Here is a 57,671-nt window from a genome sequence, read left to right on the forward strand (position 1 = left end):
TTCGCGATTCAGTCGCGTGCCTTCACAGCTGGCGCAGGGGCGATTACTGATGAACTTCGCCAGCTCTTCGCGCACCGCGCTGGATTCCGTCTCTTTATAACGGCGCTCCATATTATGCAGCACGCCTTCGAACGGATGGCGGCGCACGGAGGTATCGCCGCGATCGTTCATATATTTAAATTCAATGTTCTCTTTGCCGGAACCGTACAGCACGACTTTATGTACGTTGGCGCTGAGGCTTGCCCACGGCGCATCTACGTCGAACTTATAGTGTTCCGCCAGCGACTTGAGCATTTGAAAGTAGTAAAAATTGCGACGATCCCAACCACGAATCGCGCCGCCTGCCAGCGACAGGTCGGGATTCTGGATCACGCGGTCCGGATCGAAATATTGCTGAACGCCGAGGCCGTCACAGGTCGGGCAGGCGCCTGCCGGGTTGTTGAACGAGAACAGACGCGGTTCCAGCTCGCGCATACTGTAGCCGCAAATCGGACAGGCAAAATTGGCGGAGAACAGAAGCTCCTCCGCTTTCTCATCGTCCATATCGGCAACAACCGCCGTGCCGCCGGATAATTCCAGCGCCGTTTCGAACGACTCCGCCAGGCGTTGGGAAAGATCGTTGCGAACTTTGAAGCGATCGATCACCACCTCAATGGTATGTTTCTTTTGCAGCTCCAGCTTCGGCGGATCGGAGAGATCGCAGACTTCGCCGTCAATACGGGCGCGAATGTAACCCTGGCTTGCCAGATTCTCCAGCGTTTTGGTGTGTTCGCCTTTACGCTCTTTAATAATCGGCGCCAGCAGCATCAGACGTTTGCCTTCCGGCTGTGACAGCACGTTATCGACCATCTGGCTAACGGTTTGCGCCGCCAGCGGCACGTCATGATCCGGACAACGCGGCTCGCCTACGCGGGCAAACAGCAGGCGCAGGTAGTCGTGGATCTCGGTAATAGTACCCACCGTAGAGCGCGGGTTGTGCGATGTCGATTTCTGTTCAATTGAGATCGCGGGCGATAGCCCCTCAATATGGTCGACATCCGGTTTTTCCATGAGCGACAAAAACTGCCGCGCGTAAGCGGAGAGCGATTCAACGTAACGACGCTGCCCTTCGGCATACAGAGTGTCGAAAGCCAGTGAGGATTTGCCTGAACCCGAAAGCCCGGTCACGACAATCAGTTTGTCGCGGGGGATGACGAGGTTAATATTTTTGAGATTATGGGTGCGGGCGCCCCGAACTTCGATCTTATCCATTCACCTTTCCCGGTAGAGACTCGGATGCCTGGTTTGTTTGAAGGACAAACGGCAGAAACGGCTAATTATGACACAATTTAACCTGTTTGAATATACAGTATTGGAATGCATCTTCAGCTAAAGTATGCAACAATATGAGGTTCGCGCGAGTGACCTGGAACCTGCATCGCAGCTATTAAAATGCTACGTGGAAATGGTACACTCACGCGTTTACACTATTTATGAAACGTATTCAGGAGACTCAATTATGGCCAGCAGAGGCGTAAACAAGGTGATTCTCGTTGGTAATCTGGGCCAGGACCCGGAAGTACGCTATATGCCGAGTGGCGGCGCTGTCGCCAACTTAACGCTGGCTACTTCTGAATCCTGGCGCGATAAGCAGACCGGCGAAATGAAAGAGCAGACTGAATGGCACCGGGTGGTGATGTTCGGCAAACTGGCGGAAGTGGCCGGCGAATATCTGCGTAAAGGTTCTCAGGTGTATATCGAAGGTCAATTGCGTACCCGCAAGTGGACCGATCAGAGTGGCCAGGAACGCTATACGACTGAAATTAACGTTCCGCAGATCGGCGGCGTGATGCAGATGCTGGGTGGTCGCCAGGGCGGCGGCGCACCGGCAGGCGGTCAGCAGCAGGGGGGTTGGGGTCAACCGCAACAACCTCAGCAGCCGCAGGGCGGCAACCAGTTCAGCGGCGGAGCGCAGTCGCGTCCACAGCAATCCGCGCCAGCGCCGTCTAACGAACCGCCAATGGATTTTGACGACGACATTCCGTTCTGATTTTTGGTAAAAAACTCAAAGCGTTATTTGCATTTTCGCTATAGTTCTCGTCTGCTGAAATGCCTGGTGTAAACCAGGCATTTTCTTACCTGGTATTATTGTCTTAGTATCCCTTTCAAAAAAGAGAAGCGCATATCTCACGGAATGACTTACGAAAAAATGTCGCTTATCGCCTCTGGCCGACTCGCCTCGGCACATCATTATCCAGCCGAAGTTCATAAATGTACTGCAATAACCCGGATTGTCTTAAATATGAAAGAGAAAACTCATCTGCAAAATATATAATTTATAGCCATTTTTTGACAACAAAAAGATATTATAAAATAACGTTAGAGAATGGTCGGTATTATCAATAGTTAATTAAATGTTTGCTTTAGCTTGTGATGAGCTCAAATATGATATGTGCATCTTGCTTTATTTTTAATTGCTGAAGATAAAGTTGTTACTTATAGCTGGCTTTATATAAAAAATGGTTTTATTTGTGTGTGTTTTTACGCAATTCTGATTTTTTACTCCCCACTTATTATATTTTTAATGATTTAAGTTATATTGAAGTCCCTATGACCCTATGTTTTAATTGTGAAAATTAATTTTATCCTCTGGAGGCAAATTTATTAAATACGTATGGTTATAACGCGTATTAAAAAGAAATATGTCCTTAAAATGATTTAGAGTTTCAATGATTAGCTAACAAATCTATTTATCGACGGGTGGTTTTAATTTGCTGATGACTATTTTTTATTTATGAGCTGAGAGCTTATGCGATACCTATTATTGGGGAAGATATAGTTAGTGCAATAATTGATGTCTACCTAATTAAAAAAATGAAGAGTGTTTTTAATTAAAGCACTCATCTTTGTTGTGGGCGCATAAAAATGGCGTCGTTGTTTTTATTTTTCTGATTACGAGATGTAAGAAAACTGAACTCTATAAAGCGTATTGGTAGCAGGAAGCCAAGGGCGGTAGCGTTCACTTTCTGAATAAGTTGAGCATCCTTTATCCTTTCTAATCCACAAAAACATTTTATTCACAATGTAATATCAGGAGACAACATGGAAGACGAAAGTAATCCGTGGCCTAGTTTTGTTGATACATTCTCTACGGTATTGTGCATTTTTATATTTCTTATGTTGGTGTTTGCACTTAATAATATGATTATTATGTATGACAACTCAATTAAAGTTTATAAAGCAAATATAGAGAATAAGACTAAATCTACTGCTCAAAATAACGGAGCCAATGACAATTCAAATGCTAATGAAATAGTTAATAAGGAAGTGAATACCCAAGATGTGTCGGACGGAATGACTACAATGTCAGGTAAGGAGGTTGGAGTATACGATATCGCCGATGGTCAGAAAACTGATATAACGTCTACAAAAAATGAGCTTGTTATTACGTATCATGGCAGGCTGAGAAGCTTTTCAGAAGAGGACACTTATAAAATAAAGGCTTGGTTAGAAGACAAAATCAATAGTAATTTATTGATAGAAATGGTTATTCCTCAGGCAGACATCTCTTTCTCTGACTCTCTACGACTGGGATATGAACGGGGAATTATTTTGATGAAAGAGATTAAGAAAATATATCCTGATGTAGTTATTGACATGAGTGTTAACTCCGTAGCATCAAGTACAACGAGTAAAGCTATTATCACGACTATTAATAAAAAGGTGTCAGAGTGAAATATATAAATCATTACCGCTATTTCTTTGTCTGTTTTTTTCTTGCCATACTCCCTTTTTTCGCTTTATCTTTTCCCGGTATAAGAGAGTATGTTTTTGATAACTTCATGGTTTCTGCAATTTACAATGGAGTCATTATTGCCATTTATATTACAGGTTCTTTGTGTGCATTATTCACTATTCTTAAAAATATTTCAGCAAAAGACATATTAATAGCTCAGGACGCCAGTAGAAAAAATAGCATTCTTTCTAACCTCAATCAGGTTTTGTTTGCCGGGGAACCCAAACAGTGTGATTTCAATTTACTGATGGAATTAGATGACAATGTGTCTACCGCCCGTAACCAACGATTGTCATTTATTATGAGCTGTAGCAATGTGTCGACGCTTGTTGGCCTGTTGGGGACGTTTGCGGGTTTGTCTATTACGATTGGTTCAATCGGGAACTTATTGAGCTCGCCATCAGATGTTGGCGGTGATAATGCAAGTAATACACTCAATATGATCGTGACAATGGTAGCGTCGCTTTCTGAACCATTGAAAGGGATGAATACCGCATTTGTATCTTCTATCTATGGTGTTGTTTGCGCCATACTCCTGACCTCACAAAGTGTTTTTGTTCGCAGCTCCTATTCCCTTGTTTCTACGGAAATCAAAAAATTAAAAATCATAAGCAACAGATCCAATAATAAACAACGAAGCCTGCGGGTTGAATCAGAGACGCTTGTAGAATTTAAAGAGTTGTTTAAAGCTTTTTTTGATAACTATCTGTCAGTTGAAAATTTACGGACGCAGGATGAAGAAAAGAAACGAGAGATGCTATCAGATAGCTTTGTCACTTTGCAAAACCGGCTATTGGATAACTCAGCAAAACTAGAGCAACTTTCTACGCTGATTGATGGTTATCTGGTAAGCAGTAACGAAAATCTCAAAAAATTATCTGACGGTGTAATAACAATTACCTCGCGTTTATCTGAAGGTAATATCCTGCTTGCTGATAATAATGCACGACTGGAGGCAATGAGTACAATACAAAATATTATAGATAAAAAGAATGATTCAATAATGGCATCAGTTGATAAATGCTATCAGGAATCTCTTTCACATGGTAAGACCATAAACGATATTGCCGCTGGCAGTGCCGATATTTCCCATACTCTCGATGGGCTGAGAAAAGAAATGGATGAGGATATGAATAATGTTCATTTAGCGCTATCCGATCTATCGGCTACTGATAAAAAGATTATTGCCAATACTAAAGAGATTAGTGCTGAAATGGTTAGCTACCGTGATACCTATATGCCATTAATGGAAAAAATAACATCTATGCATCAGGAAATAGTAAAGCAACGTTTGTTAAACAAGGAGGAAAAAAATGAAGATTAAGATGTTTTTTCTGACGACTGCTTTTATTACACAAAGCACATACGCCAGCGAGCTTCCGGTCATTCCTCTAAGAGATTTAGTTAATGCCGCATTAACGCATCAGCCCTCTGTTGCTGTTTCATATTATGAGACTGAAAAGAAAAACAGTGACTTAGATCTTTCACGGGCAGCACTTTATCCTACCCTGGATCTAACATCTGGCCTTAATAATAACAGGAAAGAGTCATCAGGTACCGAGAGGAACGTTGAAAATAAGGTGTCTTTATCATACCGAATAACGGATTTTGGAGTGAGGGGGGCTAATATCAGGAAATCTGAATATGAAAGAGATAATAGTAAAACTGACTATGAAAAAACAAAGAATATAGTGTCTCAGGAGGTTGTGACAACCTATTACAACATTAGTAAATATCGTGAAATGATTGATGGCGTAAATCTGGAGAAAGAGTTTTATAAAAAGATGCTGGAAACTTTTTCGTTGCTGGTATCTTCCGGTGTAGCGATGCAATCTGATATGCGTAAAGTACAAGTATCTATCGATGCATTAAATACCAGAAGCATTATGTATCAGTCGATGTTGGATGATGAAATGTATAAAATGCAGAATATGACTGGTCTGAATTTATCGCCAGTTCAGATTCAAAGCGATGAAAAATTCAACCTCTTCAAAAAATATATCTTTGTCGAAAGCCCTGAAAAACTTATGGACATGGTGATGAAATACAACGATGACTATAAGATGCTTGTCAATACCCGAAAAGCCGCGACCGAAGATATTAATGCCGCAAAATCATCCTATTTTCCGACTGTAGATCTCGTTTCCAGCTATGTACAGAATAACCCGAGCGGTAGTGCCAAAAAAAGTGATTATGAAGATGAATTTAAAACGGGTATCAATGTCAGTTTCAACATTTTTAATGGGTTCAGAAATTCAGCCCAGGAAAGAAAAATGGTGGCAAGTTACTCGCAGGCTAAGCTGCAAATTGACGATTTTTTGATTAAAACGCGTTATAACATTGATTCACAACTTTCAAGATACGCCGCTGCAAAAGAGACTTACTCAGTGGCGGAACGTTCACATACAAACGCGTTACAGCTTACTGAATTATATGAGCAGGAGTTTCAGTTAGGGCAAAAAAGTTTGCTTGATTTAATTTCAAGCCGTAATGAAGCATTTCAGGCATATGTAAGCATGATCGACAGCAAATATAGCCTGTATATTTTAAAGCTACAGCAACTCTCATTGATTTTTCATTTAATGGATTATTTAAAAGGAAATACTGAAAGTGAGTTAAATGTAATGAAATGAATAGAAGACAAAGCGATCATCTCATGATGATAATTATTTCTTTGACGATCTTAATTATTATCCTTACCTACTTTATAGAAATTAATTCAGTAGTTCATGGCCAGGGCGTTATCACTACTAAAGATAATGCTCAGTTAATATCTCTTTCTAAAGGAGGGACGATACAAGATATTTATGTAGCCGAGGGTGATACTGTAAAAAAAGGAGAACTCCTTGCAAAGGTCGTTAACCTTGATCTGCAAAAAGAATATCAAAGGTATAGAACTCAAAAAGGGTATCTGGATAAAGATGTTAACGAAATATCTTTCATTCTTGATAAAGAAAATGAGAGTGGGTTGATTACCCTGGATGGCACCCGTTCTTTAAGCAATAAAGAGGTAAAAGCGAATATTGAATTAGTGCATAGTCAGATAAGAGCTAAAGAGTTAAAAAAAACCTCTCTTGATTCTGAGATTAGCGGATTACAAGAGAAGCTGAGTTCGAAAGAAAAAGAACTCGCATTGCTTGCCGAAGAAATAAATATTCTTTCCCCACTGGTAAAAAAAGGAATTAGCCCATATACCAATTTTCTTAACAAGAAACAGGCGTATATAAAAGTTAAGTCTGAAATTAATGATATTGAAAGTAGCATCACTTTAAAAAAAGATGATATTGAGTTGGTTGTTAATGATATTGAGGCGCTTAATAATGAATTGCGACTATCTTTATCTAAAATAATATCTAAAAATCTTCAGGAACTTGAGGTTGTTAACTCTACATTAAAAGTAATAGAGAAGCAGATAAATGAGGAGGATATCTATTCACCGGTTGACGGTGTAATTTATAAAATCAATAAAAGTGCCACTACTCATGGTGGTGTGATTCAGGCGGCGGACTTACTTTTTGAAATAAAACCAAAAGTAAGGACTATGCTGGCCGATGTGAAAATATTACCCAAATACCGTGACCAAATATATGTAGATGAAGCCGTTAAACTGGATGTGCAGTCAATTATCCAACCAAAGATAAAATCGTATAATGCGACTATCGATAATATTAGCCCTGATTCCTATGAGGAAAATACCGGAGGAACAATTCAGCGTTATTATAAAGTAATTATTGCATTCGATGTTAATGAAGATGATTTACGGTGGTTAAAACCAGGTATGACTGTTGACGCCAGTGTAATTACCGGAAAACACAGCATTATGGAATACCTGTTATCTCCCTTGATGAAAGGCGTGGATAAAGCCTTTTCAGAACCAGTTAATACTAAACGATTAGATACACCTTGAGAGTGAATATAATATTATGGGAAATAAAAGCATACAAAAGTTTTTTGCCGATCAAAATTCTGTAATTGATTTATCTTCTTTGGGTAATGCCAAAGGCGCAAAAGTTTCTCTTTCCGGGCCAGACATGAACATTACCACGCCGCGTGGTTCAGTGATCATTGTCAATGGCGCTCTTTATTCAAGTATCAAAGGCAATAACCTCGCTGTTAAATTTAAAGATAAGACTATTACCGGCGCTAAAATTCTGGGCAGCGTAGATTTAAAAGATATTCAACTGGAGAGAATTGACAGCTCATTGGTTGATTCTGCTCAGGTAGAAAAGAAAGGTAATGGCAAACGACGAAATAAGAAGGAAGAAGAGGAATTAAAAAAGCAGCTTGACGATGCTGAAAACGCAAAGAAAGAAGCTGATAAGGCGAAGGAAGAAGCAGAGAAAGCTAAGGAGGCTGCAGAAAAAGCGCTCAATGAAGCGTTTGAAGTACAGAACTCGTCAAAGCAAATGGAAGAAATGCTGCAGGAATTTTTGGCTGACAATGTAGCAAAAGACAATCTGGCTCAGCAAAGCGATGCTTCCCAGCAAAATACACAGGCTAAAGCAACGCAGGCTTCTAAACAGAACGATGCTGAAAAAGTTCTTCCTCAACCTATTAATAAAAATACCAGCACTGGCAAAAGTAATAGCAGTAAAAATGAGGAAAATAAGCTCGATGCCGAGTCTGTTAAAGAGCCGCTTAAAGTCACATTAGCGCTTGCGGCCGAAAGTAACAGCGGTAGCAAAGATGATAGTATAACTAATTTTACCAAACCTCAGTTTGTAGGTAGCACTGCTCCCAATGCCACGGTCATTATTAAAATTAATGGTATTGCTGTCGGTCAGGCTGTAGCGGATAGTTTGGGTAACTTCACCTTTACAGCGCCTGAAACATTGACTGATGGAACATACAATCTGGAGGCAGAGGCCAAGACTGCTGATGGAAGCGGTAGCGCCAAACTTGTCATTACTATCGATTCCGTTACCGATAAGCCAACATTTGAACTTTCGCCTGAAAGTAGTGTGTCCGGTCATAAGGGCTTAACGCCGACCTTGACGCCTTCAATTGTTGGTACGGCGGAAGAGAATGCTAAGGTTGACATTTATGTAGATAATAAACTGGTTGCCAGCGTTGATGTCGATAAAGATGGAAACTGGAGTTATGAATTTAAAGACAATGAATTATCTGAGGGCGAAAATAGTATAAAAGTCGTTGCCGTGGATAAAGCAGGTAATAAAAACGAAACGACGGATAGTATCATAACCGACACCATTCCTCCGGAAAAGCCGACGATTGAGCTGGATGATAGTAGTGATTCCGGCATTAAAAATGACAACATTACAAATAGCACCCTGCCAACATTTATTGGTGTGGCGGAACCCGGTTCTACAGTCTCTATTTATCTTGGACTTAAGCATCTTGGTGAGGTCATTGTTGCTAAAGATGGGACATGGAGCTATACGCTTACTACGCCGCTCAAGGATGGCGAATACAATATAACAGCAACAGCTACTGATATTGCCGGGCATACCTCTGCGACGGCAAATCTGCCTTTTACTATTGATACCCGTATCAGCTATTTCAGCGCTGAGATTGAAACGACTGATGATAGTGGTATTGTCGGTGATAACGTTACTAACAATACTCGCCCAACCTTTACAGGTAAAACTGAGCCAAATGCTATTATCAGTGTCATAAATAGTGAGACTGGCGAAGAGGTTATTTTTAAAGCGAATGACAAGGGCGAATGGACGTTCAATTTCACTTCCGACTCAGTGGAAGGGATTAATAATCTTACGTTCACCGTTGAAGATGTCGCTGGCAACAAAAAGGATTTTTCCTTTAGTTACGTTATTGATACTATTGCCCCTGTACCTCCGACAGTTTCTTTGGAGGATTTTGTTGTTTTGCCGAATGGTATAATTTTATCAGGGAATGATTTACCGGCTTTAGTCGGTACGGCAGAGCCAAAGTCTACCATCTTATTGATGCGAGATGGTAAATTATATGACAGCATTGAGGTTGACTCAAACGGGACCTGGAATTATCAGTTTAGTAATAAATTTCTTCAGGGCGCCTATGATATTGAAATCATTTCTCAGGATGCCGCCGGTAATAAATCCTCTACTGTTAAATATTCTTTTACTATTCAAACTGAAGTTGTACCTCCAAAAGCGGAACTCGATGCCAGTGATGATTCCGGTGCAAAAGGCGACTGGATTACCAATAAACATAATGCTCTGACATTACTGGGAACAGCGGATAGGTTTGCTACCGTAAATATCCTTATCGATGGTAAAACGATAGGCGTGACGACTGCGGATGCAGACGGTAACTGGAATTTTGATATTTCCCGAAATCTGTCTGACAATGTTTATAAGATTACGGTTGAATCCATCGATCCTTTAGGAAGAACGTCATCTGTAGATTATCAGCTTACCATTGATAGCTTTACGCCGATCCCTACTGTTATGTTGCATGATAGCGCTGACTCTGGCGTTAAAGGCGATATGATTACTAAAATTAATACGCCGTTGTTTACCGGGATGGCTGAAGCTAATGCTAAGGTTTCCATCTATGTTGACGGTGTGTTAAGTGGTGAGGCTATTGCTGGCGATGATGGTGTATGGAATTTTCAATTTACCACAGCGTTATCCGATGGCTCGCATGACGTAACGGTAAAGGTAGAAGATATTGCCGGTAATACTGCCTCCTCATCAGCGTATAATTTCCAAATCGTAACGCAAACGCAAAAACCAACAATAGAGTTGGTCAACGATACGGGGGTTGATAATACAGACCATATTATTAATGAAAAGAATCCTGCACTAACAGGGACTGCTGCACCCTATTCAACGGTTAAACTCTATATTGATGGCGCACTGATCGCTGAGGTCAGAACAAATAAAGATGGCAGATGGGAGTATACCCTGAAAGCCGATCAAGGTTTGGTTGATGGCGATCATAGAATAACCGCTTCAGTTGAAGATATCGCTGGCAACATTGCCCATTCGGATCCTTTCTTAATTAGCGTCGATACTGCTATTTCAATACCGATAGTTTCATTGAGCCCGGATTCAGATTCGGGAATTGCAGATGATAATTTAACGAATATCGTTAAACCTACCTTGCACCTAAAAGATATTGATCCGGACATTATCAGTGTTCAGGTATGGGATGCCGCGTCTGATACGCAGATCGGTGTTGCCACGCAACAACCTGATGGTTCATGGGCCTATACCTTTACTTCAGATTTAACGGAAGGCTTGCATCAGGTTTATGTCAAGGTTGAGGACATTGCGGGTAATAAAGCGAACAGCGCGGTATTCGATTTTACTATCGATACCACAGTATCAACGCCGGTGATTTCCCTGCTTTCTAAGGATGATACGGGGGTGACAGGCGATAACCTGACCAATATCAATAAGCCAGGTTTTGCTATTTCCGGTGTTGATGCCGATGCGCATCGGGTCGTCGTACAGGTGATGCACAATGGCGTGAGCGAAGAGATCGAACTTTCCCACCTCAATGGTAGTTGGTTATTTACACCAGGGAATACGTGGGCGGATGGCAGCTACACGTTAACGGTGAAAGTAGAAGATAAGGCAGGAAATACCAGCTATTCAGCGCCGCTGACGGTCGTTATCGATACCCAAATCGCCATTGATGGGGTGGAACTGGTCAACGATAGCGGCGTGAAAGGCGATAATATGACCAACGACGACCGTCCCCACTTTCGTGTGACGGTACCTACGGATGTCAATGAAGTCCGTCTGAGCATTGACGGTGGTAATTCGTGGGTTCAGGCAACCCCGGGCGTAGCAGGCAGCTGGGAGTATATCTGGCCGACAGACCTGGCAGATGGTCAATACACGCTAACGGTGGAAGCGACTGATAAAGCAGGCAATACAGTGACGAAGACCATCGATTTCGCGGTGGATACCACGCTGTCAGTGCCGGTCATCGTACTGAATAGCGCGGACGATACCGGTGTCCAGGGCGATAACATGACGAATCGCACCCAGCCGACATTTGCCCTGCAGCATATTGATGATGATGCCGTTCGCGTTACGGTCAGCGTGGAGCATGGCGGCGTCACCACCACATTTGACGCCACGAAAGGCACAGGCGGATGGACCTTTACGCCGACAGGGGCGTGGGCGGATGGGGATTATACCCTGAGTGTGTCAGTCGAAGATAAAGCGGGGAACACCAGCCATTCTGCATCGCTGACGGTGACGGTGGACACGCAAATCGCCATTAATAACATTGAACTGGTCAATGACAGCGGTATTCCCAACGATAATCTGACTAATAACGTGCGTCCGCACTTCCAGGTGACGGTACCGACGGATGTCAACGTGGTGCGCCTGAGCATTGACGGCGGCAAGACGTGGGTAACAGCGGCGCAGAAGGCAGCCGGGGTTTGGGAATATATCTGGCCGGATGATGTGACCGATGGCTCCCATACCCTGACGGTAGAAGCGACCGATGAGGCGGGAAATAAGGCAACACAGACGCTCGATTTCACCATCGACACCACTCTGTCTGTGCCGACCCTCTCGCTGGACAGCGCAGATGACAGCGGCATCGCGGGCGATAATATCACCAATGTTAAAACGCCGGGCTTTACCCTCAACAATATTGATACCGATGTCAGCAGGGTGATAGTGGAGGTAATGCACAATGGCATTAAACAGGAGGTACCACTGGTTCAGACCGGCGGACAGTGGCGCTTTGCGCCGACCAGCGACTGGGCGGACGGCGACTATATCCTGACGGTGAAGGTAGAAGATAGGGCCGGAAATGTGAAGCAGTCCGCGCCGTTGACGGTGACAGTGGACACGCATATCGCCATTGACCGTATTGAGCTGGTTAACGACAGCGGTATCCCCGACGATAATCTGACCAATGAAGCGCGCCCGCACTTTCAGGTGACAGTACCGGCGGATGTTAACGGTGTAAGACTGAGCATTGATGGCGGCAAAACGTGGTTTGACGCCACGCAGAGCGCGACGTCGGGCGTCTGGGATTATACCTGGCTGACGAATGTGGCTAACGGCCCCCACACCCTGATGGTGGAAGCGACCGACAAGGCGGGAAACAAAACGACGCAGAAACTGGACTTCATCATCGATACCCTGCTGTCAGAACCGACTATTACCCTGGACAGTGCGGATGACAGCGCTGCTGGCGATAACATCACCAACGTTAAGATGCCAGGCTTTACCCTCGGTAATATCGACGCCGACGTGACCAAAGTGGTGGTGACGGTGGCGCATGATGGTAAGAACCAACAGATAGAGTTGATTAAGAACGGCGGTGTGTGGCGCTTTACGCCGGGCGCAGCCTGGTCCGATGGCGACTATACGCTGACGGTAAAGGTAGAAGATAAGGCGGGTAATACAAATTATTCTGCGCCGCTGACGGTGACTATCGATACGCAAACGTCTATTGATCGCATTGAACTTCTTAATGACACGGGTATTGTCGGGGATAACCTGACCAATGAAGCACGTCCACAGTTTCATATTACGGTACCGACGGACGTGAACTCTGTGCAACTGAGTCTTGATGGCGGCATCAACTGGGTTAACGCAACGCTGACGTCTGACGGCGTTTGGGAGTATATATGGCCGACAGATCTGGTCGAAAATACGTATACCCTGACAGTGAAAGCAACCGATGTTGCAGGCAACACGGCGACGGAAACGCTCAATTTTATCATTGATACCACATTGTCGACACCGACCATCACGCTGGATAGCGCAGATGATAGCGGTACCGCCAACGATAATAAGACTAACGTTAAAACGCCGGGTTTTATTATCGGCGGTATTGATTCTGACGTGACTCAGGTCGTCGTGCAGGTGATGCGCGATGGTCACAGCGAGGAGGTGGAGCTGACGCAGACTAACGGGCAGTGGCGTTTTGTACCCGGCAGCGCGTGGACTGATGGCGACTATACGCTGACGGTAACGGTGAAAGATGAGGCGGGTAATATTCGCCACTCAGCGCCGTTGACGGTCACCATCGATACGCAAATCGCCATTGACCATATTGAACTGGTCAATGACAGCGGTATTCCCAACGATAATCTGACTAATAACGTGCGTCCGCACTTCCAGGTGACGGTACCGACGGATGTCAACGTGGTGCGCCTGAGCATTGACGGCGGCAAGACGTGGTTCAACGCTACCCAGAGCGCGACGCCGGGCGTCTGGGATTATACCTGGCTGGCTGATGTGGGAGAGGGGAAACATACCCTGACAGTGGAGGCGACCGACAAGGCGGGAAACCAGACGACGCAGCAACTGGACTTCATCATCGATACCATGCTGTCAGAACCGACTATCGTGCTGGACAACACGGACGACAGCGGAACAAAAGGCGATAACCTGACCAACGTAAATAAGCCGACGTTTTTACTGGGTAATATTGACGCAGACGCGCGGTATGTCACGGTTGAGGTGCAGCATGGCGGCACGAAAGAAGTGCTGACGGCCACCAAAGGCGCGACCGGCATCTGGAGCGTGACACCGACCGGCACATGGGCAGATGGCGACTATACGCTGACGGTGAGGGTGGAGGATGATGCGGGGAACGTAAAATACTCAGCGCCGCTGACGGTCACGGTTGATACCCAAATCACCATCGATGTTATTGAACTGGTTAATGATAACGGTATTCCCGGCGACAACCTGACCAATGACGTTCGTCCACACTTCCGCGTCACGGTGCCAGGGGATGTCAACGAGGTACGTCTGAGTATCGACGGCGGTAATACGTGGGTTCGTGCAACACAGGGCACGGCAGGGATCTGGGATTACACCTGGCCGAAAGATGTGACCGACGGGCTACATACCCTGACGGTAGAAGCGACCGATAAGGCGGGAAATAAGACGACGCAGACGCTCGATTTTACCATTGATACCCGGCTGTCAACGCCTACCATCGCTATGGATAGCAGGGACGATACAGGTGCCATTGGCGATCATATTACGAGCGTCAAAAGGCCGGGCTTTACCATTGGCAATATTGACGCCGATGCGCACTCGGTCATTTTGCGGATCACACAGGGCGGCAATAGCCAGGAAGTGACACTAACCCAGGTTGGAGGACAGTGGCGCTTTACGCCAGATGCTGACTGGGCGGACGGTAGCTATACGCTAACGGTAGAAGTCCAGGATAACGCGGGGAATGTCCGCCAGTCCACGCCGCTGGTGGTGACGGTAGATACGCAAACCAGTATTACCGATATTACATTGGTCAATGATCATGGCGTGCCTGATGACAATCTAACTAACAGTACCCGTCCGCAGTTTGAGATCACGGTGCCGGCGGATGTGAATTCTGTGCAACTGAGCATTGATGGGGGCGCAAACTGGGTGAGCGCGGCGCAGGGTATCGAAGGCGTCTGGGGCTATACCTGGCCAACGGATATGGGCGATGGAAAACACACCCTAACCGTCATGGTCACCGACAGAGCGGGCAATACGGCGACGCAAACGCTTGAATTTTTCATCGACACCCGGTTGTCGACGCCGACCATTGCGCTGGATAGCACGGATGATACCGGTACGCCTGGCGATGATATGACCAATCGCACCCGACCGACCTTTATTCTGCAGAATATCGATTCGGATGTTATCAACGTTACAGTCAGCGTCACGCATAATGGAACGACAACCTCGTTTACCGCGACACAGGGGGCTGCAGGATGGAGCTTTACACCGCCAGCGCCGTGGGGCGACGGTGATTATACGCTGACGGTGACAGTGGAGGATCGGGCGGGAAATACGCGTCCGTCTACGCCGCTGACGGTGACAGTGGATACGCAAATAGCCATTGATCGTATTGAATTAGTCAACGATAGCGGCGTCCCTGGCGATAATGTGACAAAACATGTGCGTCCGCAGTTCCAGATCTCGGTACCGGATGATGTGGAAAAGGTTCTTCTGAGTATTGACGGCGGCACGACCTGGGTTACTGCAATCAAGAGTTCGACGGCTGGCATTTGGGATTACACCTGGCCGACGGATATGCCAGAGGGACAGCATACCCTGATCGTGGAAGTGACTGACGGTGCGGGTAATAAGATGACGGGGACGCTCGATTTCACTATCGACATCACGTTGTTGACGCCAACCATTGAGCTGGCGCCCGATCAGGATACCGGACAGAATAAGAACGATAATCTGACCAGCGTCACTCAGCCGATATTTGTGTTGGGGAGTATCGATAAAGATGTTCGACACGTGGAATTGAGTATTGAGCATAACGGTACGTTTAAAACGGTGGTACTCACCGAATCAGCCGACGGCTGGCGCTATCGACCAGATTCTGCTTTGGCGGACGGTAGCTACACATTCACCGTGACGGTAACAGATGTGGCAGGCAACCAGCAAACATCCGCGCCTTTAAAGGTGACGATAGACGGTACGTTGACTACGCCGGTGATTGAACTGGCAGCTGGCGAAGATAGCGGTACTGTTGGCGATCGCCTCACCAATCACGATCGGCCTGTGTTCGACATACGCCAGGTTGATTCTGACGTTACGCGCGTGATGGTCAAAGTAACTTACAACGGTAAAACGCACGAGGAAGCGGCGGTATTCACCAATGGTCAATGGCGCTTTACGCCTTCTGCGAGCTGGGCTGATGGCTCATATCAGTTAGCCGTTGTGGTGGAAGATCTGGCGGGGAATGTAAAAGAGTCTGCGCCGTTAGAGGTGCGTATTGATACCACGACAACCATTAACAATATCGTATTGCTTAATGATACTGGCGTGCAGAATGATCAATTAACGAATGTTGCCAAACCGTCATTCAGAATTGACGTTCCCGGTGATGTCGTCCAGGTACGCGTAACCCTGGATGGTGGCGCTAACTGGAATGTGATACGTAAAAATGCCGACGGACAGTGGATTTTTGACAGCCCGAATACTCTGGTTGACGGCACATATACCCTTCGCGTAGAGGCCACGGATGAGGCAGGTAATATTGCGAATAAAGATTTAGTATTTAATATCGATACTAATATACAGGTTCCTACTATTGCTTTAGACGCAGGACAAGATACCGGAGCGAATACCGCCGATAATATTACTAATATTTCACGACCTACCTTTACGATTGGTAATGTTGACCCCGATGTTATCAAAGTCGTGGTGACGATTGATGGTCATGATTATAACGCGATTAAGGTTGGGGCTGGTTGGCAATTTACACCAGGCAATGCCATTCCGGATGGTTCTTATAATATTACCGTTACGGTTGAAGATAAGGCCGGAAATACCGCGACATCGAAACCATTACCTGTTGTGATAGATACGACGGCTGAAATTGAAAGCGTCACGTTGGTTACAGATAGCGGTGATAGCGATGTAGATAACATTACCAAAGTCGACAAGCCGCAGTTTAGTATTGTTACCGCTGATGATATTACCCAGGTGCGCGTTAAAATCGATAACGCCGCTAATTGGATTGAACTCACAAAAGGAGGGGATGGCCGCTGGATATTTAATGTCGGTTCGGCATTACCTGATGGGCAACACACTCTCTTGGTTGATGTGACTGATATCGCCGGCAACGTTGCGCAAGAAACGCTGCAGTTTACGATTGATACGACTCTGCGAGAGCCGACAATTGTACTCGATCCCACCCATGATACTGGTGATGATACTAATGATAATCTTACCAGGATTAACAAACCGGTGTTTATTATCGGTAATGTCGATAATGATGTATCACACATTGTGGTTCATATTGATGGTCGGGATTACACCATTGAAAACACAGGGGGGAATTTAACCTTTACGCCGGATCAACCGCTGTCTGACGGTCAGCATACGATCTCTGTTACCGTAACGGATATTGCTGGTAATACCAAAACATCGGCCGAACTGAAGATTGAAATCGACACGCAGGTTCAGATTGACAGTGTTACGTTAACAACAGATAGCGGCGTCAACGATCACGATAATGTCACCAATGCTACCCGTCCCTCTTTTGAAATTGCAACGCCTGATGATGTGACATCAGTGCTGGTTTCTTTCGATGGCGTAAACTGGACGCCTGTCAGTAAAAATGCGGCCGGGCAGTGGCAATTTACTGCAGGTAGCGCATTGTCTGATGGTCATTATACTCTCCATGTCCAGGCGACGGATCGGGCAGGGAATACGGCAAATTCCACGCTGGGCTTCACCGTGGATACGCAGATTGACGGCCTGAGCGTCGTGATGCTGGACGACGCCGGAAAGGATTCTACGGATGGTATTACGAATATTACCTCTCCACGTTTTGAAATTTCAGCCAGAGAACCGCTGCAGAGCGTGACGGTAATTTTAAACGGGAAATCCAGCACACTGACTCAGGGGGCAGGTAATAAATGGCTATTTACCCCTGATACACCGTTAGTGGATGGAACTTACAAAATAGAAATAGTGGCTGAAGATATCGCAGGTAATAAAATTAGCAAAGAGGTATCATTCACAATAGACACTGTTGTTTCTGATCCCCGTATTGATTTGCTGGATGCGGATGATACTGGCGAAAGCGCTGTTGATAATATTACGAGTGTCACTAAACCACGTTTCGTTATTGGCAATGTACCCGCCGATATTGATACTGTTGTAATCAGAATTAACGGCGTTTCTTATCCGGTTACGGCAAATGGCAATAACCTCTGGGAATTTCAGGTTCCCGTTGCGTTAAACGATGGCGTATATGAAGCCGTTGTTGTCTTCAGAGATATTGCCGGAAATACTTCTGAAACTAAGCTGCCCTTTACCATTGATACCACGACAAGCGTCAGTGTCAGAATGGAGCCAGCGTCTGATACCGGCAGCTCCAATAGCGATAACCTTACGAATAAGCAAAATCCCAAATTCGAAGGTACTGCAGAGCCCAATGCGAAACTGGTGATTACCATTGTTGACGATAAGTCAGGTCGGGAGGTTCTAAAACACACGATTACGGTTGGCGCCGATGGCAACTGGAGTGTGACGCCGAATATACTGCCGGATGGCATGTATACCATCAACGTCGTCGCAACAGATGTCGCGGGAAATACTGCGCAAACGCAGGAAAGATTCACTATCGATACGGTTACGATCGATCCTACCATTCGCCTTTCGGATCCATCTATTGATGATCAGTATGAGGCAACCAGCCTGCGTCCTGAGTTCAAAGGGCTTGCCGAAGCGTTCTCGACGATTATGATTCAGTGGGATGGGAAAGTGGTCGGCTCGGCAAACGCCAATGCGAATGGCGAATGGAGTTGGACGCCGCCATCAGTATTAGCGCCAGGCTCCTATGTTGTGAGCATTGTTGCCAAAGATAAAGCGGGTAATGAATCGTCGCAGGTCGACTTTCCTGTCGTAATACCTGTTATTGATGTCACGCCTCCAACCATAAAGCTCAGCGAGGAGAGCGATAGTGGTGCCTTAGGAGACTTTACCACGAATAATAAAACGCCGACCCTGGTTGGGAACACGTTACCTAATGCGATTGTGAGTATTTATGTGGATGGCGTGAAGGTCGGCGAGGCGACAGCGGATACAGCGGGTCGATATACTTTCCAGTTATCGGAAATGAAAGATGGCCATTATGTCGTCCAGGTGGGTATCGTCAACCCTCGCGATAATAGCGAACTGCGTTCCACCGCCGTTGATGTCACTATCGATACCGAGGTTGCTGAACTGGTATGGAATATATCTGGAATGCATGAGGGCGGATATATCAACACGGTGACGCCGGAGATTGGCGGCACCAGTGAGCCAAACAGCAAAATCACTATCTTTGTGAATGGCGTTGAAAAAGCGATTGCTTATACGACAGGCGCAGGACACTGGGGCGTAGTATTACCCGCTTTGGGTAATGACGGTAATTATGAATTAACGTTTAAAGTTGAAGACGTTGCCGGCAATATCAGAGAGTTTGGTCCGCAGAATGTGATACTGGATACGGTAATTTCGCCGTTAACCGTGGTATTACGCGAAGCTGATGACAGTGGCAAAGTTGGCGACTGGATCACCAATAAATCTCATGTCACCATCGATGGTACTGCCGAAGCCGGAAGTACTTTAACCATCAGGAATCCGCAGGGAGTGGTTATTGCTACCCTGGTGGTAGGCAATGATGGTCGATGGAGCGCAGAATTAGATCTGCGTGAAGGTAGTAATGCCTTTGTCGTGGTATCGGAAGATAAAGCGGGCAACAGCCAACAAAAAGATATTCTGATAGAACATGATACGCAGATTGAAATCAGCGATATTTCATTAAGTCGGGATACTAATAGCGGTGATAAATATGATCTGATTACCAATAATAAGTCTCCGGTACTGGTTGCCATGACCGATCCCGGCGCGACGGTACAGGTTTATATTAATGGTGTGTTACAAGGCACAGTAGAGGCGAGTTCGTCAGGTAATATTAGCTATACCATGCCGGCAAATAGCGCCGACGGCGAGTATCAGGTGCAATTTGTTGCTACAGATACTGCTGGCAACCGGGTTGAGTCTGCGATTACAACCGTGACAATCGATTCTCAAATTGCTGTCTTTGACATTGATGAAGATTCATTACCGGCCCTCTCTAATAACCGGGCGTTGTCAGTCTCAGGTGTCGGGGAGGCTGGTTCTCAGGTCAGCATCTTTGTCGATGGTAAATTAGTCAACGTTGTTATGGTTGAGGCTGATGGCACATGGCGCGCGCCGATACTGCTGCAAGATGATGGTAAGTTTAATATTCATTTCAGCATTACTGACGTTGCTGGCAACACTGAAGTGAGCAAGGATTATAGCGTGGATGTCGATTCATCAACCGACTTCCCAACGCTCAACCTTGAAGATGCGAGCAACTCTGGTTCACTTGACGATCTGATTACTAGTCACAACAAGCCTGTGTTAGTAGGCACCGCAGAAGCGGGAGCCACAATCCATATTTATGTGGATGAAAAGATCGTGGCAAATGTGCTTGTGCTTGAAGATGGAACCTGGTCCTATCAGTTTGATAATGCGTTAAAAGATGGTGAATATTCTATCCGTGTGGTTGCCGAAGACCCGGCAGGTAATACGGCAGAATCGCCTCGCTTACTCGTCACGATAGATACCAGTACGTTTATCGATAATCCTGTTATGATGGCAGGATCTGATAACGGTATTTTCAGTAATGATAGTATAACGAGTCAGACCCGGCCTGCGTTTAGTATTTTTGGAGAAATGAACCAGAGTGTTCAGATTTTCATTGATGGAGTGCTAGTCGATACGATCACGGTGACGGACAGAAATCAAGTTTATCGACCTGAGTCACCGTTGGGCGATGGTTCCCATAGCATTTATTATGTTATCACCGATAAAGCAGGCAACACGGCTACCTCGAAAACGCTAAACTTTACTATCGATACCTTTAATACGACGCCTGTCGCCATTGATTCTATCGGTGGACAAACGTTAGCAGAGATGACCGGTAGTGATGGCAAAATATATATAACGGACACGACGCGTAACTTATTGTTTAGTGGCAGTGCCGAGCCCAATAGCAAAATAGAAATCATCATTAATGGCTTAAATGTGGGGGAAGTTTGGGTTAATGACAAAGGCCACTGGCAGATGCCGGTGAACCCGCTTTATTTCACAGAAGGCCAGCTGGATATCACTGTTAAATCTACGGACCGTGCTGGTAACGTCAATCAGGAAAAGTATTCCATTTGGGTCGATACGCATATCCAGGTATTTACCAGCGAGCTTGATGACAATAAATCATCATCGAAAACGGACTGGTGGAGTAATAGCTCCACTATTACCATGAGAGGTATGGGGGAAATTGGCGCTACGGTATCATTAATCGTGGCAGGGGTCACGCTGGCAACCGCTGTCGTTGCGGCTAATGGGCAGTGGGAATTATCGACCGATCAGCTTCCGGAAGGGAAATACGATATCACTTTGAGTATTGAGGATAACGCAGGCAACCGTAAGGAAGAGGTACATGAAATATTTATTGATCGAACGCCGCCAAACGCTCCGGTCGTAACGTATTCAGATATTGTCAACGATCTAATTATTATGCAGGGAGCGGCGGAAGCCAAATCTCAGCTAATAATAACCGATAGTAATGGGAATACTTATACGTTAACCGTTCCTGATAATGGTAAATGGAGTATGGCGATCCCGTATCCATCGGAAGGGAAGTTTACCATTACGAGTGTGGATGCGATTGGTAACCGGAGTGATGATGTCTCTCTCGATATCATGAAAGAGACTCCTGTTATTTCATTATCTCCAGACTCAGACAGTGGTACGGCGGGCGATAATATTACGCGAGATAATCAGCCTACCTTTATTATCGGGAATCTGGAAAGCGATGTTGTGGTCGTTCAGGTCGATATCAATGGGACCGTATATAATGCTGAAAAAAATGCCGATGGCGTTTGGTTCTTTACGCCAGGTACACCGTTAGCTGATGGTTCCTATACGATATCGGTAATCGCAAGCGATGCCGCGGGTAATCAGAAAAACTCGTTACCCATTACCGTTACGATCGACAGTACGCTGACCGTGCCGGAGATTGCGCTGGCAGCAGGTGAAGACAATGGCGCTTCAGACAGCGATAACGTGACGAATCACAATCACACCCAGCCTAAGTTCACGCTGCAGCATATTGATGCTGATGTGACCGGGGTGACTGTAAACGTGACGCATAATGGCGTGACAGACACCTATCAGGCGACGCAAGGCGCGGATGGCTGGACCTTCACGCCGCCAGCCGCCTGGAATGATGGTACCTACACGCTGAGCGTGACGGTGGTGGATCGCGCGGGGAACTCACTGCAATCTGCTTCGCTGGAGGTGACGGTTGACTCAACGGTGACGGTAACAGCGGATAGCCAACATGACGATGCGAGCGATGACGCCACGCCAACAGCGGTTACTCCACCGGAGTCTGAAACAGTGAATGCCGAAAGCGCTACGCATCTTCGTACAGTGCCGTCTGCGGCGGAAGAAAGCGTGGTGAAGGAGACAGCCTATAGTATTACATTGTTAAACGCTGACTCTGGGGATGAAATAGATCGTTCAATTAGTCAGACACCTTCTTTTGAAATATCAGTACCTGAGAATATTGTTAATGTCAGTGTTATGTTTGAAGGAGAAGAGTTTACTCTGCCGATAACTAACCAGAAAGCAATATTCGAAGTTCCGCTATCTTTGGAAGATGGTGAATATACTATGGACGTGAAATTCATTGATAAGGACGATGATTTCCTGATTAAGGAAAAAACATTCTCAGTCGATCACTCCTCGGCGGATATTGTGAACGCAATGAATGCAAGAGGAAAGACCGAAGATGATATTAATGATTCCCCTTCCACGAGTTCTGTAGGGCACAACAATAACGGCGCTATTGATGTTTTCGCCGTTAATGAAGTTACGCTACCTGTAGATAATCAAGAAGAACACGCATAATAACGGAGACCCCTCACCTTTGGGTGAGGGGGTTTACTTATGGATAAAAAACTAGAACCTTATTATTTAAGTGCGGAAACGGCATTGTCTATAGTGTCTAAAAAATTCAACATAAAAATTGACATCAAAGAGGATGATATAAATTTAAGATTTAAAAAATACGACAGAAATAACACTGATGACTCTATACAAATGAAGAATTTCTTTTTGTCGTTAGGGCTTTCTCTACAGGATATATTATTTAATAATGGTGAGGATTTACTAAATGAGCCTATGCCGATTTTACTATTAACACCAGAAATGAAGTGGATGGTGTGTGTGAGCGGCGGGCAAAAAATAAAGTTGGTAAACGCGCGTGGTGAACTCTGTTATGTTGAAATTGAAGATGAATATTTAAAAGAGTTATCTGCATTTAGTATACTACCTTTAAATAAAGTTGTTGATAGTATAAGAGTAAAAAATATCATAAAAAACTCTTTATCGATGAACAAGATTTTTTATACTAAATACTTCTTTTCATCTCTTTTTATGGCAATTTTTGCGTTAACTATCCCAGTATTTAGTAATCTGTTCTATGATAAGCTTGTTCCAAGTGCTTCGGTTTCATCTTTATTTGGCGTGGCTATAATTGTTGCTGTATTTATTGTTTTTGAGTTTATCCTTCGTACTTCGAAAGATATTTATCAGTCTATCACAGCAAGGCAGGATGACGTCGATATTGATATCGCATTTCTTGAAGCGGTCCTTTATAGTAAAAAGAAAAATGGCAGATCCATGTCATCAGCATTTGTGCTATGGAATGAGTTTCAGAAAATTAAACCCGTTTTATTAAACTCGATCTTTCAACGTATAGCCGATATTCCAATATTTATTATATTTCTCATTGTTATATATGTAAATTTAGGTCTGGTCGTTATTGTCCCTGTTACCATGTTTATCGTCTCTATTATTATTTCCCTCGTTAACCACCATTATACTAATGAGTTAATGAACAAACAAAAAGAAGGACAGAAGAACAGGAATATTTTTATCTCAGAAGTTTTCTTATCTATTAAAATGATCCATACCTTAAATAATCAAGGTTTACTTTTTGATTGGGTCAACACATCAAATGAACAGTCGTATCTTAACCTGAAGATAAGGAAATTAAATCTTATCTATCAATCTATATTGGGGAGTATGTCATCTATTACCCAAATAACTATTATGGTAATAGCCTTTTTTATGGTAATCAAGGGTGATGTTACTACTGGCGCAATTGTTTCATCTGTCATTGTCTCTGGTCGTATTTCCGGGATCATTTCGAATTTTTCTTCTACATTAATCTCTATTTTATCAGCAGAAAAAACCGGTAAGGATCTGCTTTCTTTTTTTGATGAAGATCAGGCAGAAAAAACACCGGCATTACAGTCAATATCAAAGTGCAATGGCGATATCTCTATTCGGGGTGTGAGTTATCAGTATGACGCTCAATCTCCGATGATTATTAACCGACTGTCTATAGACATACCTGCGGGGCAACGTGTCGCGGTGGTAGGCGAATGCGGAGCAGGAAAAAGCTCATTACTGGGAATGCTATCTGGCTACCTTTCGCCAACAGACGGTGCCATCTTATATGATGGATATAACTTAGGACATTTATCGCAGAACTTTTTTTCTCAGCATTTAAGTGTGGTGACGACACATGATGTTTTATTCACCGGAACCATTGAAAGTAATTTCGCGTTAAAACCGCAAAACGACAGGGGCCGGGTACTCAAGGCGCTTCATCTGGCGAACTGTGGTTTTATCTTGCAACATCCTATGGGGCTGAAGTTTCCGGTGAATTTTATGGCTAAAAACCTGTCATCCGGACAGCAGCAGCAGTTATTATTAGCACGTAGTCTGAGCAGTAACGCCAGCGTCTTTTTATGGGATGAACCAACATCAAATCTGGATGAGAATACCGAGAAGCAAATTTTTGATAACTTAGATGAGTTTATTCATGGGAAAACGTTGATCATGGTGACGCATCGTCGATATCTGATAAAGTATTTTGACCGGGTTCTGGTAATGAAAGGTGGAAAAATAATCCGTGATTGTTCTCCGGATAAATTATTAATGTAAAATAAGCAGCGCTTGTCGCTGTTATCAGGTGGTACTGCTTAATAAAAAAGACCCGTTGCACAAACGGGTCTTTTTTGTCATTTAACGAGTCGGCAATGTCTTCAATAATTTTAGCTCGATTCTGTTAGGGCTATTCCACTTGCCATTTTTGGATAACCACACCTGGCGGCCCTCATCAACGGCAATGCGAGGGACGTGATGGTTCGCAAGGCTACCCCTGGCGCGCGATTCCGCGTTGAGATAACCGGTGGGCGGCTTCAGCGGCAGCGATAGCGTATCAGGTCAGCACCATCGGCCATTCTGGCGGGGTCTGGCTCATCGTTTCGACCATTACGGCTTCAATGTTATGCCAGATCGCAGCGAGATCCATCATGGTAATACCGAGTAAACCGGTGGCAAACCAGCAGGCGGATACCACGCCCAGACCGCTACTGATCACCGCCAGACCAATATAATCTGATTTACGGAAACGGATATTGAGCGTGCTGGCTAAAAACATGAGCACGGCGCTCAGCAGTTGCCAACGGAGAAGAACGACACCAGTGGTTATGGCAGCCATGAAACATTTCCTCTGAATAGACCTTTGTCCAGGACAGCTCGGCGTTGTTCCCGGGAAACGTGGGACATTCTGGCTATCAACGGACGTCACATCAACATCGAATGAAACATTGTTTCTATTTCATTGTTTTTGTGAACTATATCACAAAAACAAGCTTGCTCGCCAGATCGGCAATGTATTTTTTGTGCGTTTTATAACCGTATTTTTTGTGTGACTTCTACGCGTCCGTAGAGAAACTGCCGGAAAGCAAAGATGTATTATTACTACTCTTTTATTTTTTTCGTGAAATTCAGACCTGATAAAAATATCAAGTTATTTATCAAAAGAAAGGAGTAAAGATGTATACCCCATCGTTTACTTAGGTATAAATCTGATATTATCAAAAATATTTAGTGTCCTGCCTGGTATGCGAAAGAGATTGCGCGTAGTTATTAATGGTAAATGTTGATCGGTAAAAGTCTGTTGCTAATATTGATAAATTCATGCACCGTAAACCTCCGTTTGGTTCACGTCTTATTTTGCCAACAATAGTCACAAATAATGCAGGGAAATAGGCTGAAAATGAGTCAAAGCACACGACGCAAGGTGTTGAGATTTCTCGGAACGATCATTGTGGTGTTACTTCCTGTATTGCTGGCGATCTGGTTTGCTCATATCCGGGCAGTCTCTGAAACCAGAAATCAGTTACATTCATTTGCGCAGTTGGTATTAGATAAAACGGAGCGGGTTATCCTGCAAGCAGATTTAGCCCGCGATGCCGCTGAACAATATCAGGGGCAAGCCTGTACGCCAGCCCATCAACAGCGAATGCTGAATATTATCCGCGGTCGTTTGTACATTAATGAGTTGATTTATGCTAAGGGCCAGCGCTTTCTATGCTCTACGGTTATGACGCCAACAAGTCCTTATTTTATTCCCCGCGCTGACTATAAACGAAAGCCTGACATCGCTATTTATTACTATCGTGATACGCCTTTTTTCAACGGTTATAAAATGACATATATGCAGCGGGGAAACTATGTCGCGGTTATCAATCCCTTATCTTATAGCGAGGTGATGTCAGACGATCCGGCGTTGGCCTGGGGAATGTATGATACGGTGACCAACACCTTTTTCTCCCTGAGTGAACAGGCGCAGGCTGATCAGCTATTACCTTTGGTACGACGGAGTGAACCTGTGTTCCAACAGGGTGAGCGTTTTTATACTCTGGTAAAATCAGCAAAACGACCGGTTGCCGCGATTGTTTCAACCTCAAAGCAACGCTTTTACCAGAACCTCTTTCATCAGCTTACGTTAACGCTACCGTTAGGGATCATCTGTAGCATTATCGTCTTATTTATGTGGTCACGATCCCGGCAGGCATATTACTCACCGCGTCGATTGCTGCAACGGGCCATTACCAGGCACCAGCTTTGCCTTCATTATCAGCCGATCATTGATATCCGAAACGGGACATGTGTAGGTGCCGAAGCGCTATTGCGTTGGCCGGGCTATCACGGTCCGGTGATGAGCCCGTGCGAATTTATTCCGCTGGCGGAAAAAGAGGGGATGATTGAGCAGATCACCGATTATGTCGTCGAAGAGGTATTTAATGATTTAGGTGGTTTTCTGGCCGCGCACCCGCATCTTTATGTCTCTATCAATCTCTCTGCCGCCGATTTTCTCTCTTCCCGACTAATTGTGATGATTCATGAAAAAACGCGTCAGCATTCAGTGCTTGCGCAACAGATAAAGGTTGAAGTGACTGAGCGCGGATTTATTGATGTGCCTAAAATGACGCCGATTATTCAGGCGTTTCGCCAGGCGGGATACGAGGTGGCAATTGATGACTTTGGTACCGGCTATTCGAACTTGCATAACCTGTACTCATTAAATGTCGACCTTTTAAAAATTGATAAATCTTTTGTCGACACGCTAACCACTAATAGCGCCAGCCATTTGATTGTGGAACATATTATTGAAATGGCGCAAAGTTTGCGGCTAAAAATCATTGCTGAGGGGGTTGAAACGGCTGAACAGGTTAGCTGGTTGCTAAAACGCGGCGTTCAGTATTGTCAGGGATGGCACTTTGCGAAGGCGTTGCCACCGCAGGAATTCATCGCCTGGTTACAACAAACGCCCGCGCCTCTGACGATACGCGGGCAGACGCCCTACAGGCGGTGACGGTAATCGCTGGGAGTGCGATCGAACTCGCGGCGAAATACACGCGAGAAGGTTTGCTGCGATACATAGCCCAGGTCCATCGCGATATCAAAAATCGGGCGCTCGGTCGTTCGTAGCTCAACGGCCGCCAACAGGAGACGGCGCTGGCGAATATACTCGCCTAATGTTTGATGCGTTACCGTACGAAACATCCGCTGCAAATACCACTTGGAGTAGCCCGATTTTTTTGCCACCACATCAATGTTTAGCGGTTGGTCGATATGTTCATCAATCCATTCGATAAGGGTCTGAATTATCTGCTGATGCGACATATTGTTGCCTCTTAAACAGTATTCGATTCGTCGTTTTGTCTGCGGGCGAGTATAATTCCTCAAGTTAACTTGAGGTAAAGCGATTTATGGAAAAAAAATCTCCCCGTTTAAAAGCCTTACTGACGCCGGGGGAAGTTGCGAAACGTAGCGGTGTTGCTGTGTCCGCCCTGCACTTCTATGAAAGCAAAGGGCTAATTACCAGTATCCGTAATAGCGGTAACCAACGGCGATACAAGCGTGACGTGTTGCGTTATGTCGCGATTATCAAGATCGCCCAGCGTATCGGCATCCCGCTGGCAACTATCGGCGACGCGTTTGGTATCTTGCCGGAAGGACATACGTTAAGCGCGAAAGAGTGGAAGCAGCTCTCCTCGCAGTGGCGCGAAGAGTTAGACCGACGTATTCATACGCTGGTGGCGTTGCGCGATGAGCTGGACGGTTGTATCGGCTGCGGCTGTTTATCGCGTAGCGACTGTCCGCTGCGAAATCCAGGCGACAGGCTCGGCGAACACGGGACGGGTGCCCGGCTGCTTGAAGATGATTAACATGCACTCGGCCATCGGGCTGAGTTCACCTAAAACTAAAGCGCCGCTAAGGGCGCTTTAGTTTGTTTCCGGTCTTTGTCTTTCGCTCTATCCCGCTGATTACAGGAGGGTTTCCCCCGACGTCAACACCCCTCATATTGAGCACGTGGTGGAGGTTCCGGTTTGTGTTGATACTGTAAGTGTAAGCGACGACGCCCTGTTCGCCAGCGAAATGCTGATTTTTTAGCCGAAATTTTTACGGCAACTGCCATAATTTTCTATAGTTAGTTGGCATACCTTACAGGAGACAGCCATGCTGACGGTGCACCATTTAAATCAGTCTCGTTCGCAGCGCATCCTCTGGGCGCTGGAAGAGCTGGCGTTGCCTTACCGGATTGTGCGTTACCAGCGTGAAAAGACCATGCTGGCGCCGCCGGCATTGAAAAAAGTGCATCCGCTGGGCAAGTCTCCGGTTATCGAAGATCACGGTATGGTTATTGCGGAATCGGGCGCCATCCTGGAATATTTGCAGGACACTTACGACAGTATCGGACGCTTTAAACCTGCGGATGCGCAGGGGAAACAACACTATCGATTCTGGCTACATTACGCTGAAGGTTCGCTCATGCCCTTGCTATTGATGAGACTGCTCTTTACCTCTCTGGGTAAACCGCCGGTCCCATTGGGCCTGCGAACGTTGGGCGGCGTTATCGGTAAGGGCGCGCAAAAAGCGTACCTCAATCCGCAACTGGAAACCCATGCGCGCTTTATTGACGGGCATCTGGCAAATCACCCCTGGTTTGCCGGAGAGCAGTTAAGTATGGCGGATATCCAGATGAGCTTCCCGCTATTTGCGCTGCTTGCCCGAGGCGGAATCGCTCATCTCGACCATATCAACGCATGGAAAGCGCGGGTAGAAATGCGTCCAGCCTGGCAGCGAGCGATTCAGCAGGGCGGTCCGTTTACCATTCCCGGCGGATAATGGCGTTTTTGTGAGCAGATTGCGCAACGTATTTGCTAACAGCGATGCGAAAAATTGTTGCTGGATTGCGCAGGGACGATAACGTTTGCGCATCGTCTGGCTATTTATTGAGCATACTAAGCAGAAAAGCATAAAAAGCGGCAAAGTTCAGTTGAAAAAGCGTTGATGATCGCTGGATAATCGTTTGCTTTTTTTTGCCACCCGTTTTGTATACGTGGAGCTAAACGTTTGCTTTTTTGCGGCGCCCCGGTTGTCGTAAATGTAGCACAAGGAGATAACGTTGCGCTGTTAGTGGATTACCTCCCACGTATACCGACGAATAATAAATTCTCAGGGGATGTTTTCTATGTCTACGCCTTCAGCGCGTACCGGCGGTTCACTCGACGCCTGGTTTAAAATTTCACAACGCGGGAGCACCGTTCGCCAGGAAGTCGTTGCTGGCTTAACCACGTTTCTCGCGATGGTTTACTCCGTCATCGTGGTGCCAGGGATGCTGGGTAAAGCCGGGTTCCCGCCTGCCGCCGTCTTTGTAGCGACCTGCCTGGTCGCAGGCGTCGGCTCTATTGTTATGGGGCTTTGGGCGAATCTGCCGCTGGCTATCGGTTGCGCTATCTCGTTGACGGCGTTTACCGCGTTTAGCCTGGTCCTGGGGCAGCATATTAGCGTCCCGGTCGCGCTTGGCGCCGTATTCCTGATGGGCGTACTGTTTACCGTTATCTCCGCCACCGGCATTCGTAGCTGGATTTTGCGTAACTTGCCGCAGGGCGTGGCCCACGGAACCGGTATCGGTATTGGCCTGTTTTTGTTGCTGATTGCCGCCAACGGCGTCGGCCTGGTCATTAAAAACCCGCTGGATGGCCTGCCGGTCGCGCTGGGCGATTTCGACACCTTCCCGGTGATTATGTCGCTTGTGGGGCTGGCTGTTATTCTCGGTCTGGAAAAGCTGAAAGTCCCCGGCGGCATTCTGTTGACCATTATTGGCATTTCTATTGTGGGTTTGCTCTTCGATCCTAACGTCCATTTTTCCGGCATTTTCGCCATGCCTTCGTTGAGCGATGAAAACGGCAACTCACTGATCGGCAGCCTGGATATTATGGGCGCGTTAAACCCTGTCGTTCTGCCAAGCGTACTGGCGCTGGTGATGACGGCGGTGTTTGATGCGACCGGCACGATTCGTGCGGTCGCAGGGCAGGCTAATCTGCTGGACAAAGATGGACAAATTATCGATGGCGGTAAAGCGCTAACCACCGACTCCCTGAGTAGCGTTTTCTCCGGCCTGGTCGGGGCGGCGCCAGCCGCGGTGTATATCGAGTCTGCGGCCGGTACGGCGGCGGGCGGTAAAACGGGCCTGACGGCGATTACCGTGGGCGTGCTGTTTTTGCTGATCCTGTTTCTTTCGCCGCTCTCTTATCTCGTTCCCGTCTACGCAACTGCCCCGGCGCTCATGTATGTCGGTCTGCTGATGCTGAGTAACGTGGCGAAAATCGATTTTGCTGATTTCGTCGATGCGATGGCGGGGCTGGTAACGGCCGTATTTATTGTACTGACCTGTAACATCGTCACCGGGATTATGATCGGCTTTGCCACACTGGTCGTCGGGCGTCTGGTGTCCGGCGAATGGCGTAAGCTGAATATCGGAACTGTCGTCATTGCGATCGCGCTGGTCGCTTTTTATGCCGGCGGCTGGGCTATCTAGTTCTGCCTTCATTCTGAAAAACGGGCGGCGTTGGTCGCCCGTTTTCATTTTCAGGACACATCACGTTACCTTTTGCGTTAATCTGAAGAAGGTGAAACCGAGGCATGATGCCTCTCTCCATCATAAAAAACATCGCAAACAGGGAACGCATGGAAATTTTCTTCACAATACTCATCATGACCCTTGTGGTCTCGCTGTCGGGGGTATTTACGCGTGTATTACCCTTCCAGCTTCCTTTACCCCTCATGCAGATCGCCGTTGGCGCGCTGTTGGCGTGGCCGACGTTTGGTTTGCATGTGGAATTCGACCCGGAACTCTTCCTGGTGCTGTTTATTCCGCCGCTGCTGTTTGCGGATGGCTGGAAGACGCCGACCCGTGAATTTCTTGAGCATGGACGAGAGATTTTCGGGCTGGCGCTGGCGCTGGTCCTGGTAACGGTCGTGGGAATCGGCTTCCTGATTTATTGGCTGGTGCCCGGCATTCCGCTGATCCCCGCCTTTGCGCTGGCCGCCGTGCTGTCGCCGACCGATGCGGTAGCGCTCTCCGGAATTGTGGGCGAGGGGCGTATCCCGAAAAAAATCATGGGCATTCTGCAGGGAGAGGCGTTAATGAACGACGCCTCCGGTCTGGTATCGCTGAAATTCGCCGTCGCGGTGGCGATGGGGACGATGGTCTTTACCGTCGGCGGCGCGACGCTGGAATTTTTTAAGGTCGCTATCGGCGGTATTCTGGCGGGTTTTGTGGTCAGTTGGCTGTATGGCCGCTCGCTGCGTTTTTTGAGCCGCTGGGGCGGCGATGAACCCGCGACGCAAATCGTCCTGCTGTTTCTGCTGCCCTTCGCGTCTTACCTGATTGCCGAGCATATTGGCGTCTCAGGCATCCTGGCCGCGGTTGCCGCCGGGATGACCATCACCCGTTCTGGCGTAATGCGCCGCGCGCCGCTGGCAATGCGTTTGCGCGCGAACAGTACCTGGGCGATGCTGGAATTTGTCTTTAACGGTATGGTCTTTCTGTTATTGGGACTGCAATTGCCGGGTATTCTGGAATCTTCGCTGGCGGCGGCGGAAGCTGACCCGAATGTCGAAACCTGGATGCTCTTTACCGATATCGTGCTGATTTATGCGGCATTGATGCTGGTTCGCTTCGGCTGGCTGTGGACCATGAAAAAGTTCAGCCTGCGCTTTTTGAAGAAGAAACCGATGGAGTTCGCCAGCTGGACGTCGCGTGAAATTCTGATTGCTTCCTTCGCTGGCGTTCGTGGGGCGATCACCCTGGCTGGTGTGCTCTCTATACCGTTACTTTTGCCGGATGGCAGCGGATTTCCGGCGCGTTATGAACTGGTATTCCTGGCGGCTGGCGTCATTCTGTTCTCGTTGTTTGTCGGCGTGATCATGCTGCCGCTGCTGTTGCAACATCTGGAAGTCGCCGATCATGCGCAACAGTTGAAAGAGGAGCGTATCGCCCGCGCGGCGACGGCGGAAGTGGCGATTGTCGCCATTCAGAAAATGGAAGAGCGTCTGGCGGCGGATACCGAAGAAAACATCGATAATCAGTTGCTTACTGAAGTAAGCTCGCGTGTCATCGGTAACTTGCGTCGCCGTGCCGATGGGCGAAACGATGTCGAAAGCTCCATACAGGAAGAAAACCTGGAGCGACGTTTCCGTCTGGCGGCGCTGCGTTCCGAGCGCGCCGAGTTGTATCATCTGCGCGCCACGCGAGAAATCAGCAATGAAACATTGCAAAAGCTGCTGCACGACCTGGATTTGATGGAAGCGCTACTGATAGAAAATCAGTAGTCCTTGTGGCCCGGTGGCGCCATGCTTACCGGGCCTACAAGTAGGCCGGATAAGGTGCTTGCGCCGCCATCCGGCAAGGGTTTTAACCCATGGTTTACGGTTGTTTCAGCCAAAACCCTTCGCAACAGGTTAACCATGCCCGGGCGCTGTGCGACAGATACACGCCCTCGCGCCAAATCATGCCCAACTGCCAGCGGAGATCGCTTTCCAGCGGCAGCCAGCGCAGCGTGGCCTTATCCAGACGCTGACAAATTGGCTCCGGCAAAATGGCGATACCGACGCCCGCTTGCACCATGGCGGCGAGAAAATCCCATTGCCCGCTGCGCACGGCAATCCGTGGTTTTACGTCATGCTGGCTAAATAAGGTCATCAACTGGCGGCTCAGGGCAAAGTCTTCGTTATAGATAAGAAGAGGATGCTCCGCCAGAGCTTCAGGCGCGATGGAGTCGCAGGTTGTCCACTGACCTGAACGGGGAACCAGCACGCACAGCGGATGACTGAACAGCGATAATGTCGTTAGCCCGCTCGCTTCTTCCACCGGGAGCGCGGTCATCGCAACGTCCAGCTCGCCATTCATTACCGCCTGCTGTACCGTCAGGCCGCCAAACTCCGAAATTTTGAGTTCAACGCCTGGGTAGCGTTGTCGAAACAAACTGATTGGCCCGGCCATCAACATGCCGACCATCGGGGGGATACCCAGCCGCAGCACGCCCTTATTGAGATGGTTAATATCGCTCAACTCGGCCTCTAACTGGCGAAACTCAGCGAGGATCGCCAGACCGCGTTCAAACACCACGCGTCCGGTATCGGTCAGCAATAACTTACGTCCGTCGCGGATCAGTAGCGTACAGTTAAGCTCATCTTCAAGATTTTTCAGCATCTTGCTAATGGTGGGCTGGGTGACAAATAACTTCTCCGCTGCGCGGGTGAAACTTTGCTGGCGCACCACCTCGACAAAATAACGCAGCGTTCTGATATCCATGATTATTCCTTCCGACTATGCCTGCAATGATTTTAATTCATTTCTGCCCGTGACGGAGGTTCTCTATACTGGCGCTCCGTATTATTTTTCAGGACATTCCCTCATGGCTGTGGCGATAAGCCGCGTTACGCCTGCCGTTGTGCAACGACTCCAGGTACCGGTTCAGGTACTGCTCTATGCAGGTTTATTCATTTTTTCCCAATATCTTGTCTCCTGGCTGCACCTGCCGTTGCCCGCGAATCTGGTCGGCATGGTACTTATGTTGGCGCTGATCGTTTGCCGGATTATTCCGCTTAGCTGGGTACGCGCAGGCGCACGCTGGCTGCTGGCGGAGATGCTGTTATTCTTTGTTCCCGCCGTCGTGGCGGTAGTGAACTATGCCCATCTGTTACTGGTGGACGGCTGGCGCATTTTCTCGGTGATAGCGATCAGTACCTTAATGGTACTCGGCGCGACGGCGTGGGTGGTGGATAAAGTGTATCGCTATGAGATGAGCAGGCTAAACCGTGAATAACGTTCAGTTAAGCGTACTGTGTCTGGTGATTACGCTGGGGATTTACTTCGCCAATAAGCGTCTGTATCGCCGTTTTCGCAAACTGCCGTTGATGCCATTAGTGTTGACGCCGGCACTGCTGGTGTTAATGCTGGTGTTCGGTCATATCTCCTGGCAAAACTACATTGGTGAATCGCACTGGCTATTGTGGCTGCTCGGCCCGGCGACCATTGCCTTTGCGGTGCCGGTGTACGATAACCTCGCGATTATCAAACGTCACTGGATGTCGCTCACCGCGGGCGTAGTGACGGCGACGGTGGTGGCAGTCACCAGTTCCGTTTGGCTGGCGCGTCTGTTCACGTTATCGGATGAGATTCAGCGTAGTCTGGCGGTACGTTCCGTTACTACGCCGTTTGCGCTGGCGGCGGCAGAACCCCTGGGCGGGCAGCCGGATCTGGTGGCGCTGTTCGTGGTCGTCACTGGCGTGTTTGGCATGGCGGTTGGCGACGCGCTATTTTTGCGTCTCTCTATCCGGGAAGGCATGGCAAAAGGGGCAGGATTCGGCGCGGCGTCACATGGGGCAGGCACGGCGCGTTCCTATGAACTTGGTCAGCAGGAGGGCGTCGTCGCCAGTCTGGTAATGATGCTGTCCGGCGTGGTGATGGTGCTGGCAGCCCCGCTGGTGGCGAGGGTGATGTTCTGATTTTCCTCCGACCCACAGGGCCGGAGGAAACGGTAAGATTAATGCGCACGCCCTTGTTGTACGCCGAATCCCGTTTGGGAGCGGATAAACTGAGCGCGGAACTGCTCACGTTCACGGTTGCCTTCTGCCGAGTTATCGGTGGCCGAGAAGAACCAGATCCCCAGGAACGCCACGCTGATAGAGAACAGCGCCGGATACTCATACGGGAAGATCGCTTTTTCGTGGCCGAGGATCTGCACCCAAATGGTAGGGCCAAGAATCATCAGCACCACCGCTGTCAGTAAACCTAACCAGCCGCCCAGCATAGCGCCGCGCGTGGTCAGTTTTGACCAGTACATGGAAAGCAGAATGATGGGGAAGTTGCAGCTCGCGGCGATAGCAAATGCCAGGCCCACCATAAAGGCGATGTTCTGATTTTCAAACAGGACGCCGAGGATAATGGCGATCACGCCCAGCACCAGGACGGTGATTTTCGACACCTTCAGCTCTTCACGTTCGGTTGCGCCTTTGCGGAACACGTTAGCGTACAAATCATGCGACACCGCCGATGCGCCCGCCAGCGTCAGACCTGCGACCACCGCCAGAATGGTGGCAAACGCCACTGCCGAAATAAAGCCGAGGAACAGGTTGCCGCCTACCGCGTTGGCCAGATGCACCGCCGCCATGTTATTGCCGCCAATCAGCGCGCCCGCGGCATCTTTATAGGCGGGATTCGCCCCCACCAGCATGATAGCGCCGAAGCCGATAATAAAGGTCAGGATGTAGAAATAACCCATAAAACCGGTGGCGTAGAACACGCTCTTACGTGCTTCACGAGCATCGCTAACAGTGAAGAAGCGCATCAGGATGTGCGGCAAGCCTGCCGTACCAAACATCAGTCCCAGACCCAACGACAACGCCGAAATCGGATCTTGCACCAACCCTCCTGGGCTCATAATCGCCGTGCCTTTCGGGTGTACCGCCATGGCTTCGGTAAACAGATTATTGAAGCTAAAGCCGACGTGTTTCATCACCATAAAGGCCATAAAACTGGCGCCAAACAGCAACAGGACGGCTTTGATAATTTGCACCCACGTTGTCGCCAGCATCCCGCCGAACAGCACGTACATCATCATCAGCACGCCGACCAGCACTACGGCGATGTGATAGTTGAGGCCGAACAGCAGTTCAATCAGTTTACCGGCGCCGACCATTTGGGCGATGAGATAAAGCGCCACCACTACCAGGGAGCCACAGGCCGAAAGAATACGGATTGGCCCCTGTTTCAGGCGATAAGAGGCAACGTCAGCAAAAGTATAACGTCCCAGATTACGCAGGCGCTCGGCAATCAAAAACAGGATGATTGGCCAGCCGACAAGGAAGCCCAGCGAATAGATCAGCCCGTCATAACCGGAGGTAAACACCAGCGCGGAAATGCCGAGAAATGACGCGGCGGACATATAGTCGCCGGCAATCGCCAGGCCGTTCTGGAACCCGGTGATATTGCCGCCTGCGGTGTAGTAGTCGCTACGGGAACGTACGCGTTTAGAGGCCCAGTAGGTAATACCGAGCGTAAACACGACGAAAATCAAAAACATGATAATCGCCTGCCAGTTGGTGGGCTGGCGTTCAACCGCGCCGCTAATGGCATCCGCCGCATGAGCGGCGAAGGGGAGTGCGGCGGCGAGCGCCGTCAGAACTCTCTTCATAATGCTTTCACCTCATGCAGTACGGCGTTATTAAGACGATCGAATTCGCCATTCGCCCGCCAGATATAAATTCCGGTCAACACAAAAGAAATCACAATCACCCCCACGCCAATGGGAATTCCTCGGGTGACGCTGGTTCCCGCATGTAGAGGCGTGCCCAGCCAGCCAGGCGCGAAGGCGATCAGTAAAATAAAGCTGATATAAACCGCCAGCATGATAACCGACAGAATCGTGGCAAACCGTTGCCGTTTTTCAACTAATTCCCTGAAACGCGCACTGTCTTCTATCCGCTGATAAATTTGGTCATTCATCACAGAGCTCTCCAGAGGTCCCCCTGCGTCTTTCGCGCTACAGGCGCGTTGGCCGCACTCGCGCGCCCCAGCCACATAGTGAACTATGCTGCTGAGGGTGTGCTCGCTTGCCGCCTTCCTGTAACACGAAATCCTTTGGGGGAGGGTTTTTTATATTTCCCTCTCCCGGTTTGAGAGAGGGTAGGGGTAGGGTCGTAGGCCGGATAAAACGCGTTCGCGTTGCCATCCGGCATTTATGGTTATGACGGCATCGCGATGGCCTGCTTCTCTTCGAGCAGTTTCTCCACCACGCCAGGATCGGCGAGAGTCGAGGTATCGCCCAGATTGCTGGTATCGCCCGCCGCGATTTTGCGCAAAATGCGGCGCATAATTTTGCCGGAACGGGTTTTTGGCAGTGAGTCGGTCCAGTGCAGCACGTCCGGCGTCGCCAGTGGGCCAATCTCTTTACGTACCCAGTTGCGCACCTCCGCGTACAGTTCTGGCGACGGCTCCTCGCCGTGGTTGAGCGTCACATAAGCGTAAATCGCCTGGCCTTTGATAGCGTGTGGAATACCCACCACCGCCGCTTCGGCGATCTTCGGATGCGCCACCAGCGCTGACTCGATTTCCGCCGTACCCAGACGGTGGCCGGAGACGTTTAACACGTCATCCACGCGACCGGTGATCCAGTAATAGCCGTCTTCATCGCGACGCGCGCCGTCGCCGCTGAAATACATATTCTTAAAGGTAGAGAAATAGGTCTGCTCAAAACGTTCATGATCGCCGAACAGAGTGCGCGCCTGGCCCGGCCAGGAATCGGTGATGACCAGATTGCCTTCCGTCGCGCCTTCTTGCGGATGGCCTTCGTTATCCACCAGCGCAGGCTGTACGCCAAAGAAAGGACGGGTGGCGGAACCGGCTTTCAGTTCGATAGCGCCTGGTAGCGGCGTGATCATAAAACCGCCTGTTTCAGTCTGCCACCAGGTGTCGACGACCGGACATTTTTCCTTGCCGATCTTCTTCCAGTACCATTCCCACGCTTCGGGATTGATCGGCTCGCCGACGGAACCCAGAATGCGCAGTGAAGAACGGTCGGTGCCTTCAATGGCTTTATCGCCTTCCGCCATCAGCGCGCGGATGGCCGTCGGGGCGGTATAGAGAATGTTGACCTGGTGTTTGTCGACCACCTGGCACATGCGAGCGGGCGTTGGCCAATTCGGCACGCCTTCAAACATTAAGGTGGTCGCGCCGCAGGCCAGCGGGCCATACAACAGATAGCTGTGCCCCGTCACCCAACCCACATCGGCGGTACACCAGTAAATATCGCCAGGGTGATAATCAAAGACATACTTAAAGGTGGTCGCGGCGTAGACCAGATAGCCGCCGGTGGTGTGCAGCACGCCTTTCGGCTTGCCGGTGGAGCCGGAGGTATAAAGGATAAACAGCGGATCTTCGGCATTCATCGCTTCAGGCTGGTGCTCAGGGCTGGCTTTTTCAATCAAATCGCGCCACCACAGGTCGCGGCCTTCTTGCCAGTCAATGTCGCTGCCGGTGCGCTTCAGGACGATCACATGCTCAACGCTAGTGACATTCGGGTTTTTCAGCGCGTCATCGACATTCTTTTTCAGCGGGATACTGCGTCCGGCACGTACACCTTCGTCAGCGGTGATCACCAGCCGCGAGCTGGAGTCGATAATGCGTCCGGCGACGGCTTCCGGCGAGAAGCCCCCGAAGATCACCGAATGCACCGCACCGATGCGGGCGCAGGCCAACATTGCCACCGCCGCTTCCGGCACCATCGGCATATAAATCGCTACCACATCGCCTTTTTTAATGCCCAGATCCAGCAGCGTATTCGCGAAACGGCAGACATCGCGATGCAGTTCGCGATAAGAGATATGTTTACTCTGCGACGCGTCATCGCCTTCCCAGATAATGGCGGTGCGATCGCCATTTTCCTGCAAATGGCGGTCAAGACAGTTCGCCGCCAGATTCAGCGTGCCGTCCTCGTACCATTTAATCGACACATTGCCTGGCGCAAAGGAGGTGTTTTTCACTTTTTGGTACGGCGTGATCCAATCGAGAATTTTTCCCTGTTCGCCCCAAAACGTATCGGGGTCGTTAATAGACTGTTTATATTTAGTCTCATACTGCTCTGGATTTATCAGGCAACGATCCGCAATGTTGGCGGGAATGGCGTGTTTATGTGTTTGGCTCATGCTGTTGTTCTCCTTGTAGGATGTTAATAATATGTCGCATAAACGTTAAATGTAGGGTCTTAATAAGTTTTGTTTAGTATTTGGGCGACAGATCACGCAAAAAGGGAACTGTGCAAATAAGCAGCAATCTATTTTTTGATTGTGTCCCGCAAAATTAGATAAATTTTCGGGATAACATGACGTTATATGAAATTTTTTAAAAAAGTGATCCGTGTCCGGAAATCAGAAAAGAGAGGGAGTTTTGTCCAGGTTACTAACTCTAAAGTGGTATTTTACATACACTTACAATTGATTAAAGACAACATTTTAAGTGTGGTTATTTGTTACACATAGAGGAGATCAATGTAATAACAGTATTTGTGCGGTTGCTGTTATGGAAAACGATAAAAAATCGCCATTAAAGATAATGGCGCAATCTGGATGAGACCTCTATGGCAAGGAAAACACTACGCGCACGCCGTTTCTTCAGCCTTATATTTCCTTTTTTCTTCATTACCTCTGTTTACGCTGAGCAAACGCCTGAATCCGCAAAAACCGTTACTGTTGAAGCGAAAAATGAAATGTTCGCGCCTCAACACCCCGACCAATATCAGTCATGGAAAGCGACGTCAGAACAGTCTGCCCGTGAAGATGCGCTGGCGGAAGACCCTCGTCTGGTGATCCTGTGGGCGGGCTATCCCTTCTCCCGTGATTACAACAAACCACGCGGCCACGCGTATGCGGTAACTGACGTGCGCGAAACACTGCGTACCGGCGCGCCAAAAACGGCGGAAGACGGCCCGCTGCCGATGGCCTGCTGGAGTTGTAAAAGCCCCGATGTCGCGCGCCTTATCCAACAAGAAGGCGAAGACGGCTACTTCCATGGCAAATGGGCGCGCGGCGGCCCGGAAATTGTCAACGATTTGGGCTGTGCCGACTGTCATAACACCGCGTCGGACGATTTCGCCCAGGGGAAGCCAGCGTTAACGTTGTCGCGCCCCTATGCCGAACGGGCGATGGAGGCTATCGGCAAACCGTTTGATAAAGCGGGACGATTTGATCAGCAATCGATGGTCTGCGGTCAGTGCCACGTGGAGTACTACTTTGACGGTAAAAACAAAGCCGTTAAGTTCCCGTGGGATGAAGGCATGAAGGTCGAAAATATGGAGCAATACTACGACGCCATCGCCTTCTCTGACTGGACTAACTCGCTGTCGAAAACCCCAATGCTCAAAGCGCAGCACCCGGAATATGAAACCTGGAGCGCGGGCATTCACGGTAAGAACAACGTGACCTGTATCGACTGCCACATGCCGAAAGTACAGAACGCCGAAGGCAAGCTCTACACCGACCATAAAATCGGCAACCCGTTCGACAATTTCGCGCAAACCTGCGCCAACTGCCACACCCAGGACAAAGCGTCCCTGCAAAAAGTGGTCGCCGAGCGTAAACAGGCGATTCATGACCTGAAAATCAAGGTTGAAGATCAGCTGGTACATGCGCACTTCGAAGCGAAAGCCGCATGGGATGCGGGGGCGACAGACGCGGAAATGAAACCGATTCTGAACGATATTCGCCACGCGCAGTGGCGTTGGGATCTGGCGATTGCGTCACACGGTATTCATATGCATGCCCCGGAAGAAGGTCTACGGATGTTAGGCAGTGCGATGGATAAAGCCGCGGATGCCCGTACTAAACTGGCGCGACTGCTGGCGACCAAAGGCATTACCCATGAAATTCCGCTGCCGGATATTTCGACGAAAGAGAAGGCGCAGAAAGCGATTGGTTTGAATATGCAACAAATCAACGCGGAGAAGCAGGACTTCCTGAAAACGGTCGTACCGCAGTGGGAAGATCAGGCGCGTAAAAACGGTCTGTTAAGCCAATAACCCCATTCCGCCCCGTAAGGGGCGGATAACTCAACGGAGTGAATATGAGCGTATTACGTTCGTTATTAACTGCTGGGGTGCTGGCGTCAGGCCTGTTCTGGAGCCTGAGTGGAATTACTGCCACGCCAACGCCGCAGGAGTCGGATCAACGCTGGACGGTCACCCAGCAGCGTAATCCGGATGCTGCCTGTCTGGACTGTCACAAGCCGGACACCGAAGGTATGCACGGTAAACATACGGGCGCTATCAACCCGAACAATAAATTGCCGATAACCTGTACCAACTGCCACGGTCAACCGTCGCTTCACCACCGTGAAGGGGTGAAAGATGTGATGCGTTTTAACGACCCGATGTATACGGTAGAGCAACAGAACAGCGTCTGTATGTCCTGCCACTTGCCTGAACAACTGCAAAAAGCGTTCTGGCCGCACGATGTTCATGTTACTAAAGTGACCTGCGCCAGTTGCCATTCCCTGCATCCGCAGCAAGACACGATGCAGACGCTAAGCGAGAAAGGGCGGATCAAAATATGCGTGGATTGCCACAGCGATCAGCGTACTAACCCGCACTTTAACCCGGCGTCCGTTCCGTTGCTTAAGGAGCAGCCATGAGTTGCACCCGACGTCAATTTATTACCCGCGTCGGCGCGCTGGCGGCGGTCAGTGGGATGGCAGGACGCGTTGTAGCGAACACGTTGAATATTAACGGCGTGCGTTATGGCATGGTACACGATGAGTCATTATGCATCGGCTGCACGGCCTGCATGGATGCCTGTCGGGAAGTCAACACCGTGCCGGAAGGCGTATCGCGCCTGACGATTATTCGCAGCGAGCCGCAGGGGACGTTTCCTGATGTGAAGTATCGCTTCTTCCGCCACTCGTGCCAGCATTGCGACCATGCCCCCTGCGTTGACGTCTGCCCGACGGGGGCATCATTCCGCGATGCCGCCAGCGGTATTGTCGACGTGAATCCGGACCTTTGCGTCGGCTGCCAGTACTGCATTGCCGCGTGTCCCTACCGCGTGCGCTTTATCCATCCGGTCAGTAAGACGGCGGATAAATGCGATTTCTGCCGGAAAACCAACCTGAAAGCGGGCAAACAGCCCGCCTGCGTTGAGTCATGCCCGACGAAGGCGCTGACGTTTGGTAATCTGGACGATCCCAACAGCGATATTTCCCGTTTGTTGCGGCAGAAAACCACCTATCGTTACAAGCTGGCGCTGGGCACAAAACCGAAGGTCTACCGCGTTCCCTTTAACTATGGGGAGGTGAGCCAATGACATCCGCTTCTGCATTTCATTTTGCATCACTGGTGTGGGACTGGCCCATCGCCATCTATCTGTTTCTGATTGGCATCTCCGCCGGACTGGTTACGTTGGCGATTCTGCTGCGCCGCTTCCATCCGGAGGCGGGCGGTTCGGACAGTACGCTGCTGCGCACTACGCTGGTGTTAGGGCCGGGGGCGATTATTCTTGGTCTGCTGATTCTGGTCTTCCACCTCACGCGCCCGTGGACCTTCTGGAAGCTGATGTTTCACTACAGCTTTACCTCGGTGATGTCGATGGGGGTGATGCTGTTCCAGCTTTACATGGTGGTCCTGATACTGTGGCTGGCGAAAATCTTTGAAAAAGAGGTGATTGCCCTGCAGCAGCGTTGGCTGCCGCGGTTAGAGATCGTGCAGAAAGTGTTGGCGCTAATAACGCCGTTCCACCGTGCGCTGGAGACGTTAATGCTGGTACTGGCGGTTCTGCTCGGGGCGTACACCGGCTTTCTGCTGTCGGCGCTGAAATCCTATCCGTTCCTGAATAACCCGATCCTGCCGGTGCTGTTCCTGTTCTCCGGCATCTCCTCCGGCGCGGCGGTGGCGCTGATCGCTATGGCGTTACGCCATCGTAGCAACCCGCACAGCACCGAGGCGCGCTTTGTACATCGCATGGAAACCCCAGTGGTATGGCTGGAGATCTTCCTGCTGGCGGCCTTTTTTATCGGGCTGGCGCTGGGCGATGACGGCAAAATGCGCGCGCTGGCGGCGGCGCTGGGCGGCGGATTCTGGAGCTGGTGGTTCTGGCTTGGCGTCGTAGGGCTGGGATTGATTATCCCGCTGCTGCTGAAACCCTGGGCAAATCGTAGCGTCACGTTTCACGGCGTGCTGGCCGTTTGCGTCGCCAGTTTGACCGGCGTGCTGTTGCTGCGCTTTTTCATTCTTTATGCGGGACAGCTAACGGTTGCATAATCTGGACATCTTCCTTCCTGAAGCCGGATTTCTGGCGCTGTTGTTGAGTCTCGGGGTCAACGTGTTGACCCCGCTGGCGACGTGGTGCGGGATGGCGCAGCATTGGCGTGGCGTCATGCGCCTGACGACCTGCGGCGCGTGGACGGCGTTCACGCTGCTGCTACTGGCGTTTGCGATTCTGTTTAGCTGTTTTCTGACCAGCGATTTTTCGGTCGTTTATGTTGCGCAGCATAGCCATAGTCAGTTGTCATGGGGGCTGAAACTGGCGGCGGTATGGGGCGGTCATGAAGGCTCGCTCCTGCTGTGGGCGCTGCTTCTTTCGGGGTGGACGGCGCTATTCGCCTGGCGCTCCCGGCATGAATCTGACGCGCTTTTTCCGCTGACCCTGAGCATCTTGTCCCTCATTATGGCCTCGCTGCTGCTATTTATTGTGCTGTGGTCCGATCCGTTCCTGCGTATTTTCCCTCCCGCCATGGAAGGGCGCGACCTTAATCCCATGCTGCAACATCTGGGGCTGATCTTACATCCGCCGCTGCTCTATCTGGGTTATGGCGGCCTGATGACCGCGGCGAGCGTAGCGCTGGCCTCGCTACTGTGCGGCGGCTTTAACGCGGCAACCGCCTGGGTGTGCTGGCGCTGGGCGTTACCCGGCTGGTGCGCTCTGACGCTGGGTATCATTCTCGGATCGTGGTGGGCGTATTGCGAATTGGGCTGGGGCGGCTGGTGGTTCTGGGACCCGGTGGAAAATGCCTCATTGTTGCCGTGGCTTGCCGCCAGCGCGTTGCTGCACAGTCTGTATGTCAGCCGCCAGCGCGGGAGCTTCCGTCACTGGTCGTTGCTGCTGGCGATACTGACGCTGATCCTCTCGTTGCTGGGAACGCTGATTGTGCGTTCCGGCATTCTTGTTTCGGTACATGCCTTTGCGCTGGATAACGTGCGCGCGGTGCCGCTGTTTACCCTTTTTGCCGCGTTAAGTCTGGCATCGCTTGTTCTGTACGGCTGGCGGGCGCGGGAGCCGTATCCGGCGACGCGTTTGGGCGGCGGAAAGTGCGAAACGCTCATTCTGGCGACGCTGCTGCTCTTTAGCGCCGTCTTGTTGATCGTACTAATCGGGACGCTCTACCCCATGATTTATGGTTTGATGGGCTGGGGAAGGCTTTCGGTGGGCGCGCCCTATTTTAATCGCGTCACGCTGCCGTTTGGCCTGCTGATGCTGGTGGTTATCGTGCTGGCGACAATCAGAAGCCGCAAAGTCTCTGTGCGTTGTCAGCTTCCGGCGTTGCTGGCGCATACGGGCGTATTTATCTTCGCCGCCGGGATCATGGTTTCCAGCGGCAGTCGGCATGAAATCAGCCTTAACCTCAGCCCCGGTCAGCAGGTGGTGCTGGCGGGCTATACCTTTCGTTTCGAGCGTCTGGATCTGGAAGCCAAAGGCAACTACACCAGTGAAAAAGCGCTGATCGCGTTGTGGCGGAATGAAAAACGCATTGGCAGCCTGCAGCCTGAAAGGCGCTTTTATGTCGCGCGGCGCCAGCAAATGATGGAGCCGGGGATTCACTGGAACCTGCTACATGACTGGTACGCGGTGATGGGCGAAAAAACCGGAGCGGACCGTTACGCCACGCGCTTATACGTGCAGACCGGCGTGCGCTGGATCTGGGGAGGGGGATTGTTGATGGTGTGTGGCGCGCTGCTGAGCGGATGGCGGGGGAGGAAGCGTGATGCGTAAATTACTCACAGCGTTGCCGGATGGCGGCGTAAACGCCTTATCCGGCCTACAGGATGCGCAAACCGTAGGCCGGATAAGCGTAGCGCCATCCGGCAGAAAGTTTTTACTCTTAACGATCGTCCTGTTTTTAATCACCTTCGCCACCAACGCCCAGGTGGTGGATACCTGGCGCTTTGACAATCCGCAACAGCAGGAAAAAGCGCTGTCTATTGCCGGTCAACTGCGCTGTCCGCAGTGTCAGAACCAGAATTTGCTGGAATCCAATGCGCCCGTGGCGGTCAGTATGCGCCATCAGGTTTACAGCATGGTGGCCGAAGGTAAAAGCGAAGCGGAAATCACCGCCTGGATGACCGAGCGTTATGGTGATTTCGTGCGCTACAACCCGCCGTTGAATGAGCAAACGCTGCTGTTGTGGGCGCTGCCGTGCCTGCTGTTATTGCTGGTGGGCGTGGTGGTCTGGCGGGTGAGAAAGCGTCAGCACGCAGAAGAGGGGGAACAATGAGCCAGTCTGAACACTCCACTGCGCCGTTACGTCCCATGCCCGTAAAGCGCCTGGCGGCTGCGGCGGTATTGATGGTGGCTGCCTGTATCGGCGGCTATCTGTTGACGCCGAAATGGCAGGCTGTGCGTAGCGAGCAACAGCGTCTGGCCGATCCGCTACGTGACTTTACGAACCCGCAAACGCCAGAGGCGCAGCTTTCCAGGCTGCAAGAAAAAATCCGCGCCAATCCGCAGGATAGCGAGCAATGGGCGCGGCTGGGCGAGTATTATCTCTATCGCAATGCGTATGACAATGCGCTGCTGGCATATCGTCAGGCGTTGCGTCTGCGAGGCGATAACGCGCAGCTTTTCGCCGCGCTGGCAACGGTGCTGTATTACCAGGCCGGGCAACATATGACGCCTGCGACGCGTGAAATGATTAATAAAGCGTTAGCGCTGGATGCGACAGAAGTGACCGCGCAGATGCTGCTGGCGGCGGATGCGTTTATGCAGGCGGATTATGCGCAAGCCGTGTCGCTGTGGCAAACCTTACTGGATGCCAACTCGCCGCGAGTGAACCGCGCGCAGCTGGTAGAGGCCATTAATTTGGCTAAATTGTTACAAAATCGGCAGAAATAATTTTTTCTTTTTTGTGACTTTTGTCATGTGTGCTGTTTAAAAAAACGGCGAATGAGACACAAGTAAAAATTAATTACCTCAGTGTATTATTCGTTTTTGACGAAGTAAAAAACTTTCCATAACAAATAGTTATTCATCATTAACGCCATAAACTCGCGTTATTATGCATAAAAACAGCCAAAAGCCCTGTTATGAAAGGGTTGCGCAAGACGCTATGCAAATGATACTGATTATGCGCGTTAAAAAACTCTACAAACCAACGCAACACAAATCATACCCTTTCAGTATGTATTGCTCTCATGCTTTCGGCGGAGAGCAACGCTTCATCGAGGAAGTCTGTTGTTATGAAAAATTTGAAAGTCAGCCTGGCCTGGCAAATTTTGCTGGCTATGGTGCTGGGCATTCTGTTGGGCAGCTATCTGCATTATCACAGTGACAGTCGTGAATGGCTGATTGCCAACCTGCTGTCGCCTGCTGGCGATATCTTTATCCACCTGATTAAAATGATCGTCGTGCCGATCGTGATCTCGACTCTGATTGTCGGCATCGCCGGCGTTGGCGATGCGAAACAGCTAGGCCGTATCGGCGCCAAAACCATTCTCTATTTTGAACTGATCACCACGGTGGCGATTATCCTCGGCATTACGCTGGCGAATGTCTTTCAGCCAGGCTCAGGCATTGATATGTCGCAACTGGCGACCGTCGATATTTCGAAATACCAGAACACCACGGCGGAAGTACAAAGTCATGCGCATGGGCTGATGGGGACGATACTGTCGCTGGTGCCGACCAATATCATCGCATCGATGGCCAAAGGGGATATGCTGCCAATTATCTTTTTCTCGGTCCTGTTTGGGCTGGGGTTGTCGTCCCTGCCGGCAACGCACCGCGAACCGCTGGTGACGGTATTTCGTTCCATCTCTGAAACCATGTTTAAAGTCACCCATATGGTGATGCGCTATGCGCCAGTGGGCGTTTTTGCGCTGATCGCCGTCACGGTGGCGAATTTTGGTTTCGCGTCGCTGTGGCCGCTGGCGAAACTGGTGCTGCTGGTACACTTTGCCATTATCTTCTTTGCGCTGGTGGTGCTGGGCATCGTGGCGCGCCTGTGCGGGTTAAGTATCTGGATTCTGATTCGCATTCTGAAAGATGAATTGATTCTGGCGTACTCGACCGCCAGCTCCGAGAGCGTACTGCCGCGCATTATCGAGAAGATGGAAGCTTACGGCGCACCAGCCTCTATCACCAGTTTCGTGGTACCGACCGGTTACTCATTTAACCTCGACGGCTCCACGTTATACCAGAGCATCGCCGCCATTTTTATCGCGCAGCTATACGGTATCGACCTGTCGCTGTGGCAGGAAATTGTACTGGTGCTGACGCTGATGGTGACGTCGAAAGGGATTGCCGGCGTGCCTGGCGTTTCCTTCGTGGTATTACTGGCGACGCTGGGCAGCGTGGGCATTCCGCTGGAAGGGCTGGCGTTTATCGCCGGTGTCGACCGTATCCTCGACATGGCGCGTACTGCGCTAAATGTGGTGGGGAATGCGCTGGCGGTGCTGGTGATTGCCAAGTGGGAACACAAGTTTGACCGCAAAAAAGCGCTGGCCTACGAGCGCGACGTGCTGGGCAAATTTGATAAGACCGCCCAATAACGGATTGCCGAATGGCGCTTTGCTTATCCGGCCTACAGAGAAAGAGAATGTAGGCCGGATAAGGCGTTCACGCCGCCATCCGGCAACCTGCTCCGGTTTGCCTGATGGCGCTACGCTTATCAGGCCTACAACGACTACGTTCATCCGGCAATAAACATCAACCATTCGTTAGCGTTTCGAACTCTTCGCAACCGGTATCAAACCCTTCCAGACAGCTTAGATTCAACCAGTGCAACGCCTTCTGCTTGTTCTTTTCAATAAAGCCCGGTTCACCGTTTAAAAACATCATTCCCGCCCAGTATTCTGAATAGCCGGTACGGGAAATGGCGGAACTGCGTTTGAAATACCAGGCGGCTTTTTCATCATCGGCGGCAATGCCCACGCCGTTGGCGTAAATCAGGCCAAGCAACATTTGCGCATCCACCGCGGAGTCGTTATCCAGATCTTCAGAGGCCTTTTGCAGCAGCGAGATGGCTTTTGGGTAGTCCGGGCGCCCGGCCTGGGTGTTGACCAGGATCCGCGCCAGCGTAATTTCGCCCGCTTTACTGCCCGCGTTAGCCGCCTTTTCAGCCAGCTTTTTCGCGTCGGGATAATCCAGGCTTACCGGATTAGTGATTTTGATTTGCGCCAGTAGCGCGCAGGCGTCGGCGTCGCCACTGTCGGCGGCTTTTTGCGCCCAGTATTCAGCTTTGTTCAAATCGCCATAGCTCAACCAACTGTCGGCCAGAAAATATTGTGCGCGTCTGTCACCTGCCTCTGCTGCCTGCAAATACTGGCTACCCGGCTCAGGATCTGCGGCATGGGCAAAGAATGTCATAAACAACATCAATGCAAGAAGTAGTTTCATTTTGAATTTTATTTAGGGTACGGAAAAGACAGTATAAAGAGATCGTATGGATAAAAAAACAGCCTCCGGACGGAGGCTGTTATAGGGAAAATGCCTGATGGCGATGCTAATGCATCTTATCAGGCCTACAGTAGACGCAGGCCGAATAAAGCATTCTGATGCCGCCATCCGGCAGATCAACCCATTGCGCTTTCGCGCAGGCGGGTTTTCAGCTTGTTGTACTCATCAATCACATACTGCTCGGCGGCTCGCTGATCGGCGATCGGCTCAACGCGTACGGCGCAGTATTTGTACTCCGGCGTTTTGGTAATCGGGCTGAGGTTTTCAGTCACCAGCTCGTTACAGGCGCCAATCCACCACTGGTAGGTCATGTAAATCGCCCCTTTGTTCGGGCGATCGCTGACCTGCGCGCGGGTGATGATTTTACCTTTGCGCGAATGAACCCACACCAGCGCTTCATCTTCAATGCCCAGACGCGCGGCGTCGGCGGTATTGATTTGCGCATAGCCCGGTTCATCGGCCAGCGCGGCCAGCGCCGCACAGTTACCGGTCATTGAGCGGCAGGAGTAGTGGCCGACTTCGCGCACCGTCGACAGTACCATCGGGTACTCTTCGGTGAGTTTATCGATAGGCGCTACCCAGTCGCAGGTGAAGAACTGCGCCAGACCGTTGGGGGTATCGAACTTCTCTTTAAAGAGGTACGAGGTTCCCTGATCGGCATCCGACGTGTCGCGGCACGGCCACTGGATATAGCCCAGCTCGCCCATTTTCTCGTAAGTGGCGCCGTAGAAATCCGGGCACAGATGACGCAACTCATCCCAGATCTCCTGGGTGTTGTTGTAGTGCATCGGATAGCCCATCCGGGTGGCGATTTCACTGATAATCTGCCAGTCGGTTTTCAGGTCCCACTTCGGCTCAACGGCTTTAAAGAAGCGCTGGAAGCCACGGTCAGCCGCAGAGAAGACGCCTTCATGCTCGCCCCATGAGGTAGAGGGTAAAATCACATCCGCCGCCGACGCGGTTTTGGTCATGAAGATATCCTGCACGATGACCAGTTCCAGATCCTCAAACGCTTTACGTACCGCAGAGAGTTCCGCATCGGTTTGCAGCGGATCTTCACCCATAATGTACGCCGCGCGCACTTCGCCATGCGCCGCACGGTGCGGCAGCTCGCTGATGCGATAGCCGGTATGCGCAGGCAGACTTTCTACGCCCCAGGCTTTAGCGAACTTCTCGCGGTTTTCCGGGAATTTAACGTACTGGTAGCCCGGATAAGTATCCGGCAGCGCGCCCATATCGCACGCGCCCTGAACGTTGTTCTGGCCGCGAACCGGGTTAACGCCCGCGCTTGGCTTGCCGAGGTTGCCGGTCAGCATCGCGAGGCTGGTCAGTGAACGCACGGTTTCCACACCCTGATAGAACTGGGTGACGCCCATACCCCACAAGATCGCTGCGCTTTTCGCGCTGGCATACATCCGCGCCGCCTGACGAATCTCCTGTGCGCTCACGCCAGTGATCTCTTCGACGGACTCCGGCGTATAGCCTTCGACAATCTTACTGTACTCTTCAAAACCTTCGGTACGGCTGGCGACAAACGCTTTGTCGTACAGGTTTTCTTCAATAATGACATGCCCCATGGCGTTGAGCAGCGCGATATTCGAGCCGTTTTTCAACGCGATATGCATGTCGGCAATGCGCGCGGTTTCAATTTTGCGCGGATCGCAGACGATAATTTTCGCCCCGTTGCGTTTAGCGTTAATCACATGATTCGCCACGATAGGGTGGGAATCTGCCGGGTTATACCCGAAGACGAACACTAAATCTGTGTTATCAATTTCATTGATAGCATTACTCATTGCGCCGTTACCGACCGATTGGTGCAGACCTGCAACCGATGGGCCGTGTCAGACGCGAGCGCAGCAGTCAACGTTATTGGTACCAATAACGGCGCGTGCGAATTTTTGCATCACATAGTTGGTTTCATTTCCGGTACCGCGAGAGGAGCCGGTTGTCTGGATTGCATCCGGACCGTACTTCGCTTTGATGGCGCTCAAACGTTCAGCGACGTAATTGAGCGCTTCATCCCAGGAAACAGATTCCAGTTTGCCGCCACGCTGGCGACGGATCATTGGGGTTTTCAGGCGCGGGGTCAGGATCTGGGTATCATTAATAAAATCCCAGCCGTAGTAGCCCTTCAGACACAGGGTACCCTGGTTGGTTTTCCCCTGCGCCGCCTCAGCCCGGACGATTTTGCCGTTATCGACCACCAGATTGATTTTGCAACCTGATGCGCAATACGGGCAAACCGTGACGACTTTTTTCATCGGTTTCGCTCCAGTTAATCAAATCGCGCATACGCGCTGTCGCCCTCAGTATGCATGTTTTATGCCACTTTTTTAGTATGGGCTTTCCCTGATATTACGGGCGAATTTTGCTCAAAACCCTGACGAAAAACAGGCTATCGTCAGTTTTGACGTGTCGAAAGAAAATGCCGCATGACATTTATTATGGGGAGAAACGCTGAGCGCGGGCCAGATAAGGCGGAGCCGCCATCCGGCAATCGACTCTGCCTGAAGTGGGGGTTTTTAATAAATTATCCGGATGGATAGACTCAAGGCCAGGGAACGCGTTGAGACTAACGCCAGGATAGAACGGGCCGCGGCAGGCAGTGCCATACCGCGGCCCGGCTTCAGAGGAGGCTGAAAAGGATTATCGCGGCAAAAATAGCGGCAATAACGAGATATTTCAGCGCGTAATAGAGAGTGCGGTTTTTCTTTTTCAGTCGCTGCCCGGCATCGCGTGCTGCGTGAACGTATTTAAAGATGCGATTAATCGCACCGGTGCGATCGTTCTCGTCGTTTGGCGAACTGGCGGCGGACATCAGCGATGCGCCGACCCAGTGGTTTACGCTCTGCGCCCAGCGCCATTTCATTGGGCGCTCAATATCGCAAAAGAGGATAATACGCGTCTGCTCAGTTTTATTTTCTGCCCAATGAACGTAGGTTTCGTCGAAGATGACGGCTTCGCCGTCGCGCCAGCTATGGCGCTGTCGATCAACTTCAATAAAACAGCGGTCGTCATTCGGTGTGCTTAATCCAAGATGGTAACGTACTGAACCGGCATAGGGGTCGCGATGTTTTCCCAGATAGGCTCCGGGAGGCAACTCGGCGAACATCGCCGCTTTGATAGAGGGGATGCTGTTGACCAGCTTTGTCGTTATCGGGCATAACGTTTCCGCCGACGGGTGGGCATCGGAATACCATTTAAGGTAAAACCGTTTCCAGCCGCGCTTGAAAAAGGTATTGAATCCGGCGTCGTTATTGGCCTGCGCGGCTTTTATGTGATGCTGAAGCTGTAGTGCCTCTTCACGAATCACCTGCCAGTTTTCCGTCAGCTTCTGCAGCTCTGGAAATGCCGTGGTATCAAAGTACGGCTGCTTTGCCGGTAACGTTGAGAAGCGAGTCATGAACATATTGATCGGCGCCATAAACGTCGAGTGGTCAAAGAGCTGACGGGAAAGTTTTTGTTTTTCCACCCCGCGTGAATGCGCATAAATGACGCTGATAATAAAAATACCGATAATGATTGCTGCGAACATAACGTCACTGTCCTTCTAAGAAAACCTCATCCCGGGATTTTCAGGCAACCCTCCCGGTGATGCCAAAGAGAAAAGTGTAGTTCGTTGACAATAAATTTACATTTCTACAACTTAAAAGGGCCGTTTTTGCTAAAGAAGCGAGTCAGCCCGTTTAACCTTTATCCAGGCTTGCCGACAGTAGAATTGAGATGGCTCCGCTACTTCACCCGGTGACGGCTGATTACGTTATGCCTTATCTTCTGATGACGGCTGCCCGATCACAATGCTTTCGTAAACCGAAAATGACTTTGCTTGTAACCTTCGCGAAGATAAAAACGGTGTGCATCGCGGCGTTTAATATTTGTGGAAAGCTCCGTTAGCTCGGCGCCCGCCTGACGTGCTTCTTCTTCTGCCCAGGCCAGAAGCTGACTGCCAACTTTTTGTCCCCGCATCTGCGGTAATACCACCAGCTCCTGAATTTCGCCAATCCAGTTGGCATGATGGAGATGAAACTGCATATGCAGGCTGATCATGCCGACTACCTCTCCGTTGCGCAGCGCTAAACGATAATGAACGTTGGGGTCCAGTAAATTAGCGGCAAATCCATCCCTGAAAGCCTGATAATCAAGCTCATTTTTAAGTAACTCACAGATAAGCGCGTAAATAGAATCGGTATCCTCTGTTGTCGCGTGGCGTAATTCACAGACTGGCATAATGTCCTCCCGACGCTTCATCAGGATCAACCATCTTTCGCCAGACTGTAGCAAACTACCGTCATTATTTATTCTATGACAGTTAAACGGCGGATAACGTACAGCCAAAGATCACTCTGATGGCAAGGGGGAGGGTGAGCCTCCCGGGGAATTAGGTGGCAGGCTGATGTTTAACCACGTTAATCATCCACGGCACACCGAAACGATCGCTGACCTTGCCGAAACCCTGCGCCCAGAAGGTCTCCTGCCAGTCCATTTCGATTTGCCCTTGTGCGGCAAGGTTATCAAACCAGCGCTTCCCTTCTGCTACATCCTGGGTATCAAGCACCAGCGTAAAGCCGGAATAATGCGCCGTTCCCGACGGGCTGGCATCACTCATCATGATATCGCTGCCGGCAATACGCATGTTGGCGTGGGCGATAGCAGTATCGGGAAAGCGTACTCCTGACGGGCAGCCCTCTTCGTTATCCGCCGCCGAGGGGGGCATTTCACCGAAGCTGAGTTTATAAAGCAGTTCTGCGCCTAACGTTTGTTGATAATACGCGATGGCGTCGGCACAGTTGCCGGCAAAAGAGAGATAGGGACTTAACGGCATAATGGTTACCTCAGGTAAGAGATGCTCGTTAAGTGTAGTTCGAAATTGGCACAATATTGTCGGTGGCAGGGCCGCTCAGGCCCGGTAAGCAGGCACTACCGGGCAATGACGCGGTAAATCAGTTCTTTTTCACGAACTCGGATTTCAGTTTCATCGGGCCAAAACCATCGATTTTGCAGTCGATGTTATGGTCGCCTTCAACCAGACGAATGTTCTTCACTTTGGTGCCGATTTTCAGCATGGAAGAGCTGCCTTTTACTTTCAGATCTTTCACGATGGTGACGCTATCGCCGTCCGCCAGCAGGTTGCCGTTGGCGTCTTTGACAATCAGCTCATCGCTCTCCTGAGCGGGTTCCGCATCGTTCCATTCGTGAGCGCATTCCGGGCAGATGAACATGCCGTTATCTTCGTAGGTATATTCGGAGTTACATTGCGGGCAGTGGGGTAATGACATGTTAGTATCCTCAAAAAGTCAGCGGGGGCAAACGCGCCCAAAAATGGCAGATCGCCGAAAAAGGCCGCAATTATACACAAAATCCTTAGCGTTGTCGGGACTATTGCCGCTTTTATAAAAGGGGCTGCGCCACGCCAGTCAGCAATGCTTTACACTCGAATAACCGCTTTTTTACTGTCACCACAGTGCATTAGGGCGTCCTTGTTTACACCTTTTGACCGAATTGACATATATGTGTGAAGTTGATCACATATTTAAACCCTGTTAGGGTAAAAAGGTCATTAACTGCCCATTCAGGCGTCAACAGGTTCGGTTGTACAGTCCGTAACCGGACAGTGTAAGTAAACCTGCTACGCTTGTATGAGGGATAGCGTTCGCGCCCCTCCCTCCGCTCGACGGCGACGCTGGCGCGGTATGCCAGTGCCCGCCGTATATAGCGCTACAGGGCTTAGCCTATGAGGACAGCTATGCTGAAAAGGAAAAAAATAAAACCGATTACACTGGGCGATGTGACCATCATTGATGACGGTAAACTTCGCAAAGCGATTACCGCCGCCTCGCTGGGCAACGCGATGGAGTGGTTTGATTTTGGTGTTTATGGATTTGTTGCCTACGCGTTGGGTAAAGTCTTTTTCCCCGGCGCCGATCCCAGCGTCCAGATGATTGCCGCGCTGGCCACGTTTTCCGTTCCCTTCCTGATTCGTCCGCTCGGCGGGTTATTCTTTGGTATGCTCGGCGATAAATACGGGCGCCAGAAGATCCTGGCGATCACGATTGTGATTATGTCGATCAGTACCTTCTGTATCGGGTTAATCCCCTCTTACGCGACGATCGGTATCTGGGCGCCAATACTGTTGTTGCTGTGTAAAATGGCGCAGGGCTTCTCGGTTGGCGGGGAATATACCGGCGCGTCGATCTTTGTCGCGGAATATTCGCCGGATCGTAAACGCGGATTTATGGGAAGCTGGCTGGATTTTGGTTCTATCGCCGGATTCGTGCTGGGCGCGGGCGTGGTGGTCTTGATCTCGACGATTGTCGGCGAGGAGAATTTCCTGGAGTGGGGCTGGCGTATTCCGTTCTTTATCGCCCTGCCATTGGGAATTATCGGTCTCTACTTACGCCATGCGCTGGAAGAGACGCCAGCGTTTCAGCAGCACGTGGGTAAACTGGAGCAGGGCGACCGCGAAGGGTTGCAGGATGGGCCGAAAGTCTCCTTTAAAGAGATTGCCACCAAACACTGGCGTAGCCTGTTGTCATGTATCGGTCTGGTGATTGCCACCAACGTGACCTACTACATGCTGCTCACCTACATGCCGAGCTACCTGTCGCATAACCTGCACTATTCTGAAGATCACGGCGTGTTGATTATCATCGCCATTATGATCGGGATGCTGTTTGTGCAGCCGGTGATGGGGCTGCTGAGCGACCGTTTCGGTCGACGTCCATTTGTGATTATGGGCAGCATTGCGCTGTTCGCGCTGGCGATCCCGGCCTTCATCCTGATTAACAGTAACGTTATTGGCCTGATTTTTGCCGGTTTGTTGATGCTGGCGGTGATTCTGAACTGCTTTACCGGGGTGATGGCCTCGACATTGCCGGCGATGTTTCCGACGCATATTCGTTACAGCGCGCTGGCGGCGGCTTTTAATATCTCTGTATTGATTGCCGGTCTGACGCCAACGCTGGCGGCCTGGCTGGTGGAAAGCTCGCAGGATCTGATGATGCCGGCGTATTATTTGATGGTCATCGCGGTGATAGGCTTGATTACCGGTATTTCCATGAAAGAGACGGCCAATCGTCCGTTAAAAGGCGCAACGCCAGCGGCGTCGGACATCCAGGAAGCGAAGGAAATTCTGGGCGAGCATTATGATAATATTGAGCAGAAAATCGACGACATCGATCAGGAAATTGCGGAGCTGCAGGTCAAACGTTCGCGTCTGGTACAGCAACATCCGCGTATCGATGAATAAATTTCGCGCTTAAGGTTCGCTTAATCTCTCGCGGGCATACTCTCCTCCATACCTTTGGAGGAGAGCGTCATGAAAAGCTATATTTATAAAAGTTTGACGACCCTGTGTAGTGTGCTGATTGTCAGCAGTTTTATCTATGTGTGGGTCACGACGTATTAAACGCCTGTTATGCCTTTTTCAACAGCACCCAGGCACGGGTGCCTGTTCTTTCCGTACGGTTTTGCAGGAAAAACTGTCCCTGATGTAGCTGGGTGATGCGGCTGACGATACTCAGCCCCAGGCCAATTCCGCCATAACGGCTGTCCATCCGCACGAACGCTTCGCTTAGCTTCCCGCATTTGCTTTCATCAATACCCGGCCCCTCGTCTTCGACCGCCATAATAGCGTCGGGGTCGGCGCTAATGTGGATAGTGATATGGGTTCCTTCAGGGCTATAGCGATGCGCGTTTTCCACCAGATTTCGCAACAGCATACGCAGTAACGTCGCATCACCGCGCACCACCACGTCCGCCGCGCTTTCCGGCAGCAACAGAGTTTGCTGGCGCGTTTCCAGCATGGTGTTCAGCTCATCGTAGGAGGGGAGGATCACATCTTCCAGCAGTTTTACTTCCTGATAATTCCCGGAAGAGAATGACTGGCCTACGCGCGCCAGTTGCAGAAGCTGGGAGACGCTATCCATCATCTGGTCAAGACGGGCGATAAGCGGCGCGACATCAACATTGTGGGTTTTTGACAATAATTCCAGATGCAAACGCACCCCCGACAGCGGCGTGCGTAGCTCATGGGCCACATCGGCGGTAAAAAGGCGTTCATTGTCGAGCGTGGTGGTCAAACGCGTAACCAGTTGATTGATCGCCGAGACGACGGACTCAATCTCAAGCGTGGAGCTGTGAATGGCGATCGGCGCCAGATTATCCGCCGTCCGCGCTTCCAGCTCTTTTTGCAGTTCGGCGAGCGGACGGGTAATACGCCGTACCGCCTGGTAACAAATTAGCAGCGTCAGGCTAACCATAAATACGCCGGGGACGATCAGGCTGGCGACCGCCTCGCGAATTTCGTGCATGATATGGCGATCGTTGTTGCGATTATCCCGCAGCGCCTGCTCGAACAATTGGATTTGCTCAGTGCTTTCATGCCATAACCAGAAGGTACTGATTAACTGGAACACCAGCAGAATAAGACCAATTGTCAGCATTAAACGCTGGCGAAGGGTCATCGCTCT

The 57,671-nt window shown here is 49.7% G+C and carries 36 protein-coding genes and 1 pseudogene (2 of these 37 cut by a window edge); 23 read left to right on the forward strand and 14 right to left on the reverse strand.

Annotated features, from left to right (window positions below; genetic code table 11):
- Positions 1 to 1,251, reverse strand: partial view of an excinuclease ABC subunit UvrA gene (uvrA, locus tag NA197_RS18100; protein WP_000357724.1) — the beginning only. The gene continues 1,575 nt to the left of window position 1, outside the view; only the first 1,251 of its 2,826 coding nucleotides appear in the window; its start codon is at positions 1,249 to 1,251; the stop codon falls past the left edge of the window.
- Between the two features lie 247 nt (positions 1,252 to 1,498).
- Here uvrA and ssb1 point away from each other — a divergent pair, with 247 nt between their 5' ends.
- The 7 genes from ssb1 to siiF all read left to right on the forward strand — a co-directional run bounded on the left by ssb1 (position 1,499) and on the right by siiF (position 25,284).
- Positions 1,499 to 2,029 carry a single-stranded DNA-binding protein SSB1 gene (gene ssb1 / locus NA197_RS18105; RefSeq protein ID WP_000168322.1) on the forward strand — a complete coding sequence of 177 codons (531 nt, stop codon included), beginning with the start codon at positions 1,499 to 1,501 and terminating at the stop codon, positions 2,027 to 2,029.
- 1,052 nt (positions 2,030 to 3,081) lie between these two features.
- Positions 3,082 to 3,714 (forward strand): SPI-4 type I secretion system auxiliary protein SiiA, encoded by a 633-nt coding sequence (gene siiA, locus NA197_RS18110; RefSeq protein ID WP_001584107.1) that lies wholly within the window; start codon positions 3,082 to 3,084, stop codon positions 3,712 to 3,714.
- Complete coding sequence (locus NA197_RS18115) at positions 3,711 to 5,099, forward strand: MotA/TolQ/ExbB proton channel family protein (RefSeq protein ID WP_064043397.1); 1,389 nt, start codon at positions 3,711 to 3,713, stop codon at positions 5,097 to 5,099. Before siiA ends, NA197_RS18115 begins: the two co-directional genes overlap by 4 nt.
- On the forward strand, positions 5,089 to 6,408 hold the full coding sequence (siiC, locus tag NA197_RS18120) for an SPI-4 type I secretion system protein SiiC (protein WP_001541306.1): 1,320 nt from the start codon (positions 5,089 to 5,091) through the stop codon (positions 6,406 to 6,408). The genes NA197_RS18115 and siiC overlap by 11 nt, the downstream gene beginning before the upstream one ends.
- A complete protein-coding gene (siiD, locus tag NA197_RS18125) occupies positions 6,405 to 7,682 on the forward strand; it encodes an SPI-4 type I secretion system protein SiiD (protein WP_001081935.1) in 1,278 nt (425 codons plus the stop codon). Before siiC ends, siiD begins: the two co-directional genes overlap by 4 nt.
- 16 nt (positions 7,683 to 7,698) lie before the next feature.
- Positions 7,699 to 23,178 carry an Ig-like domain-containing protein gene (locus tag NA197_RS18130; protein ID WP_438796699.1) on the forward strand — a complete coding sequence of 5,160 codons (15,480 nt, stop codon included), beginning with the start codon at positions 7,699 to 7,701 and terminating at the stop codon, positions 23,176 to 23,178.
- 39 nt (positions 23,179 to 23,217) lie between these two features.
- Positions 23,218 to 25,284 (forward strand): SPI-4 type I secretion system protein SiiF, encoded by a 2,067-nt coding sequence (siiF, locus tag NA197_RS18135; RefSeq protein WP_000358577.1) that lies wholly within the window; start codon positions 23,218 to 23,220, stop codon positions 25,282 to 25,284.
- A gap of 277 nt (positions 25,285 to 25,561) precedes the next feature.
- On the opposite strand, the gene NA197_RS18140 is transcribed toward siiF, so the two are convergent.
- Positions 25,562 to 25,843 (reverse strand): YjcB family protein, encoded by a 282-nt coding sequence (locus NA197_RS18140; RefSeq protein WP_000719058.1) that lies wholly within the window; start codon positions 25,841 to 25,843, stop codon positions 25,562 to 25,564.
- Between the two features lie 561 nt (positions 25,844 to 26,404).
- Here NA197_RS18140 and NA197_RS18145 point away from each other — a divergent pair.
- Positions 26,405 to 28,006 (forward strand): EAL domain-containing protein, encoded by a 1,602-nt coding sequence (locus NA197_RS18145; protein WP_000083651.1) that lies wholly within the window; start codon positions 26,405 to 26,407, stop codon positions 28,004 to 28,006.
- Here NA197_RS18145 and soxS read toward each other — a convergent pair.
- Positions 27,994 to 28,317 (reverse strand): superoxide response transcriptional regulator SoxS, encoded by a 324-nt coding sequence (gene soxS, locus NA197_RS18150; RefSeq protein ID WP_000019483.1) that lies wholly within the window; start codon positions 28,315 to 28,317, stop codon positions 27,994 to 27,996. The genes NA197_RS18145 and soxS overlap by 13 nt on opposite strands.
- 86 nt (positions 28,318 to 28,403) lie before the next feature.
- Between soxS and soxR the strand changes: the two genes are divergently transcribed.
- From soxR to NA197_RS18170, 4 genes are all read left to right on the forward strand, one after another.
- Entirely contained in the window at positions 28,404 to 28,862 is a 459-nt protein-coding gene (gene soxR / locus NA197_RS18155) for a redox-sensitive transcriptional activator SoxR (protein WP_000412686.1), read from the forward strand.
- 292 nt (positions 28,863 to 29,154) lie between these two features.
- On the forward strand, positions 29,155 to 29,823 hold the full coding sequence (locus NA197_RS18160; RefSeq protein WP_000958582.1) for a glutathione S-transferase family protein: 669 nt from the start codon (positions 29,155 to 29,157) through the stop codon (positions 29,821 to 29,823).
- A 346-nt stretch (positions 29,824 to 30,169) separates the two neighbouring features.
- Entirely contained in the window at positions 30,170 to 31,519 is a 1,350-nt protein-coding gene (ghxP, locus tag NA197_RS18165) for a guanine/hypoxanthine transporter GhxP (protein ID WP_000106906.1), read from the forward strand.
- Positions 31,520 to 31,668: 149 nt separating this feature from the next.
- A complete protein-coding gene (locus NA197_RS18170) occupies positions 31,669 to 33,315 on the forward strand; it encodes a Na+/H+ antiporter (protein WP_001536604.1) in 1,647 nt (548 codons plus the stop codon).
- Between the two features lie 94 nt (positions 33,316 to 33,409).
- Here NA197_RS18170 and NA197_RS18175 read toward each other — a convergent pair whose 3' ends face one another.
- Positions 33,410 to 34,297, reverse strand: a complete 888-nt coding sequence (locus NA197_RS18175) for a LysR family transcriptional regulator (protein ID WP_000354962.1) — start codon at positions 34,295 to 34,297, stop codon at positions 33,410 to 33,412.
- A gap of 103 nt (positions 34,298 to 34,400) precedes the next feature.
- Here NA197_RS18175 and NA197_RS18180 point away from each other — a divergent pair, with 103 nt between their 5' ends.
- Together NA197_RS18180 and NA197_RS18185 are read left to right on the forward strand one after the other, a co-directional pair.
- Positions 34,401 to 34,811 (forward strand): CidA/LrgA family protein, encoded by a 411-nt coding sequence (locus NA197_RS18180; protein WP_000257347.1) that lies wholly within the window; start codon positions 34,401 to 34,403, stop codon positions 34,809 to 34,811.
- The gene (locus NA197_RS18185; RefSeq protein WP_001067096.1) at positions 34,804 to 35,493 is read left to right on the forward strand and encodes an LrgB family protein; all 690 of its coding nucleotides are present in this window, start codon (positions 34,804 to 34,806) and stop codon (positions 35,491 to 35,493) included. The genes NA197_RS18180 and NA197_RS18185 overlap by 8 nt, the downstream gene beginning before the upstream one ends.
- A gap of 38 nt (positions 35,494 to 35,531) precedes the next feature.
- Here NA197_RS18185 and actP read toward each other — a convergent pair whose 3' ends face one another.
- The 3 genes from actP to acs form a co-directional block, all read right to left on the reverse strand.
- On the reverse strand, positions 35,532 to 37,181 hold the full coding sequence (actP, locus tag NA197_RS18190) for a cation/acetate symporter ActP (protein WP_000832536.1): 1,650 nt from the start codon (positions 37,179 to 37,181) through the stop codon (positions 35,532 to 35,534).
- Positions 37,178 to 37,492 (reverse strand): DUF485 domain-containing protein, encoded by a 315-nt coding sequence (locus NA197_RS18195; protein WP_000999620.1) that lies wholly within the window; start codon positions 37,490 to 37,492, stop codon positions 37,178 to 37,180. Before NA197_RS18195 ends, actP begins: the two co-directional genes overlap by 4 nt.
- A gap of 239 nt (positions 37,493 to 37,731) precedes the next feature.
- Complete coding sequence (gene acs / locus NA197_RS18200; RefSeq protein ID WP_000083877.1) at positions 37,732 to 39,690, reverse strand: acetate--CoA ligase; 1,959 nt, start codon at positions 39,688 to 39,690, stop codon at positions 37,732 to 37,734.
- A gap of 431 nt (positions 39,691 to 40,121) precedes the next feature.
- Here acs and nrfA point away from each other — a divergent pair, with 431 nt between their 5' ends.
- The 7 genes and pseudogenes from nrfA (at position 40,122) to gltP (ending at position 48,293) form a co-directional block, all read left to right on the forward strand.
- A complete protein-coding gene (nrfA, locus tag NA197_RS18205) occupies positions 40,122 to 41,558 on the forward strand; it encodes an ammonia-forming nitrite reductase cytochrome c552 subunit (RefSeq protein ID WP_000101770.1) in 1,437 nt (478 codons plus the stop codon).
- A gap of 44 nt (positions 41,559 to 41,602) precedes the next feature.
- The gene (gene nrfB / locus NA197_RS18210; RefSeq protein WP_000115065.1) at positions 41,603 to 42,169 is read left to right on the forward strand and encodes a cytochrome c nitrite reductase pentaheme subunit; all 567 of its coding nucleotides are present in this window, start codon (positions 41,603 to 41,605) and stop codon (positions 42,167 to 42,169) included.
- Positions 42,166 to 42,837: a cytochrome c nitrite reductase Fe-S protein gene (gene nrfC, locus NA197_RS18215; RefSeq protein ID WP_001278030.1), complete on the forward strand. Its 672-nt coding sequence runs from the start codon at positions 42,166 to 42,168 to the stop codon at positions 42,835 to 42,837. Before nrfB ends, nrfC begins: the two co-directional genes overlap by 4 nt.
- Positions 42,834 to 43,790: a cytochrome c nitrite reductase subunit NrfD gene (gene nrfD / locus NA197_RS18220; protein WP_001584174.1), complete on the forward strand. Its 957-nt coding sequence runs from the start codon at positions 42,834 to 42,836 to the stop codon at positions 43,788 to 43,790. Before nrfC ends, nrfD begins: the two co-directional genes overlap by 4 nt.
- Positions 43,783 to 46,021 (forward strand): annotated as a pseudogene (nrfF, locus tag NA197_RS18225) (heme lyase NrfEFG subunit NrfF). Before nrfD ends, nrfF begins: the two are co-directional and overlap by 8 nt.
- The gene (gene nrfG / locus NA197_RS18230) at positions 46,018 to 46,638 is read left to right on the forward strand and encodes a heme lyase NrfEFG subunit NrfG (RefSeq protein WP_000083224.1); all 621 of its coding nucleotides are present in this window, start codon (positions 46,018 to 46,020) and stop codon (positions 46,636 to 46,638) included. Before nrfF ends, nrfG begins: the two are co-directional and overlap by 4 nt.
- A 344-nt stretch (positions 46,639 to 46,982) precedes the next feature.
- Positions 46,983 to 48,293 carry a glutamate/aspartate:proton symporter GltP gene (gene gltP, locus NA197_RS18235; protein ID WP_000793278.1) on the forward strand — a complete coding sequence of 437 codons (1,311 nt, stop codon included), beginning with the start codon at positions 46,983 to 46,985 and terminating at the stop codon, positions 48,291 to 48,293.
- A 157-nt stretch (positions 48,294 to 48,450) separates the two neighbouring features.
- Here the strand turns inward: gltP and yjcO are convergent, their stop codons facing one another.
- The 6 genes from yjcO to NA197_RS18265 form a co-directional block, all read right to left on the reverse strand.
- Positions 48,451 to 49,140, reverse strand: a complete 690-nt coding sequence (yjcO, locus tag NA197_RS18240) for a Sel1 family TPR-like repeat protein YjcO (protein ID WP_000771454.1) — start codon at positions 49,138 to 49,140, stop codon at positions 48,451 to 48,453.
- Between the two features lie 176 nt (positions 49,141 to 49,316).
- The gene (locus NA197_RS18245; RefSeq protein WP_011233236.1) at positions 49,317 to 51,464 is read right to left on the reverse strand and encodes a formate dehydrogenase H subunit alpha, selenocysteine-containing; all 2,148 of its coding nucleotides are present in this window, start codon (positions 51,462 to 51,464) and stop codon (positions 49,317 to 49,319) included.
- 365 nt (positions 51,465 to 51,829) lie between these two features.
- A complete protein-coding gene (lpxO, locus tag NA197_RS18250; protein WP_000457022.1) occupies positions 51,830 to 52,738 on the reverse strand; it encodes a lipid A hydroxylase LpxO in 909 nt (302 codons plus the stop codon).
- Between the two features lie 257 nt (positions 52,739 to 52,995).
- Positions 52,996 to 53,430, reverse strand: a complete 435-nt coding sequence (gene phnO / locus NA197_RS18255) for an aminoalkylphosphonate N-acetyltransferase (protein WP_064043433.1) — start codon at positions 53,428 to 53,430, stop codon at positions 52,996 to 52,998.
- 151 nt (positions 53,431 to 53,581) lie between these two features.
- Positions 53,582 to 54,025: a VOC family metalloprotein YjdN gene (gene yjdN, locus NA197_RS18260; RefSeq protein WP_061424931.1), complete on the reverse strand. Its 444-nt coding sequence runs from the start codon at positions 54,023 to 54,025 to the stop codon at positions 53,582 to 53,584.
- A gap of 118 nt (positions 54,026 to 54,143) precedes the next feature.
- Positions 54,144 to 54,479 carry a zinc ribbon domain-containing protein YjdM gene (locus NA197_RS18265; RefSeq protein WP_000056482.1) on the reverse strand — a complete coding sequence of 112 codons (336 nt, stop codon included), beginning with the start codon at positions 54,477 to 54,479 and terminating at the stop codon, positions 54,144 to 54,146.
- A gap of 467 nt (positions 54,480 to 54,946) precedes the next feature.
- Here NA197_RS18265 and proP point away from each other — a divergent pair, with 467 nt between their 5' ends.
- Positions 54,947 to 56,449, forward strand: a complete 1,503-nt coding sequence (gene proP / locus NA197_RS18270) for a glycine betaine/L-proline transporter ProP (RefSeq protein WP_064043434.1) — start codon at positions 54,947 to 54,949, stop codon at positions 56,447 to 56,449.
- Between the two features lie 69 nt (positions 56,450 to 56,518).
- Complete coding sequence (gene pmrR, locus NA197_RS18275; RefSeq protein WP_000844399.1) at positions 56,519 to 56,608, forward strand: LpxT activity modulator PmrR; 90 nt, start codon at positions 56,519 to 56,521, stop codon at positions 56,606 to 56,608.
- 7 nt (positions 56,609 to 56,615) lie between these two features.
- Here the strand turns inward: pmrR and pmrB are convergent, their stop codons facing one another.
- On the reverse strand, positions 56,616 to 57,671 hold the 3' portion of the coding sequence (pmrB, locus tag NA197_RS18280) for a two-component system sensor histidine kinase PmrB (protein ID WP_001212189.1). 15 nt of this gene lie beyond the right edge of the window; 1,056 of the gene's 1,071 nt are visible here — the last part of the coding sequence; its start codon lies beyond the right edge, outside the window; it ends in the stop codon at positions 56,616 to 56,618.

This window comes from Salmonella sp. NW884, assembly GCF_051700745.1.
In the GTDB taxonomy this organism is placed as follows: domain Bacteria; phylum Pseudomonadota; class Gammaproteobacteria; order Enterobacterales; family Enterobacteriaceae; genus Salmonella; species Salmonella enterica.

Bases quoted from the DNA above. Each gene is read 5' to 3' on its own strand.
- ssb1 (WP_000168322.1), top strand. From the start codon at position 1,499: ATGGCCAGCAGAGGCGTAAACAAGGTGATTCTCGTTGGTAATCTGGGC.
- siiA (WP_001584107.1), top strand. From the start codon at position 3,082: ATGGAAGACGAAAGTAATCCGTGGCCTAGTTTTGTTGATACATTCTCT.
- siiC (WP_001541306.1), top strand. From the start codon at position 5,089: ATGAAGATTAAGATGTTTTTTCTGACGACTGCTTTTATTACACAAAGC.
- siiD (WP_001081935.1), top strand. From the start codon at position 6,405: ATGAATAGAAGACAAAGCGATCATCTCATGATGATAATTATTTCTTTG.
- NA197_RS18130 (WP_438796699.1), top strand. From the start codon at position 7,699: ATGGGAAATAAAAGCATACAAAAGTTTTTTGCCGATCAAAATTCTGTA.
- siiF (WP_000358577.1), top strand. From the start codon at position 23,218: ATGGATAAAAAACTAGAACCTTATTATTTAAGTGCGGAAACGGCATTG.
- NA197_RS18140 (WP_000719058.1), bottom strand. From the start codon at position 25,843: ATGGCTGCCATAACCACTGGTGTCGTTCTTCTCCGTTGGCAACTGCTG.
- NA197_RS18145 (WP_000083651.1), top strand. From the start codon at position 26,405: ATGAGTCAAAGCACACGACGCAAGGTGTTGAGATTTCTCGGAACGATC.
- soxS (WP_000019483.1), bottom strand. From the start codon at position 28,317: ATGTCGCATCAGCAGATAATTCAGACCCTTATCGAATGGATTGATGAA.
- soxR (WP_000412686.1), top strand. From the start codon at position 28,404: ATGGAAAAAAAATCTCCCCGTTTAAAAGCCTTACTGACGCCGGGGGAA.
- NA197_RS18160 (WP_000958582.1), top strand. From the start codon at position 29,155: ATGCTGACGGTGCACCATTTAAATCAGTCTCGTTCGCAGCGCATCCTC.
- ghxP (WP_000106906.1), top strand. From the start codon at position 30,170: ATGTCTACGCCTTCAGCGCGTACCGGCGGTTCACTCGACGCCTGGTTT.
- NA197_RS18170 (WP_001536604.1), top strand. From the start codon at position 31,669: ATGGAAATTTTCTTCACAATACTCATCATGACCCTTGTGGTCTCGCTG.
- NA197_RS18175 (WP_000354962.1), bottom strand. From the start codon at position 34,297: ATGGATATCAGAACGCTGCGTTATTTTGTCGAGGTGGTGCGCCAGCAA.
- NA197_RS18180 (WP_000257347.1), top strand. From the start codon at position 34,401: ATGGCTGTGGCGATAAGCCGCGTTACGCCTGCCGTTGTGCAACGACTC.
- actP (WP_000832536.1), bottom strand. From the start codon at position 37,181: ATGAAGAGAGTTCTGACGGCGCTCGCCGCCGCACTCCCCTTCGCCGCT.
- NA197_RS18195 (WP_000999620.1), bottom strand. From the start codon at position 37,492: ATGAATGACCAAATTTATCAGCGGATAGAAGACAGTGCGCGTTTCAGG.
- acs (WP_000083877.1), bottom strand. From the start codon at position 39,690: ATGAGCCAAACACATAAACACGCCATTCCCGCCAACATTGCGGATCGT.
- nrfA (WP_000101770.1), top strand. From the start codon at position 40,122: ATGGCAAGGAAAACACTACGCGCACGCCGTTTCTTCAGCCTTATATTT.
- nrfB (WP_000115065.1), top strand. From the start codon at position 41,603: ATGAGCGTATTACGTTCGTTATTAACTGCTGGGGTGCTGGCGTCAGGC.
- nrfC (WP_001278030.1), top strand. From the start codon at position 42,166: ATGAGTTGCACCCGACGTCAATTTATTACCCGCGTCGGCGCGCTGGCG.
- nrfD (WP_001584174.1), top strand. From the start codon at position 42,834: ATGACATCCGCTTCTGCATTTCATTTTGCATCACTGGTGTGGGACTGG.
- nrfG (WP_000083224.1), top strand. From the start codon at position 46,018: ATGAGCCAGTCTGAACACTCCACTGCGCCGTTACGTCCCATGCCCGTA.
- gltP (WP_000793278.1), top strand. From the start codon at position 46,983: ATGAAAAATTTGAAAGTCAGCCTGGCCTGGCAAATTTTGCTGGCTATG.
- yjcO (WP_000771454.1), bottom strand. From the start codon at position 49,140: ATGAAACTACTTCTTGCATTGATGTTGTTTATGACATTCTTTGCCCAT.
- lpxO (WP_000457022.1), bottom strand. From the start codon at position 52,738: ATGTTCGCAGCAATCATTATCGGTATTTTTATTATCAGCGTCATTTAT.
- phnO (WP_064043433.1), bottom strand. From the start codon at position 53,430: ATGCCAGTCTGTGAATTACGCCACGCGACAACAGAGGATACCGATTCT.
- yjdN (WP_061424931.1), bottom strand. From the start codon at position 54,025: ATGCCGTTAAGTCCCTATCTCTCTTTTGCCGGCAACTGTGCCGACGCC.
- NA197_RS18265 (WP_000056482.1), bottom strand. From the start codon at position 54,479: ATGTCATTACCCCACTGCCCGCAATGTAACTCCGAATATACCTACGAA.
- proP (WP_064043434.1), top strand. From the start codon at position 54,947: ATGCTGAAAAGGAAAAAAATAAAACCGATTACACTGGGCGATGTGACC.
- pmrR (WP_000844399.1), top strand. From the start codon at position 56,519: ATGAAAAGCTATATTTATAAAAGTTTGACGACCCTGTGTAGTGTGCTG.